52 protein-coding genes, 2 pseudogenes and 1 riboswitch (2 of these 55 only partly in view) are annotated in these 56,475 nt (G+C 63.4%); of the genes and pseudogenes, 21 read left to right on the top strand and 33 right to left on the bottom strand.

The window, feature by feature from the left end:
- A protein-coding gene (locus AC0L15_RS04500; protein WP_473495949.1) for a GlxA family transcriptional regulator crosses the window boundary here: on the top strand, nt 1-129 show its end. The gene continues 852 nt to the left of window position 1, outside the view; 129 of the gene's 981 nt are visible here — the last part of the coding sequence; the start codon falls outside the window, past its left edge; it ends in the stop codon at nt 127-129.
- Nucleotides 130-135: 6 nt separating this feature from the next.
- Here the strand turns inward: AC0L15_RS04500 and AC0L15_RS04495 are convergent, their stop codons facing one another.
- Complete coding sequence (locus AC0L15_RS04495; protein WP_236393379.1) at nt 136-345, bottom strand: hypothetical protein; 210 nt, start codon at nt 343-345, stop codon at nt 136-138.
- Nucleotides 346-530: 185 nt separating this feature from the next.
- On the bottom strand, nt 531-1,856 hold the full coding sequence (gene xylA, locus AC0L15_RS04490) for a xylose isomerase (RefSeq protein WP_287246720.1): 1,326 nt from the start codon (nt 1,854-1,856) through the stop codon (nt 531-533).
- Between the two features lie 113 nt (nt 1,857-1,969).
- On the opposite strand from xylA, the gene AC0L15_RS04485 reads away from it, so the two are divergent.
- Complete coding sequence (locus AC0L15_RS04485) at nt 1,970-2,332, top strand: nuclear transport factor 2 family protein (RefSeq protein WP_027152001.1); 363 nt, start codon at nt 1,970-1,972, stop codon at nt 2,330-2,332.
- Nucleotides 2,333-2,367: 35 nt separating this feature from the next.
- Here the strand turns inward: AC0L15_RS04485 and xylB are convergent, their stop codons facing one another.
- The 3 genes and pseudogenes from xylB to AC0L15_RS04470 all read right to left on the bottom strand — a co-directional run bounded on the left by xylB (nt 2,368) and on the right by AC0L15_RS04470 (nt 5,852).
- On the bottom strand, nt 2,368-3,822 hold the full coding sequence (gene xylB / locus AC0L15_RS04480; protein WP_287246719.1) for a xylulokinase: 1,455 nt from the start codon (nt 3,820-3,822) through the stop codon (nt 2,368-2,370).
- Nucleotides 3,823-3,903: 81 nt separating this feature from the next.
- Nucleotides 3,904-5,219: pseudogene (locus AC0L15_RS04475) on the bottom strand (tetratricopeptide repeat protein).
- Nucleotides 5,220-5,228: 9 nt separating this feature from the next.
- The gene (locus tag AC0L15_RS04470; RefSeq protein ID WP_287246717.1) at nt 5,229-5,852 is read right to left on the bottom strand and encodes a LysE family translocator; all 624 of its coding nucleotides are present in this window, start codon (nt 5,850-5,852) and stop codon (nt 5,229-5,231) included.
- Nucleotides 5,853-6,040: 188 nt separating this feature from the next.
- On the opposite strand from AC0L15_RS04470, the gene AC0L15_RS04465 reads away from it, so the two are divergent.
- The 5 genes from AC0L15_RS04465 to AC0L15_RS04445 all read left to right on the top strand — a co-directional run bounded on the left by AC0L15_RS04465 (nt 6,041) and on the right by AC0L15_RS04445 (nt 10,262).
- Nucleotides 6,041-6,808 carry a L,D-transpeptidase gene (locus tag AC0L15_RS04465; protein WP_027151997.1) on the top strand — a complete coding sequence of 256 codons (768 nt, stop codon included), beginning with the start codon at nt 6,041-6,043 and terminating at the stop codon, nt 6,806-6,808.
- Between the two features lie 118 nt (nt 6,809-6,926).
- A complete protein-coding gene (locus AC0L15_RS04460) occupies nt 6,927-8,093 on the top strand; it encodes a diphosphate--fructose-6-phosphate 1-phosphotransferase (protein WP_287171431.1) in 1,167 nt (388 codons plus the stop codon).
- A gap of 13 nt (nt 8,094-8,106) precedes the next feature.
- On the top strand, nt 8,107-8,826 hold the full coding sequence (locus AC0L15_RS04455; protein ID WP_287246716.1) for an MBL fold metallo-hydrolase: 720 nt from the start codon (nt 8,107-8,109) through the stop codon (nt 8,824-8,826).
- 84 nt (nt 8,827-8,910) lie between these two features.
- Nucleotides 8,911-9,522 (top strand): molybdopterin-dependent oxidoreductase, encoded by a 612-nt coding sequence (locus AC0L15_RS04450; protein ID WP_287246715.1) that lies wholly within the window; start codon nt 8,911-8,913, stop codon nt 9,520-9,522.
- A complete protein-coding gene (locus tag AC0L15_RS04445; protein ID WP_287246714.1) occupies nt 9,519-10,262 on the top strand; it encodes an FAD-binding oxidoreductase in 744 nt (247 codons plus the stop codon). The genes AC0L15_RS04450 and AC0L15_RS04445 overlap by 4 nt, the downstream gene beginning before the upstream one ends.
- Before the next feature lie 13 nt (nt 10,263-10,275).
- On the opposite strand, the gene AC0L15_RS04440 is transcribed toward AC0L15_RS04445, so the two are convergent.
- Together AC0L15_RS04440 and AC0L15_RS04435 are read right to left on the bottom strand one after the other, a co-directional pair.
- Nucleotides 10,276-11,406 carry an FAD-binding oxidoreductase gene (locus tag AC0L15_RS04440; RefSeq protein ID WP_287246713.1) on the bottom strand — a complete coding sequence of 377 codons (1,131 nt, stop codon included), beginning with the start codon at nt 11,404-11,406 and terminating at the stop codon, nt 10,276-10,278.
- Nucleotides 11,407-11,429: 23 nt separating this feature from the next.
- Nucleotides 11,430-12,677: an aromatic ring-hydroxylating oxygenase subunit alpha gene (locus AC0L15_RS04435; protein ID WP_473495948.1), complete on the bottom strand. Its 1,248-nt coding sequence runs from the start codon at nt 12,675-12,677 to the stop codon at nt 11,430-11,432.
- 112 nt (nt 12,678-12,789) lie between these two features.
- A riboswitch (cobalamin riboswitch) is annotated at nt 12,790-12,992 on the bottom strand.
- A 504-nt stretch (nt 12,993-13,496) separates the two neighbouring features.
- Here AC0L15_RS04435 and AC0L15_RS04430 point away from each other — a divergent pair.
- The 3 genes from AC0L15_RS04430 (at nt 13,497) to AC0L15_RS04420 (ending at nt 14,306) form a co-directional block, all read left to right on the top strand.
- Nucleotides 13,497-13,703 (top strand): DUF680 domain-containing protein, encoded by a 207-nt coding sequence (locus AC0L15_RS04430; RefSeq protein WP_128170387.1) that lies wholly within the window; start codon nt 13,497-13,499, stop codon nt 13,701-13,703.
- 67 nt (nt 13,704-13,770) lie between these two features.
- Entirely contained in the window at nt 13,771-13,995 is a 225-nt protein-coding gene (locus AC0L15_RS04425; RefSeq protein WP_287246711.1) for a DUF680 domain-containing protein, read from the top strand.
- 74 nt (nt 13,996-14,069) lie between these two features.
- Nucleotides 14,070-14,306, top strand: a complete 237-nt coding sequence (locus tag AC0L15_RS04420) for a DUF680 domain-containing protein (RefSeq protein ID WP_128170389.1) — start codon at nt 14,070-14,072, stop codon at nt 14,304-14,306.
- Nucleotides 14,307-14,495: 189 nt separating this feature from the next.
- On the opposite strand, the gene AC0L15_RS04415 is transcribed toward AC0L15_RS04420, so the two are convergent.
- From AC0L15_RS04415 to AC0L15_RS04395, 5 genes are all read right to left on the bottom strand, one after another.
- Nucleotides 14,496-15,608: an ABC transporter ATP-binding protein gene (locus AC0L15_RS04415; RefSeq protein WP_287246710.1), complete on the bottom strand. Its 1,113-nt coding sequence runs from the start codon at nt 15,606-15,608 to the stop codon at nt 14,496-14,498.
- A gap of 25 nt (nt 15,609-15,633) precedes the next feature.
- The gene (gene bglA, locus AC0L15_RS04410; protein ID WP_287246709.1) at nt 15,634-17,298 is read right to left on the bottom strand and encodes a beta-galactosidase BglA; all 1,665 of its coding nucleotides are present in this window, start codon (nt 17,296-17,298) and stop codon (nt 15,634-15,636) included.
- A 4-nt stretch (nt 17,299-17,302) separates the two neighbouring features.
- Nucleotides 17,303-18,457: a carbohydrate ABC transporter permease gene (locus tag AC0L15_RS04405; protein WP_027151438.1), complete on the bottom strand. Its 1,155-nt coding sequence runs from the start codon at nt 18,455-18,457 to the stop codon at nt 17,303-17,305.
- A 1-nt stretch (nt 18,458) separates the two neighbouring features.
- Nucleotides 18,459-19,472 (bottom strand): carbohydrate ABC transporter permease, encoded by a 1,014-nt coding sequence (locus AC0L15_RS04400; RefSeq protein WP_287246708.1) that lies wholly within the window; start codon nt 19,470-19,472, stop codon nt 18,459-18,461.
- Between the two features lie 237 nt (nt 19,473-19,709).
- Nucleotides 19,710-21,068: an ABC transporter substrate-binding protein gene (locus tag AC0L15_RS04395; protein WP_473495947.1), complete on the bottom strand. Its 1,359-nt coding sequence runs from the start codon at nt 21,066-21,068 to the stop codon at nt 19,710-19,712.
- 361 nt (nt 21,069-21,429) lie between these two features.
- Between AC0L15_RS04395 and AC0L15_RS04390 the strand changes: the two genes are divergently transcribed.
- Both AC0L15_RS04390 and AC0L15_RS04385 read left to right on the top strand, forming a co-directional pair.
- Complete coding sequence (locus AC0L15_RS04390) at nt 21,430-22,452, top strand: substrate-binding domain-containing protein (RefSeq protein ID WP_287246706.1); 1,023 nt, start codon at nt 21,430-21,432, stop codon at nt 22,450-22,452.
- A 38-nt stretch (nt 22,453-22,490) separates the two neighbouring features.
- Nucleotides 22,491-22,952 (top strand): MAPEG family protein, encoded by a 462-nt coding sequence (locus AC0L15_RS04385; RefSeq protein ID WP_287246705.1) that lies wholly within the window; start codon nt 22,491-22,493, stop codon nt 22,950-22,952.
- 224 nt (nt 22,953-23,176) lie between these two features.
- On the opposite strand, the gene AC0L15_RS04380 is transcribed toward AC0L15_RS04385, so the two are convergent.
- From AC0L15_RS04380 to puuE, 13 genes are all read right to left on the bottom strand, one after another.
- Entirely contained in the window at nt 23,177-24,655 is a 1,479-nt protein-coding gene (locus AC0L15_RS04380) for a S8 family serine peptidase (RefSeq protein ID WP_287246704.1), read from the bottom strand.
- Nucleotides 24,645-25,310: an anti-sigma factor gene (locus AC0L15_RS04375; protein WP_287063927.1), complete on the bottom strand. Its 666-nt coding sequence runs from the start codon at nt 25,308-25,310 to the stop codon at nt 24,645-24,647. Before AC0L15_RS04375 ends, AC0L15_RS04380 begins: the two co-directional genes overlap by 11 nt.
- Nucleotides 25,307-25,873: a sigma-70 family RNA polymerase sigma factor gene (locus AC0L15_RS04370; protein WP_027151444.1), complete on the bottom strand. Its 567-nt coding sequence runs from the start codon at nt 25,871-25,873 to the stop codon at nt 25,307-25,309. Before AC0L15_RS04370 ends, AC0L15_RS04375 begins: the two co-directional genes overlap by 4 nt.
- 325 nt (nt 25,874-26,198) lie before the next feature.
- A complete protein-coding gene (locus AC0L15_RS04365; RefSeq protein WP_128182453.1) occupies nt 26,199-27,038 on the bottom strand; it encodes an alkaline phosphatase family protein in 840 nt (279 codons plus the stop codon).
- Between the two features lie 8 nt (nt 27,039-27,046).
- Nucleotides 27,047-28,699 carry an ABC transporter ATP-binding protein gene (locus AC0L15_RS04360; protein WP_287246702.1) on the bottom strand — a complete coding sequence of 551 codons (1,653 nt, stop codon included), beginning with the start codon at nt 28,697-28,699 and terminating at the stop codon, nt 27,047-27,049.
- Nucleotides 28,699-29,523 carry an ABC transporter permease gene (locus AC0L15_RS04355; RefSeq protein WP_023796837.1) on the bottom strand — a complete coding sequence of 275 codons (825 nt, stop codon included), beginning with the start codon at nt 29,521-29,523 and terminating at the stop codon, nt 28,699-28,701. Before AC0L15_RS04355 ends, AC0L15_RS04360 begins: the two co-directional genes overlap by 1 nt.
- An 11-nt stretch (nt 29,524-29,534) precedes the next feature.
- On the bottom strand, nt 29,535-30,494 hold the full coding sequence (locus AC0L15_RS04350; RefSeq protein WP_023796836.1) for an ABC transporter permease: 960 nt from the start codon (nt 30,492-30,494) through the stop codon (nt 29,535-29,537).
- A gap of 16 nt (nt 30,495-30,510) precedes the next feature.
- The gene (locus tag AC0L15_RS04345) at nt 30,511-32,100 is read right to left on the bottom strand and encodes an ABC transporter substrate-binding protein (RefSeq protein WP_128171041.1); all 1,590 of its coding nucleotides are present in this window, start codon (nt 32,098-32,100) and stop codon (nt 30,511-30,513) included.
- Nucleotides 32,101-32,256: 156 nt separating this feature from the next.
- A complete protein-coding gene (locus AC0L15_RS04340; RefSeq protein WP_287246701.1) occupies nt 32,257-34,242 on the bottom strand; it encodes a CocE/NonD family hydrolase in 1,986 nt (661 codons plus the stop codon).
- A gap of 84 nt (nt 34,243-34,326) precedes the next feature.
- Entirely contained in the window at nt 34,327-34,920 is a 594-nt protein-coding gene (locus tag AC0L15_RS04335; protein WP_128172886.1) for a nucleoside deaminase, read from the bottom strand.
- On the bottom strand, nt 34,920-35,423 hold the full coding sequence (locus AC0L15_RS04330; protein ID WP_027151451.1) for an ureidoglycolate lyase: 504 nt from the start codon (nt 35,421-35,423) through the stop codon (nt 34,920-34,922). The genes AC0L15_RS04335 and AC0L15_RS04330 overlap by 1 nt, the downstream gene beginning before the upstream one ends.
- Complete coding sequence (locus tag AC0L15_RS04325; protein ID WP_473495946.1) at nt 35,420-36,268, bottom strand: bifunctional allantoicase/(S)-ureidoglycine aminohydrolase; 849 nt, start codon at nt 36,266-36,268, stop codon at nt 35,420-35,422. Before AC0L15_RS04325 ends, AC0L15_RS04330 begins: the two co-directional genes overlap by 4 nt.
- 44 nt (nt 36,269-36,312) lie before the next feature.
- Entirely contained in the window at nt 36,313-37,746 is a 1,434-nt protein-coding gene (gene puuE, locus AC0L15_RS04320) for an allantoinase PuuE (RefSeq protein ID WP_287246699.1), read from the bottom strand.
- A 193-nt stretch (nt 37,747-37,939) separates the two neighbouring features.
- On the opposite strand from puuE, the gene uraH reads away from it, so the two are divergent.
- The 4 genes from uraH (at nt 37,940) to xdhC (ending at nt 43,268) form a co-directional block, all read left to right on the top strand.
- Nucleotides 37,940-38,314, top strand: coding sequence for a hydroxyisourate hydrolase (gene uraH / locus AC0L15_RS04315; RefSeq protein ID WP_128171047.1), 375 nt, complete (start codon nt 37,940-37,942; stop codon nt 38,312-38,314).
- A 3-nt stretch (nt 38,315-38,317) separates the two neighbouring features.
- Nucleotides 38,318-39,799 (top strand): xanthine dehydrogenase small subunit, encoded by a 1,482-nt coding sequence (xdhA, locus tag AC0L15_RS04310; RefSeq protein ID WP_287063910.1) that lies wholly within the window; start codon nt 38,318-38,320, stop codon nt 39,797-39,799.
- Entirely contained in the window at nt 39,799-42,147 is a 2,349-nt protein-coding gene (xdhB, locus tag AC0L15_RS04305) for a xanthine dehydrogenase molybdopterin binding subunit (RefSeq protein ID WP_287246698.1), read from the top strand. The genes xdhA and xdhB overlap by 1 nt, the downstream gene beginning before the upstream one ends.
- 77 nt (nt 42,148-42,224) lie before the next feature.
- Nucleotides 42,225-43,268, top strand: a complete 1,044-nt coding sequence (gene xdhC / locus AC0L15_RS04300; protein ID WP_287246697.1) for a xanthine dehydrogenase accessory protein XdhC — start codon at nt 42,225-42,227, stop codon at nt 43,266-43,268.
- 21 nt (nt 43,269-43,289) lie between these two features.
- Here the strand turns inward: xdhC and AC0L15_RS04295 are convergent, their stop codons facing one another.
- A complete protein-coding gene (locus AC0L15_RS04295; RefSeq protein ID WP_287246696.1) occupies nt 43,290-44,210 on the bottom strand; it encodes a LysR family transcriptional regulator in 921 nt (306 codons plus the stop codon).
- A 240-nt stretch (nt 44,211-44,450) separates the two neighbouring features.
- Here AC0L15_RS04295 and AC0L15_RS04290 point away from each other — a divergent pair, with 240 nt between their 5' ends.
- From AC0L15_RS04290 to AC0L15_RS04275, 4 genes are all read left to right on the top strand, one after another.
- Complete coding sequence (locus AC0L15_RS04290; RefSeq protein ID WP_473495945.1) at nt 44,451-45,668, top strand: urate hydroxylase PuuD; 1,218 nt, start codon at nt 44,451-44,453, stop codon at nt 45,666-45,668.
- A gap of 2 nt (nt 45,669-45,670) precedes the next feature.
- Nucleotides 45,671-46,984, top strand: coding sequence for a guanine deaminase (gene guaD, locus AC0L15_RS04285; protein WP_473495944.1), 1,314 nt, complete (start codon nt 45,671-45,673; stop codon nt 46,982-46,984).
- Nucleotides 46,985-47,058: 74 nt separating this feature from the next.
- Complete coding sequence (locus AC0L15_RS04280) at nt 47,059-47,562, top strand: heme-degrading domain-containing protein (RefSeq protein ID WP_287176261.1); 504 nt, start codon at nt 47,059-47,061, stop codon at nt 47,560-47,562.
- The gene (locus tag AC0L15_RS04275; protein ID WP_287246693.1) at nt 47,559-48,824 is read left to right on the top strand and encodes a glycerate kinase type-2 family protein; all 1,266 of its coding nucleotides are present in this window, start codon (nt 47,559-47,561) and stop codon (nt 48,822-48,824) included. The genes AC0L15_RS04280 and AC0L15_RS04275 overlap by 4 nt, the downstream gene beginning before the upstream one ends.
- Nucleotides 48,825-48,827: 3 nt before the next feature.
- Here AC0L15_RS04275 and AC0L15_RS04270 read toward each other — a convergent pair whose 3' ends face one another.
- The 7 genes and pseudogenes from AC0L15_RS04270 to AC0L15_RS04240 all read right to left on the bottom strand — a co-directional run bounded on the left by AC0L15_RS04270 (nt 48,828) and on the right by AC0L15_RS04240 (nt 55,555).
- Nucleotides 48,828-49,550, bottom strand: coding sequence for a UdgX family uracil-DNA binding protein (locus AC0L15_RS04270; RefSeq protein ID WP_268932065.1), 723 nt, complete (start codon nt 49,548-49,550; stop codon nt 48,828-48,830).
- 88 nt (nt 49,551-49,638) lie between these two features.
- On the bottom strand, nt 49,639-51,060 hold the full coding sequence (locus tag AC0L15_RS04265; RefSeq protein WP_287063896.1) for a glutamine synthetase family protein: 1,422 nt from the start codon (nt 51,058-51,060) through the stop codon (nt 49,639-49,641).
- 13 nt (nt 51,061-51,073) lie between these two features.
- Nucleotides 51,074-52,456 (bottom strand): aspartate aminotransferase family protein, encoded by a 1,383-nt coding sequence (locus AC0L15_RS04260; RefSeq protein ID WP_473495943.1) that lies wholly within the window; start codon nt 52,454-52,456, stop codon nt 51,074-51,076.
- A 99-nt stretch (nt 52,457-52,555) separates the two neighbouring features.
- On the bottom strand, nt 52,556-53,545 hold the full coding sequence (locus AC0L15_RS04255) for a WD40 repeat domain-containing protein (RefSeq protein ID WP_287246691.1): 990 nt from the start codon (nt 53,543-53,545) through the stop codon (nt 52,556-52,558).
- Nucleotides 53,546-53,650: 105 nt separating this feature from the next.
- A pseudogene (locus tag AC0L15_RS04250) lies at nt 53,651-54,171 on the bottom strand (GNAT family N-acetyltransferase).
- The gene (locus AC0L15_RS04245; RefSeq protein ID WP_287246690.1) at nt 54,168-54,437 is read right to left on the bottom strand and encodes a type II toxin-antitoxin system TacA family antitoxin; all 270 of its coding nucleotides are present in this window, start codon (nt 54,435-54,437) and stop codon (nt 54,168-54,170) included. The pseudogene AC0L15_RS04250 and the gene AC0L15_RS04245 overlap by 4 nt, the downstream one beginning before the upstream one ends.
- 77 nt (nt 54,438-54,514) lie before the next feature.
- Nucleotides 54,515-55,555 carry a CobW family GTP-binding protein gene (locus AC0L15_RS04240; protein WP_287246689.1) on the bottom strand — a complete coding sequence of 347 codons (1,041 nt, stop codon included), beginning with the start codon at nt 55,553-55,555 and terminating at the stop codon, nt 54,515-54,517.
- 195 nt (nt 55,556-55,750) lie between these two features.
- Here AC0L15_RS04240 and AC0L15_RS04235 point away from each other — a divergent pair, with 195 nt between their 5' ends.
- On the top strand, nt 55,751-56,475 hold the 5' portion of the coding sequence (locus AC0L15_RS04235; RefSeq protein WP_287122515.1) for an intradiol ring-cleavage dioxygenase. Its footprint extends 7 nt past the window's final position; 725 of the gene's 732 nt are visible here — the first part of the coding sequence; its start codon is at nt 55,751-55,753; its stop codon lies off the right edge, out of view.

Genomic DNA, 56,475 nt, shown 5'->3' with positions numbered 1-56,475 from the left:
CTCGTGGTCGACACGCGCGTGGCCATGGCCGATATTGCCGGGCGAACGGGGTTCTCGTCCGCCGCGGCATTTTCCAGAGCGTTTTCAAGAGCTTTCGGCGAAGCTCCGGTCAGGCTGCGTCGGAGATAGACGGGATCAGGCAGCGTCCTGGCGATCGCTTTTGCCGTCGATCTGCGAGCGCATCTGTCTCGCAAGGTGGGTCTCGAAGCGGCTGGCGACCGCGCGATCCCATTCGTTTGCACTCCGGGCACCATGCTTCGGGTGCGGCAGCGCCATCAGCCGGTCGATGATCGATCCGGCCTCGCCAGATGAGAGCAGGGCGTCGATTTCGCGTTCGTGCTGCATATCGTTTCGCCTCCTTCTTTCTGTTTCCGCCACCAACCACATATACAAGATTCGTGACGGCTGTTTGAAGGCAAGAGCGAGGCGATTGAGGGGCGGTGCGGGGCAAAACCTTGTCGTCGGTTCCGCCCTCGCGCAAAGCTGTTCCGGCCCGGCGGGTCGGTCAACAGACCTGCCGGTGCGGCACTTCAGACGTACCGGTTGACGATATTCTCGAGCAGTTCCTGGCGGCCGGATCTCGGCTGCGGCTCGATTTTCTTCTTGACGACGCGCTCGGTGATCTCCTCCAGCGTCCTCTTGCCGGCAAGCATCGCCTTGGCCTCGGCCGAATTCCAGCCGGCATAGCGCTCGGCCAGCGGGGCCGACAGCGCCTTGTCCTCCACCATGTTAGCGGCGGCCTTGAGGCCGCGTGCGCAGCAATCCATGCCGCCGATATGGCCAATCAGCAGATCCTGCGGATCGAGCGACTGTCGCCTAAGCTTGGCGTCGAAATTGGTGCCGCCGGACTTGAAGCCACCGGCCTGCAGCACCTGATAGTAGGCCAGCGCCATCTCCGGCACATTGTTGGGGAACTGGTCGGTGTCCCAGCCCGACTGGTAGTCGTTGCGGTTCATGTCGATCGAGCCGAAGATGCCGAGCGCATTGGCCAGCGCCAGTTCATGCTCGAAGGAATGGCCGGCCAGGATCGCGTGGCCCTGCTCGATGTTGAGCTTGACCTCCTTCTCCAGCCCGAAGCGTTTGAGGAAGCCGTAGACGGTAGCGACGTCATAGTCGTACTGGTGCTTGGTCGGCTCCTGCGGCTTCGGCTCGATCAGGATGGTGCCCTTGAAGCCGATCCGGTGCTTGTAGTCGACGACCAGGTTGAGGAAACGGCCGGCCTGTTCCTGCTCGCGGGCAAGGTCGGTGTTGAGCAGCGTCTCATAGCCCTCGCGGCCGCCCCACAGCACATAGTTCTCGCCCTTCAGCCGCTTGGTGACATCGATGCAGTGCTTCACCGTCGCTGCCGCATAGGCAAAGACGTCCGGGTCGGGATTGGTGGCGGCTCCCGCCATGAAGCGGCGGTTGGAGAACAGGTTGGCCGTGCCCCAAAGCAGCTTGACTCCGGTCTTCTTCATCTTCGCCGCAAAATAGTCTGATATCTCGTCGAGGCGCGCGGCACTTTCAGAAAAGTTTTTTCCTTCCGGCCGCACATCGGCATCGTGGAAGCAGAAATAGGGAACACCCAGCAGCGAAAACATGTCGAAGGCGACATCGGCCTTGAGCTTGGCCAGTTCCATCGTGTCGGTGCCACCGGCCTCGGCGAACCATGGCCGCTCGAAGGTCTGGCCGCCGAACGGATCGCCGCCCGGCCAGGCGAAGGAATGCCAGTAGGCGACGGCAAAGCGCAAATGGTCTTCCAGCCGCTTGCCGGCGACAACCTCATCGGGATTGTAGAACCGGTAGGCCAGCGGATTGGTCGAATCCGGCCCCTCGTATTTGATCTTCTGGATGTCGCCGAAAAAGCCGCTGGTCATGTCTGTCTGTCCTCTCGCAGGGTTCGGTCCTGATTACCTCAGGCGTAATTGGATTCGCGCTGGCGCTGGATGAAAAGAGTCATGTCAAAGCCAATCAACAACGGAGACAAACCATGACCGACCTCAACACGATCGCCGAAAACTACATCGCCGCCTGGAACGAGAGCGATGCCGCGCGCCGGCAAGCCTTGCTCAAGGCGGCCTTCACCGATGACGTCAGCTACCGCGATCCGATCATGCAGGGAGACGGCCACAATGGCCTCGCCGCACTGATCGATGGTGTCCAAAAACGTTTTGCCGGCTTCCGGTTCTCGCTGAAGGGCAAGCCGGACGGGTTTGGCGACACGATCCGCTTCTCGTGGAATCTCGGGCCGGAAGGCACTGATTCCGTCATCGAAGGCACCGACATCGGTGTCGTCGAGAATGGCCGCCTGAAAAACGTCACCGGATTTCTCGACAAGGTCCCGGCACAGTGAGGAAACCTCGGACCGCGGCGGGGGTGGGAAACCACTCACGCCGTGGCCGCCTTGATAGCCGGGTAAAGCAAGCGGTAGCGCTGATAGGCATCTGCATAAGCGTTGCTTAGCGCGGCGACCGGCTCGATTGTGGCATCGGTGGCCGGCGCCGTGCACACTCTGAGCGGATCGGCGCCCGTCGCCGCGATCAGGCCAAGCCTCGCTGCACCGAAGGCGGCGCCGAAATCGCCGTCGGCGGGAATGTCGACCGGCAGGCCGAGCGCGGTGGCGATTGCCTTTAGCCAGTAGTGCGAGCGCGAGCCGCCGCCGATCGCCGTTACCCGCGTCAGCGTCGTGCCGGCCTTGGCCAGGGCTTCGAGACTGTCGCGGAAGGCGAAAGCCACGCCCTCCAGCACGGCCTGGGTCAAGACGGCGCGGCTCGATTCATGCGCAAGCCCGGTAAACGAGCCGCGAATGGCCGAATCATTGTGCGGCGTACGCTCGCCGGAGAGATAGGGCAGGAAGGACACGCCGGTCGGCGCCTTCAGCGTATCGCCGAGCTCGGCGGTCAGCTCGCCGGCGCCTTTGCTTGATATCTCGGACAGCCAGTTGAGCGAATCGGTTGCCGACAGGATGACGCCCATCTGGTGCCAGGTGTCGGGCAGCGCGTGGCAGAATGTGTGCACCGCGCTTTCCGGGCTGGGCAGATAGGCCGCATTGGCGGCAAACAGCACGCCTGACGTGCCAAGCGAGACAAAGGCCTGGCCGGCGGCGACCGTGCCCATGCCGCAAGCCGACGCCGCATTGTCGCCGGCGCCACCAGCGATCGGGATGCCCGCCTGCATCCCCCATTTCGAGGCCAGTTCGCTGCGCAACGCGCCGGCCTTCTCGGTCCCTTCGACCAGTGACGGCATCTGCTTCTCGTCGAGCGACGTGGCGGAAAGCAGGTCGGATGACCAGTCTCGCTTGCCGACATCGAGCCAAGAGGTGCCGGCCGAGTCCGACATCTCCGAAATATGCTCGCCGGTGAGCCAGAGCCGCAGGAAATCCTTCGGCAGCAAGACCTTTGCCAGTTTGGCGAAAATATCCGGCTCGTTGTTTTTCACCCAGACCAGCTTTGGCGCGGTGAAGCCGGGGAAGACGATGTTGCCGGTCAGCTTGCGAAAGCGCGGGTCGGCGTCGAGCTTGGCGGCCTCGGCATGGCTGCGCGTGTCGTTCCACAGGATGCAGGGGCGCAGCACCTGGTCGCCGGCATCGAGCAATGTAGCGCCATGCATCTGGCCGGAGAGGCCGATTCCTTTGACGGCGGCGAGCTGTTCTGGATGAGAAACCTTGAGCTCGGCGATCGCTCCCTCGCAGGCGCGGATCCACTCGGCGGGGTTCTGCTCCGACCAGCCGGAGTGCGGCCGCGACACGTCGAGTGACGCGTGGCCGGAGCCGATGACGGTCTGCCCGGCATCGATCAATAGCGCCTTGACGCCCGACGTGCCCAGATCGAGGCCGAGATACATAGTGTCCTCCCATTGTCATTAATTTTTTCGGATCTCGAAAAAATCTGACTTGGCAGTTTTTAAGACAAGATTCGCCTCCGGTCAATTCTCCGACAAATCGGCAGCCCGCCGCGAAAGCAGCGCCGACAGCGGGCTGTCGGGCCGCGCCAGCGCGCGTTCCGCGGCAAGTGCCCTTGCCAATGCACGGTCGCCCGACCGCAGCGCAGCCTCGATCAGGGTCAGGTCGATGACGTCGCGCTGCGCGTGGCTGCCGCCGAAGCGGTGGGCGATCGCGCGGATGGGCCGGATCAGGCGGACCGTCTCGGCATAATTGCCGTCGCCGAACGCCTTGATGGCGAGCGTCAGGGGATGGCCGACATCCCGGGTAACGGCGGCGTTGTCGTCGTTGGCGTGCATGGCCTCGTGCTGCGCCTCGAGCAAGGTGCGAGCCGGCGTCTCTTGGCCGGCGCCGACGAGGGCCATCATTGCGTGGGCATCGTTGAAGGCATAGTTGCCGGCGCTGGCCTTGACCCAGTTGGCGGCGAGTGCCGCCCAGCGGCCGCCGACATCGACGCCGCCGAGATGCAGCCGCCACAGGATAGACGAAGCATCGACCATGTTGAGCGCCAGCGTCGAGCGTTCGCCGTAGATTGGGCCGTCATAGAGCGCCAACGCCTCGTCGGTCTCGCCGAGATCGTAGTGGAACAGCGCCAGATGCCACCAATTATGCACTTTCAGGAAGCTTTCACGCGTCCACGCGTCGGGGTTGGCGCGCATCCAAGTGATGCCGTCCCTTTGCCGGCTCTGCATTTCCATGACATGGGCGACGGCGTGCTGCGCCCAGCCGTCGCGCGGCTCGATGTCGACTGCCATGCGGCCAAGCTTTTCGGCGCGCGCATAGTCGCCCATTTCCTCCAGTCCGAACGCCTGCATGCCGAGTATGGCGTGGTAGCCCGGCATGCCGCTTTGCCACGATGGCAGCGCGCGGCCGATGCGGTCGCGCAGCATGCGGGCATTGCCGGTGAAGAAATCGATCTGGTGCCCGGACTGCAGCGCCAGCGCATCGAGCGGAAACTCGATGGCGATATCCTCGAGCAGACGAGCGGCTTCATGCCAGCGTCCTGCGGCAAGATGGCCAAGTGCTGCGACATGCGCCTGCTCGCGCGGCGTGGCTGCAAGCGGCAGTGCCGTCTCGTGGCATGTTTTGGCCACGGCTGCCGCCTCGCGCTCGGTGGCGAGGCCGAAGAGATAGCCCTTGAACACATGCGCCATGACGAAGCCGGGATCCTCGGCGATGGCGCGATCGACCGAGCCGACCGGGTCGCCGATGAAGCATTGCAGTTCGCGCACGGCCTGGCTGTAGGACGAGAACCCGTCGCGCCCGAAAACGTCAGCCCGAATGCGTCCCTGACTGCCACGTCATGTCCTCAATGGCCCGAGCGCATCGCCACTGTGGCGATGCCGGCGCCGACCAGCAGCGTGCCGCCGGTGCGGTTGAAGATGCGGATCGCCGTCGGGTTGCGAACGACGTTGCGTGCCCTTGCGGCGATCAGGGCGTAACCGAAGGCATTGGCGAAGGCGAGCGCCAGGAAAGTCGTCTCGAAGATCACCATCTGCGTCCAGAAATCGGCATGCCGGTCGAGGAACTGCGGCAGGAAGGCGACGAAGAAGGTGATGCTTTTCGGATTGAGCGCGGTGACCAGCCAGGCATGCGCCATCATCTTGGCCGAGGACACCGCGTCCAGGCGCGGCTCGGCCTTGAGCGTGCCGCCGGCGCGAAACAGCTTTATGCCGAGATAGATCAGATAGCCGGCGCCGACCACCTTCAGCAACGTGAACACGGTGGCCGACGCCGCCAGCAGCGCGCCGATGCCCAGCATCGACAGCGTCATCGCGGTAAAATCGCCAAATGCCACGCCAACCGCCATCGGCAGCGCGGTGCGCCAGCCCTGGCCGAGCGCATAGGATACGACCAGAAGGATGGTCGGGCCGGGAATGACAAGAAGGATCGTCGAGGCGGCGGCAAAGGCGGCCCAGTTTTCGAAGGACATGTTCGTCTCCTTGAGCTCAAAGAAGAGGATAAATCCTTGGGCTCACAAAGATGTAAAGGGGCAAAAATCGAAAATGCCCCTGGTTAACATCAGGCGACGGTTCTTCACGCTTTTTCAACCATGATTGGTGATAATGCACTCTATCCGGCCGGACCGTGTTTCCCGCCGACAGCGTAGGGTTTGGGTAGATGCGCGAGTTGCCGCAAGGTCTGACGCCGCCGCACAATGGCGACGAAATCGAAATTTCCGAAATCCAGCTTTCCCGCCGCGCAGTGTTGTCCGGCGCCGGTGCGCTGGGGCTGCTCGGCGTCGCCGGCTGCAGCCAGACGCTCGACCTGTCGGCGCTGCAACTCGACGGCGTCACCACCGGCGCGATCACCCCTGTCCGCCCGAGCATCAGCGTCGACAAGAACATCACCAGCCCTGGTGTGATGTATGCCTCCGTCACCGACGGCGGCTTCACGCTGCCGGAAGTGCCCTACCTCAAGGTCAAGCCGGAGTTCCGCCGCCAGATCGTCGTCGACCCGACTGGCGAGCAGCCCGGCACCATCGTCGTCCATTCGCAGGAGCGGCTGCTCTACTTGGTGCAGCCCGGCGGTGACGCTATCCGTTACGGCGTCGGTATCGGCAAGGAAGGCTTTCGCTGGTCCGGCCGCGCCAACATCCAGTACGGCAAGGAATGGCCGACCTGGAGGCCGCCGGCCGAGATGATCGCCCGCAAGCCGGAACTGGTGAAATGGCAGGCCGGGCAGCCCGGCGGCCTCGACAACCCGCTCGGCGCGCGTGCGCTGTACATCTACCAGAACGGCCAGGACACCGGCTACCGCATCCACGGTTCGCCCGAATGGTGGAGCATCGGCCAGGCGATGTCGTCGGGCTGCGTTCGCCTGATCAACCAGGACATCATCGACCTCTACAGCCGCGTCTCTAGGAAGAACCCGGTCGTCGTCGTCTGACCCTCCCGGTCATCGTCTGAACTCGAGGCGGCTGACGCGGCCGCTCGACTCTCCCGTTGCGCGATCTCGCAAGACAGGCGAATGTGCCTGCAAAGTCACTGCTCGGGAGACGTGAAGCATGTCCGGAACTTTTGTCATCGCGCAAGGCGGCGGCCCGACCGCCGTCATCAACCAGACGGTGGTGGGCGCCACACTCGAGATTCGCAGGCGGCATCCCGGCGCCAAGGTGTTGGGCTCCATCCATGGCGTGCGCGGCATCCGCGACGGCAACTATGTCGATCTTTCGGCTATCCCTGAGGACCGGTTGCGGTTGATTGCGGCGACGCCGAGCGCCGCGCTTGGCTCGACGCGCGACAAGCCGGACGAGGCCTATTGCGAAATCATCCTCAACGGCCTGAAGAAGGCTGGCGCAGATGCCTTCATCTATATCGGCGGCAACGACACGTCCGGCACGCAGCAGATCCTGACCGACGCCGCCGGCGGCAAGATGGCTTTCGTCCATGCGCCGAAAACCATCGACAACGATCTCGAGGAGAACGACCACACGCCGGGCTTCATTTCGGCAGCCGAGTTCGTCGCCGGCGCCTTTCTCTCGGTCGACCTCGACTTCCGTGCTCTGCCCGGCATCTATGTCGGCATCGTCATGGGGCGGCATGCCGGTTTCCTCACCGCCGCCGCCGCCGCATGGCAGCTTGATCCCGACAGCGGCCCGCATCTCGTCTATGTGCCGGAGCGTCCGTTCTCGGCTGCGGCCTTCATCGACGATGTTCGCGCCACGCTTGATCGCCACAAGCGCTGCATCGTCGCAGTCTCCGAAGGCGTCAGCACCGCCGACGGCAAGGCGCTGGTCGAAAGTCTTGTGCCGCCGGAGAAACTGGAGCGCGATGCGCATGGCAACGTCAAGCTGTCGGGCAGCGACCTGCCGGCCGCCCTCGAGCGTGCGCTGGCCGAAGGATTGCCGGGCAAGCGGGCCCGGGTCGATGCGCTCGGCTACATGCCGCGCGGCTATGTCGGCGCCATCAACCCCGTGGATGCACAGGAAGCCTTCGATGCCGGCGTCTTTGCGGTCGCCGTCGCCGAGCAGGGCGGCGGCTCGGTGGCGCTGCAATATGACGGCAAGAAAACCGTGCTGAACAAGGTGCCGCTGAAAAACGTCGCCGGCAAGACCCGTCACATGCCCGACGATTTCATGCTGCCTGAGGTCAATCAGCTCTCCGATGCAGGAATGGCCTATCTGAAGCGACTGGTTCCCGAAAAATACAAGGTTGGAAAACCGTTCGTCTGATGCCGGCCCTCTGATGGATGATTGGTTCAGCAAGACGAAGGTCGACGCCCTTACAACCATGCTGACCGAGCCGTTCGTGCATGATTTTGTGCGCGCCAACATCTGGCATCTGCGCGGCCGCGACGTCGACCTGCTTGTCGACACCGGCATGGGGATTTGCCCGCTGGCGCCGGAGATCGACACGCCTGATGGCAAGCCGCTGCTCGTCGTCGCCACCCATATCCACCTCGACCATGTCGGCTCGCTGCACGAATTCCCGCTGCGAGCCGGGCCGAGGATGAGTGCTGCGCAATTCGACAGCATGGATGACGCCGTCACCTACGCCCACATGTTTCACGATCTCGACGGCGCCGTCTCGAAGCTGCCGGCGCCGGGCTGGAAAGCGGCCGAATACAGAATCCAGCCGGCGCCGCTGACGCGGACGCTTGACGAGGGCGATCTGGTCGACCTTGGCGACCGGCAATTCCGGGTGCTGCATCTGCCCGGCCATTCGCCGGATTCGATCGCGCTGTTCGATGAGGCCGACGGCCTGTTCTTCGCCGGCGACGCCATCTACGACGCCTTGCTGATCGACGACCTGCCGGATTCCGACCGATCAGCCTATCGCCGAACCATGCAGCGGCTGCTCGATCTGCCTGTCAGCATCGGCCATGGCGGCCATGGACCAAGCTTCGACGCCAACCGGATGCGCGAGATCGCCACCGGTTACCTCAGGCGAACAGACGGCGCATAAGCCAAGAATCTGGTTGCCCGCCGGAATATCTTTGACAACATTGGTGAAGGCCGACAGGCGGCCTGATGCAAACGGATTGTCTCGATGATCACCCGCGGCTTCTCTTCAGGACGAAAGCCCCCGACGGATGCGGATGCGCGTATCCCGCCGGGGCAATATCTCGAGCAAGGGTTTCCGGTGCTGTCGGCCGGGCCGACGCCGCGTGTGCGCACTGAGGACTGGTCGTTCACGCTCAAGCACGGACCGCGGCCGATCAAGACGTGGAACTGGACAGAGTTCAACGCGCTGCCTTTGACCAAGATGACGCGCGACATCCATTGTGTCACCGCGTGGACCAAGTTCGACACGGCGTGGCAGGGTGTGCTGGTCGACGATATTCTGGCGGATGCCGGCATCGAGCCACCGACGGCCTTCACGCTGGCGCTGTCCTTCGACGGCTATACAACCAACGTGCCGACGCAGGATCTCACCGCCGGCAAAGCGATGGTGGCGCTGCTTTACGAAGGCAAGCCGATCACGCCGGACCATGGCGGCCCGGCGCGGCTGCTGGTTCCGCATCTCTATTTCTGGAAGTCGGCCAAATGGCTGAACGGGCTGCAGTTCACCGAGCGCGACGAGCCGGGCTTCTGGGAGCTGCGCGGCTATCACATCTATGGCGACCCGTGGCGCGAGCAGCGCTATACGGGCGATCCATGAGCGACGGGCCGGCGGCGCAGTCGCCCTGGCAGACGGTGACAATCGCCCGCATCGAAAAGCGCACGCCGCGCGTCACCAGCTTTTTCCTCCAACCGTCGCGGCCCTTCGCCTATCGTGCCGGGCAGCATGTCGATGTCAGGCTGACGGCGCCGGACGGCTATCAGGCGCGCCGCTCCTACTCAATCGCCTCGGCGCCGGAAGGCGAGACGATCGAACTGGCGATCGAAAGGCTCGATGATGGCGAGGTCTCACCCTTCCTCCACGATATCGCGGCGGTCGGCGACGAGGTCGAGTTGCGCGGCCCGCTCGGCGGCCACTTCGTCTGGTCCGACAGCGACGGCGGCCCGCTTCTGCTGGTCGGCGGCGGGTCCGGCGTGGTGCCGCTGATGGCGATGATCCGCCATCGCGCCGCGCGCAGATCGGCGGTGCCCGCGGCACTGGTATTTTCCGCACGGGTCTGGGACGAGGTCATCTTTCGCGACGAGCTGATCGACCTCCACGCTCGCCGGGACGGCTTCGATCTGGTGTTGGCGCTGACCCGCGAGCCGGCCCGGCGCCCGGCGGACTATTCACGGCGGATCGACGTTGCGATGATGGAGCAATCGATGCTGAGGCTGCCCGCACCGCCAAGGTTCGCCTTTGTCTGCGGCTCGAATGCCTTCGTGTCGGCCGCCGCCCAGGCGCTGATCGATGCAGGCGTTCCGGCAGGCCTCATCCGCACCGAACGTTACGGGGTTTAAGCGCCCTCACCTGTCAGACCTCAATTTCGAGCGCCGACAGCGGCCTTGAACAGCAGGCGAGAATAAAACCGTCGTCGATCTCGTGATCGAGGATGCCGCCATTGTGGCTCATCTCGACTGTGCCCGAGACCTTTTTCACCTTGCAGGTTCCGCACAGGCCGAACTCGCAGGCTGCGGGAATTCGTACGCCCGAAGCGCGCGCCGTCTGCAGCACGGTCTGGCCGGCAACGCATTCGGCATCGATATCCGAAAGCGAAAAGCGGATCGGCGTTGCGGCCTCGGCAGGTACCTCGACCCCGCCCTCTGCCGGCCCACCCTTTGCCGGCCCACCCTCTGCCGGCGAACCGAACGGGGCCGGTATTTCCTCCACCGCCGGGGCCGCAAAGCTCTCCTGATGGTAGTTGGCCATGTCGAAGCCGGCCGCCTCCAGCATCTGCCGCACGGCGCGCATGAACGGGTCGGGGCCGCAGCAGAAAATTTCGCGCTCGCGAAAATCGGGCGCCAGCAGCGGCAGCCTTATGGCGTCGATCCGGCCCATATGGCCGAACCAGCCCTCACGGCTGGACCGCTCCTCAATCATGAACCCGAGCGTCAGGCCCGGCATGCGGCTGCCGAGCAGCTCGAGCTCCTTGCGGAAGATGATCTCCTCGGGCTTTCGCGCGCAGTTGACGAAGCCGACATCTGTCCATGGCGCGCAATCGTTCAGCCAGCGCAGCATCGACATCATCGGCGTCACGCCGGAGCCGGCCGAAATGAACAGATACTTGGCCGCTGGATGGCTGTGCAGCGAAAAGTCGCCCGCCGGCCCATAGGCCTTCACGTGAACGCCGGGTTTCAGATTGTCGAACATCCAGCGGGTGCCGAGGCTGCCGGCCTGCGCCTTCACCGTCACCGCGATCGAGAACGGCCGCGACGGCGAGGACGACAGCGTATAGGTCCGCATCAGCGGGCCCTCGGTGGTCGGCAGTTCCAGCGTCACGAACTGCCCCGGTCTGTAGCGGAACCAGGTCTGGTTGTCAGAGCGGAAGGTGAAGGTCTTCACCTCAGGCGCCTCGTCGCTGACGCTGATGACTTCCAGCACTTGGAGCCTGTCGTTCCAGGGCGCCATCTCGTCGAGATGGCGGTAGAGGCCAAGGTCCGTCATCGCATTCATCCCCTTGATCTCGTTCAGGCGACGCTGCGCAGCGCCGGCCGCCCGACCTCGGCAAGGCGCGGCCCGATGAAGGAGGCGTACCATTCGACGAACTGGATGACGCCGCCCTCATGCAGTTCCGAATAGGGGCCGGGCTCATAGGCCGGCGACAGGATGCCGAAGGCGTTTTCCTCGACGATGCGACGGTCCTGATCGTTGGTCTCGGTCCAGACATGGGTGAGTTCGGCGAGGTCGTAATCGACGCCTTCGACCGCGTCCTTATGGACAAGCCATTTGGTGGTGACGGCCGTTTCCGTGGCACTGATCGGCAGCACGCGGAAGGTGACGGCATGATCGCCGAGGATATGGTTCCAGGTCGTCGGATAGTGATAGAGCAGCAGCGAGCCGATACGGTCGGTCGAAACGCTGTCGGAAAGGTTCTTCTTCACCGCGCGTCTTCCCGTCATCGTGTAGCTGACGGCGTCGCGCAGCAGCGGCGCGCGGGTGGCGCGATACTGCCCGGCCGGATCGATGCGGAACTTGCTCGGCAGGCCTGCCGCCTCGCATTTCGCCCAGTGCGCGAGCATCTCCGGATCGCTGTCGGCGCCCTGCACCCCGGTCACCGTCGGCGCTTCCGGGAATGTCTTGCAGAGTTCCGGATGGTTGCCGGCGCAATGATAGCACTCGCGGTTGTTCTCCCAGACGAGCTTCCAGTTGCCCTTCTCGACGATGGTCGATTCGAAGGCGACTTTTGCCTCGCGCATCCGGTGCGGCAGGAGGTAAGGCTCGATCATGGCTCGCATCGGCGCGAAGTCGACCGGCTCGTTGGCCAGGCAGATGAAGATGTAGCCGCCAACGCTTTCGCAAGCCACCGGCTTCAGGCTGAACTGGCTCTTGTCGAAGCCGTCTGCCATCTGGCGAGCAAACAACAGCCGGCCGTCCAACTCGTAGGTCCACTGGTGATAGGGGCAGACCAGCTTCGCCGCAGTGCCCTTGTCGGCATTGCAGACACGGCTGCCGCGATGCCGGCAGGAATTGTGGAAGGCATTGACCTTGCCTTGCTGGTCGCGGACCAGCACGACCGGATAGTCGCCGATCTGGGCGGTGATATAGCTGCCAGCTTTCGGCAACTCGCAATCGTGGCCGATGAACAGCCAGTCGCGATACCAGATCAGCTCCATGTCGAGCTTGAAGAAATCTGGATCGGTGTAGAAGGGCTGCTCGAGCGAATAGCCTTGCCTGCGGCCGTGCAAGAGCCTCAGCATGTCGTTGCGCGCGTCCATGTCCTGTCCTCGTGTAAGGACTGAACTGGTGGTGATGGAGGGAGGATCGGCCGCAGACCGGCGACAGGGCCGACATGCATCATCCACCTCTTGACCGCCCACCGCGATCAGTCGAGTCTAAAAATCTCGGGCTGGTTTCCGGGCTCTGGAGTGTCCTTGCGGACTCATCGCGACACCTTCCCAGGCTTGTGGCCCAGTGGTCTCCCGTTGCGACTTGAACTCCACCACCGTTGCGGGGGCAGCACCGGGTTCTGACCGGCTTCCCAATTCTCCGCTTCGTCGTCACCAAGCGGCACCTGAGATGGCGTGATCTAATCATGCCGGCCGGCTGACTGTCGGCATGAAAGCGACATCGTATCCATGCGGCGCGACACCGCCGGCGAAACCTGCAGGTTTATATCTGCAGGGCTGAAACCCCACTTTTCGGCGGCCACTGTCGGCTGCTGTGACATCGAATCTGACCCGCGGCGGAGATCAGGAAGGTTAACAGTTTACAAAAGTGACTGTTAGCCGCTTCTAAAATCGAACCGAACGGTTCGTTTCTGTTGACAATGCGTGCAGCACCCTGTGAACGCAGATCCGCCAATCCGTCAAATCATGAACGGGTAATTTTGAATAAGATATTGAAAACAAACCATAAAACCATGGTAGCAGATGCCTCTGGTACAATTTCAAGGTGTAGATTCTTGGTCCACACGGAACAACTTCGTGATTGGAATCCGCCGAATGGCCTTCCCACATCGGGGCTGTCCGAATGACGCGCATCCTCCCAAGACACGCCGCTAGGCGGACGGAAGACTAAGATACTGGAGTATTAAAATGAAAAAGATCGCTCTTGCTGCCGTCGCCGCTCTGGCCATCACCGGCAGCGCCTTTGCCGGCAGCGACCATTATGGGTCCAACGCCGCCAACCAGCCGACTGCTGCGATCGACAGCTCGTATACGGCCTCTGTCCAGACGCCGGCTCACGCTGAAAAGCAGCCCGTCGGCCAGGGCGCCGATCGCAACCTTTTCGGCAACAATTAACAGCTGGTCCAAAACAGCAAAGTGGCGGTCCGCCGCTCGGGATCTGAGGAACTCAGGAGTATTTGAAATGAAGAAGCTCATTCTTGCCACCGCAGCCATTGTGGCCGTCTCCAGCGGCGCTTTTGCCCGCAGCGACAACTTTGGATCGAACGGTGCCAACCAACCGGCCGCCGCGGTCGACAGCAACTCGTACACGGCTTCGATTCGGAATTCGGCTTCGGCGCAGAATCCGGTTCCGGCTGACGAGAAACCCGTCAACGGCAGCGACCGTAACCTGTTCGGCAACAACTAACAGTTCGTTCCAACAGCGGCGGCGGCATTTGCCCGCCGCGCTGGTGGAACCAAGAAAATCCAGGAGTTTTGAAAATGAAGCAGATCGTTCTTACCGCCGCCGCGCTTTTGATTGCTGCCGGCAGCGCTTTTGCCGGTAGCGACAACTTTGGCGGAACCGACATCAACAAGCAGGCGACCATCAACGTCGACAACACGCAGACGTCTTCGGTACGCAATACCGGCTCGCCGGTCTACAAGCTGCTCAATTCGTCGGGCGACGTACAAAAGTCCGCCCCGCAGGGCAGCGACCGGAACCTGTTCGGCCGCTAGCGCGTCGGCCCGAAAATCGGTTCGATGTTCGGAAAGCACGATGCGCAGCGTTAAAGTGTTAAAGTGTACTTTTGTGCGTCCACTTGGACGCACGTCGCTCTAACAGCGACCGGAACGCACAAGAGCGGCGGGCTTTGCCCGCCGCTCTCGTTTTTGGGTCACCAAACTCCATCAGTTCGGCTGCCGCTCTCAGGCTGCCTTTGCTTCCGCTTTGTGGAGCGTGAATGAATGTCCGTCGGCATCGAAAATATGCAGGTCGCCGGCATCGGCATTCAACCGCAGCGCAGCGCCGCGCTTGACCTCGACATTGCCTGGCAGCTTGGTCACCAGCGGCAGGTCGGCGCGGCCGATGTCGACATAGACGAGCTGGACCTCGCCGAGCTGCTCGACATAGTCCACTGTTCCCTCGAAAAGATAATCGGCGCCGGTGGCGATCGTCAGATCCTCCGGCCGCACGCCGAAGCTCACCGAAGCGCCCGTCGCCGAGGCCGGCGTGGCGATCGGCACCGTCGCCTTGCGGCCGCCGACATGGCTGACGATGGTCGGGTTGCCTGATTTGTCGATCGTCGCCGGCAGGATGTTCATGGCCGGCGAGCCGATGAACTGGGCGACGAACAGATTGCCGGGTTTCTTGTAGAGTTCCATCGGCGTGCCGACCTGCTCGATATGGCCCTCCTTGAGCACCACGATGCGGTCGGCCAGCGTCATCGCCTCGACCTGGTCGTGGGTGACGTAGATCATCGTTGTAGCAGGCATCGACTCCTTGAGCTTGGCGATCTCGATGCGGGTGGCAACCCGCAGAGCCGCGTCGAGGTTCGACAGCGGCTCGTCGAACAGGAAGACCTTGGGGTTGCGCACGATCGCGCGGCCGATGGCGACGCGCTGGCGCTGGCCGCCCGACATCGCCTTGGGCAGGCGGTCGAGATATTTGGTCAGCTGCAGGATTTCCGCCGCCTGGCGCACTCGCTTGTCGATCTCGACCTTGCTCTCCTTACCGATCTTCATCGAGAACGCCATGTTGTCGTAGACGGTCATGTGCGGATAGAGCGCATAGGACTGGAAAACCATGGCGATGCCGCGCTTCGACGGCGGCACGTCGTTCACCACCTCGCCGTCGATCTTGAGCTCGCCGGAGGTGATTTCCTCAAGCCCGGCGATCGACCGCAGCAAGGTCGACTTGCCGCAGCCCGAAGGGCCGACGAAGACGATGAACTCGCCCGACTTTATGTCGAGGTCGATGCCGTGGAGAATGTTGAGATTGCCGTATGATTTCTTCACTTGCCTTAGCGTGACATCGGCCATGGGTTCCCTCCAGTGAATTGCAAATTCAATCGATACGCCCGAACCAGGCTCCGTAGCCGCCGAGGCGGATAAAGCCGGCGTCAGTCTGTCCCGAAAACCCGTGCCCCGGCAAGGGCTGCAGCGAGCGTCCGCCGAGATCGACTTCGGCCGGTCGGCTGCCGAGATTGAAGGCGCAGACGATCTGCTCATTGCCCTCGCGGCGCGTGAAGGCGACCGTATCGCCCTGGCTTTCGATGAACTCGATGTCGCCCTTGGCCACCGCCGGATGCAGGCGGCGGAAAGCGAGAAAGCGCCGGTAGTGTTCCAGTAGCGAGCTGTCGTCGCCCTGCTGCACATCGACCGCCTGCGAAAGGTGCTTGGCAGGCACGGGCAGCCAGGGCTTTGCCGTGGAGAAGCCGCCATTGCCGTCGGCGCCATTCCAGACCATCGGCGTGCGGCAGCCGTCGCGGCCCTTGAATTCCGGCCAGAACCGGATGCCGTAGGGGTCCTGCAGGTCCTCGAATTGCAGCTCGGCCTCGCCGAGCCCAAGCTCCTCGCCCTGATAGATGCAGACCGAGCCGCGCAGCGACATCAGCAGCGCCGAGATCACCTTGAGATAAGCGGTCTGGTCGGCCTCGCCGCCCGCCCAGCGCGAGGCAGTGCGCATCACGTCGTGGTTGGAGAAGGCCCAGCACGACCAGCCGTCTCTGGCGACCTCGCCAAAGGCTTCCAGCACCGAACGCACCTTTGCCGCGCTGATCTTTTCGGGCGCCAGGAAGTCGAACGAATAGCACATGTGCACGCGCTTGCTGCCGGCGGTATAAGCCGCCACCACCTCCAGTCCGCGCTGCGAATCGCCGACTTCGCCGACCGCCGCCGTCGCCGGATATTCGTCGAGCAGGGCGCGGAAGCGTTCGAGAAAGCCGAGGTTTTCGGGGCGGCTCTTGTCGTAGAGATGGTCCTGGTAGTTGTAGGGGTTGACGGAAGGAGCGGTCTGGTCGTTGCGCTGTTCGGGCGGCAGCGGCGGATTGTCCTCCAGGCCCTGGCTGTGGAAGTAGAAATTGATGGTGTCGAGGCGGAAACCGTCGACGCCGCGCTCCAGCCAGAAGCGGGTGACATCGAGCAGCGCGTCCTGGACTGCGCGGCTGTGGAAGTTGAGATCGGGCTGCTCGGCCAGGAAATTATGCAGGTAATATTGCTGGCGGCTGGTGTCCCACTGCCAAGCCGAACCGCCGAAGATCGACAGCCAGTTGTTGGGTGGCGTGCCGTCGGGCCTGGCGTCGGCCCAGACATACCAGTCCGCCTTCGGGTTGGTGCGGCTCGAGCGGCTTTCCTTGAACCACGGATGGATGTCGGCGGTATGCGACAGCACCTCGTCGATCATCACCTTGAGCCCGAGCCTGTGCGCCTCGGCGGTCAGGGCGTCGAAATCGGCCAACGTGCCGAACATCGGATCGACGTCGCAATAGTCGGACACGTCGTAGCCGAAATCCTTCATCGGCGACTTGAAGAACGGCGAGATCCAGATGGCATCGACGCCGAGCGCCGCGATATAGGGCAGCCTGCCGATGATGCCCCTGAGGTCGCCGATGCCGTCGCAGTTCGAGTCCTGAAAACTGCGCGGATAGATCTGGTAGATCACCGCACCTCGCCACCAGTCGCGGTCGACGGCGAGGTCGGGGCTCAACGTCGCTTTCACAGCGGATTGCATGATCTCAACCTCCCTTCACCGAGCCGGCGAGCAGCCCGCGGACGAAATAGCGCTGCAGCGAGAAGAACACGATCAGCGGCACGACAATGGTGATGAAGGCCGATGTCGTCAGGATCTCCCAGTCGCCGCCGCGCGAGCCAAGCAGCGCGTTGAGCTTGGCGGTCAGCACGATCTGGTCGCCCTCGGTGCCGAGGAAAACCATCGCGACCAGCAGATCGTTCCACACCCACAGGAACTGGAAGATGGCGAAGGAGGCCAGCACCGGGAACGACAGCGGCAGCACGATCTTGACGAAGATCTCGAAATCGCTGGCGCCGTCGATGCGCGCCGATTCCATGATTTCGCGCGGCAGGCCGGCAATGTAGCTTCTCAAGAGATAGATGGCGAAGGGCAGGCCGAAGCCGGTATGCGCCAGCCAGATGCCGAGATAGGTTTTCGACGGCACGCCGAAGAAGCTGCCGACGCCGTTGTAAAGTTTCAGCAGCGGGATCAGCGACATCTGCAGCGGCACGACCAGGAGCCCGATGATCACCGCGATGAGCAACGCCCGGCCGGGAAAGCGCATCCAGGCCAGCGCATAGGCCGCGAACGCCGCGATCAGGATCGGGATGACCGTCGCTGGAATGGTGACGGTCAGCGAATTCATGAAGGAGCGGCCGATGCCCTCCGAAAACAGCACCGTATTGTAATTGTCGGTGGTGAATTTCGGTGGCGCCGACGAGGCGTAGTAGACGCGCTGGCCACGCTCGCCCTCGAACGGCTTGGTCGAGGTCATGACGAAACTGCCGTCGGGGTTGAGCTGCAAGGTCTCGCCGTCGCCGAGATCGGCCGTCGTGCCGGCGGGATATTGCGTCGGCGCCGACGACTTGACGCCAAAGGCGCTGATGTCGCGGGCCGGATCATCGCCGAAGATGTTGCCCTCAAGGACGAACTTGCCGTCCTTCTCGACTTGCGCCGAGGCGGGTGGCAGCCGCCCCGCTTCCGTCTGCGTGGAACTGGCGAACGAGTTCCACCAGCCCGAGGCGATGATCTGGTCCTTGTCGCGCAGCGACGAGACGAGAATGCCGAGCGTCGGGATCGTCCAGATCGCGACGAAGAGGAAGACCGCGATATGGACGCCGAAACGGCTGGCAAAGGACTTTCCGGTCGAGACGGCCATCTCAATGTCCTCCCGTCTCTTTGTTGGCCTGGCGGATGTTCCAGATCATGATCGGAATGACCGCGATCATGATGATGATGGCGATGGTGGCGCCGCGGCCGAAATCGCCGCCGCCGCGGAACATCCAGTCGAACATCAGATTGGCCAGCACCTGGCTGTTCCATTGGCCGTTGGTCATCGTCAGCACGATGTCGAAAACCTTCAGCACCAGGATGGTGATGGTGGTCCAGACGACGGCGATCGTTCCCCAGATCTGCGGCACCATGATCTTCCAGAAGATCTGGAACGGATTGGCGCCGTCGATGACGGCCGCCTCCAGCGTCTCCTCGGGAATGCCCCGCAAGGCAGAGGACAGGATGACCATCGCAAAGCCGGTCTGGATCCAGATCAGGATGATCATCAGGAAGAAATTGTTCCAGAACGGCAGCGATATCCAGACCTGCGGCTGGCCGCCGAAATATTGGATGATGGCGTTGAGCAGGCCGATCTGCGTCTGGCCAGCACCACGATACTCGTAGATGAATTTCCAGATGACGCTGGCGCCGACGAACGAGATCGCCAGCGGCAGGAAGATGAGGCTCTTGGCGATGGTGCCCCACCAGATCTTGTCGGTGAGGACGGCGATGATCAGCCCAAGGAAGGTGCAGGCGGCAGGCACGACCGCCAGCCAGATGATGTTGTTGAGGATGGAGGTGCGGAATTCGCGGTCGCCGAACGCCCATTCATAATTGGCGAAGCCGACGAAATTGGCGCCACCGCGATCGAGGAACGACAGCCTCAGCGTCTCCACGACCGGGTAGATCAGGTAGATGGTGAGGATGATCATGGCCGGGCCGACGAACAGCCACGGCCGGATCATCCCTTGCCAGCGCAGATTGTCGATGGCCGCCGCACCTGCAACGCCGCGCGACGGGAAGATGATGTCCACCAGCTTGTTGGCGCCCCAGAAATAGGCGACGCAGCCGCCGACGCCGACGACGATGACGAATATGGCCGAGAAAATCTGAGCCGCCACGGGTCCCTCCCTCTGCGCATGATCCGCCAGTCGGGAATGACTTTGGCGACGCGATCACAAGCCGATTCAGTTGTTTGGAACGCGACCGGATGCAAGGCAGGGTTTGCACTTGCTGGTCGCGCGTCATGCCGGAATGTGCTCATAAAAATTGCTGCTGTGCGGGCCGCCGGTCGAATCCGGGCCGCTGAGGCCCGGATCCATTCAGGATCGGTGGTCGGCACGTTCAGCCGGGGCCGCCTATTTGATCGCGTCCCAGCTCTTCTGGATGTCGGTCGCGACATCCTGGGCGGACTTGCCGCCGACGAGATCGATCATGCCGGTCCAGAAGGCGCCGGCGCCGATCTTGCCCGGCATCAGGTCGGACCCGTCAAAGCGGAAGGTCGAGGCTTCGGCGAGGATTTCGCCCTGCTTCTTCAGCGCGTCGCTGGCATAGGCGTCCTTGTTGACCGACTTGAATGGCGTCACGAAGCCGCCCTGGGCCATCCAGATCTCATGGGCGAGCGGCATCTTCAGGAATTCGATGAACGCGCGGGCACTCTTGCTATCCTTGGTGATCATGGCCAGCGTGCCGGCGCCGAGCACCGGGGTGCCGAGGTCGGACTTGGAAGCGTAAGGTGGGTAGTAGAAGAAGTCGGCGTCCTGGCCGATCTCGGTGCCTTCCGGGAAGAAGGTCGGGATGAACGACGCCTGGTGGTGCAGATAGCATTTCGGCGGCACCGAGAACAGGCCCTTCGGGCTATCGCGAAAATCGGTCGCCGCCACCGCCTTGGCGCCGCCGTCGACCATCTTGTCGTCGGTCGCGATCTTGCCGAAAATGTCGATGGCGTTGACCACCGCGGGGTCGTTGAACGGAATCTCGTTCTTCACCCATTTGTCGTAGGTCTCGGGCGTCTGGGTGCGCAGCATGATGTCCTCGACCCAATCGGTCGCCGGCCAGCCGGTGGCGCCGCCCGAACCGAGCCCGATGCACCATGGCGTGCCGCCGTCGGCGATGATCTGCTTTTCGAGCTCGGCGAGTTCTTCCTGCGTCTTCGGCACCTCGTAGTCGGCTTCCTCGAAATTGTCCGGCGAGTACCAGACCAGCGATTTCACGTCGGCCTTGTAGGGGAAGGCGAAAAAGCCCGGCTTGCCATCCTTGTCCTTGAAGGTGCCGAGATCGACCCATGACTGGCCGGCGCCGTAATTGTCCTTGATCCAGTTGGCGGTGTCGTCGCCGAGCGGCGTCAGCAGGCCCTTGGACGCCAGGTCCTGGATCAGGCCCGGCTGCGGCAGCACGGCGATGTTGGGCGGGCTGCCGGCCTGCGTGTCGATGACGATCTGCTGTTCGTAATTTTCCGACGAGGAGTACTTGACCTCGGCTCCGGTGGCTTCCGAGAAATAGTCGAGAACGGTGCGGATGAGGCCCTCGTCTTCGCCGCGCCATGGCCCGAAGATCGACAGCGTCTCGCCCTTGAGGTCGACTTTCTTGAGCACTTCGTAATTCGCCCAGTTGAAGCGGCGGGGGTCTTCGCCCGGCTTGAACTTCAGTTCGGCTTGCGCCGGTGCACCCAGTGCGAGCGCGACAAAGGCGGCGCTCAGCAGAAGCATTTTCCTCATTGGTATTCCCTCCCAGTGGTGACAGACACCGGACGGAACCTCCATTCCGTCCGCCGACGCTGCAGGACTGTGACTCACTCGGAAAGGAACCGCAACCTTTCGGAGAGTCTTCCAAAGCGCTTTGGTCTTCGCAATCACGCCACTGAATTAATCAGAAGTCAAGAGGCTGGTAAACTAATCGATTTATTTTCACGGCCGCAAGAGCAAACAAAGTGCGCTGCAGCACCATTTTGGGTGCTGCAACAGCAAATTTTGCTTCAAACCGGTTAGAAAGGGTGCTTATGATCGTCGCATCGGTAGCGCTCGCCGCCGTGTCGCGAGCGACCCATAGTTAAAGCGCTTTGAGGCTTGGAGGCCTCCGGTGAACCTCAAACAGCTTTCCCATATCCTGGCGCTTTCGCAGACGACGGTAAGCCGCGCGCTGAACGGCTACCCGGAAGTCAACGAGGAAACGCGCCGGCGGGTGATCGACGCCGCCAAGCGCCACGGGTACCGTCCCAACCCGAGCGCGCGTCGGCTGGCTACCGGCAAGACCGGGATGATCGGTTATGTCTTGCCGACCGGGGCGGCCGTTGACATCGACCCGCATTTCGTCGAATTCCTCTCCGGTCTCGGCGACTACGCCCGTTCGCACGAACTCGACCTGGTGTTGTCCCCGGCCGATGCCGACGACCAGGAGACGACCTATCGGCGTATCGTCGCCAACCGGCAGGTCGACGCCGTCTACATCTCCTCGCCGAGGCCGGCCGACCGGCGGGTGGCGCTGGTCAACACGCTCGGCATTCCCTTCATCGTCCATGGCCGCAGCGAAGGGCTCGATTTCGACTACCCTTTCACCGACATCGACAATGAGGGCGCCTTCCACGAGGCGGCACGGCTGCTCGTCCAGCTCGGTCACCGGCGGCTGGCGCTGATCAACGGCGACGGCCGCGAGACCTTCGCCATTCATCGCGAGCGTGGCGTGCGCCGGGCGCTGGCGGCGAGCGGCCTGGTGCTTGACGAAGGCGATGTCTGTTCCCTCGCCATGACCGAGGAGAACGGCTACCGCGCTGCCAGACGGTTGCTCGAGCGCAGCGATGCGCCGACCGCGATCGCCTGCTCCAGCCTGATCATGGCGCTCGGCGTCGTGCGCGCGGTGCGCGATCTCGGCCTGACCATTCCGGGCGACCTGTCGCTGATCGCCCATGACGACGTCTTCCCCTGGCTGAAGCCGGAGAATTTTTCGGTGCCGTTGTCGACGACGCGTTCGTCGATCCGCCTGGCCGGCGCGCGCGTCGCCGAGCGGCTGGCAGCGCGGATTTCCGGATTGGAAGAGGGCGCCCGCGGCGAAGTCTGGCCGGTCGACCTGGTGATCAGGGGATCGGTCGCCGGCGCACCGGCCTAGTCGTCGCATGGCTTTTGAACCGTACTGAGGAGGAGGACATGCAGCAGCTCAGTTTCGAAAATCCGGTGTTTGCGGCGTTTGCCATAACAGCAGCGATAATGGGGCTGAAGGCTGTGGCAATGTCCTGGCTGACCGTCATTCAGATGATGAGGTTCAGCAGTGGCTTCCGCTCGCCGGAAGATCTCAAGCGGACACCGTTCAATCCCTCGCCTGACCCCAAACAGTTACAGCCGGACGAGCGCGTGGAGCGGATTCGCCGTATACAACTCAAGGATCTGGAAAACCTGCCGTTCTTTTTCATGGCCGGCGCTCTTTATGTGCTGACCGATCCGCCGCTGGTCCAAGCCCAATGGCTGTATTATGGCTACGCCGTTTCGCGTCTGCTGCATTTCGCAGCGTACTTCACAGCGCAAATCCACGAAGTGCGCGCCACCTTTTGGACCGTCGGCTCTCTCATCATCGTTTACATGGCGGTCGTCGCGCTGCTGCACGCTTTCTGATCGATTGTTTCGAAAGTAGCTCAGGCGATTCATGTCGTGGTGGTTTGAGAACGGCAGCGCCACCAACGTGTTTAATTCCCCGCGCTGTGCATGCGCCGTCCCTTGATCGCCTTTTCCAGCCCGATCTCCATTTCGGGGACCGACCCACTATGTGCCGCCTGAATATGATCGGTGGCTTCGGGAACCCAAAAGTCACAAACGGCAGAAGCGTTCAGGCGCCAGACCTATTCTTTCGCCGCCTCGGCCGCCTCGATGTTGAGCAGTCCATAGCCGAAATCATTGTCCCTCCCCTTGGGGCCGAGATCCCTGGCCGTGGCGGCCAGCGCTTTCTCGACCCAGTCGGCGGAACGGTCGGGTGCGGCATGCAGCAGATTGGCGATCGCGCCGGTGACGATCGCTGCTGCAAACGAGGTGCCGGTGACGACATCCGAACCGGCGCCGCTCGGCGCCACCATCTCGACGCCGGGAGCGGAGAGGAAAACGTAGGCGCCGCGATTGGCCTGCTGCATCAGCCCGTCCTTGGCATCGGTGGCAGTCACCGCGATGACGCTGTCGAACGCGGCCGGGTAGCCGTAGGGCGCCTTCGGTCCGTTGTTGCCGGCGGCGGCGACCAGCACTATGCCCAAGGCGCGAGCATTGCGGCAGGCGACGCCGAGCAGGTCGTTCTTCGGGCCGACGAAGCTCATATTGATGATGCGGACGTCTTGCTCCGCCGCCCAGTCCAGCGCCGCAAGGATGACGTCCATGGTCGACTTGCCGCCCTCGAAGGCGCGGGCGTGGTAGATCCTGGCGCCCGGCGCCATGCCTTTGAGCGCACCGACGCCGGCGATCAGGCCGTCGATCGAGGTGCCGTGATCGCGCGCCTCGATCGGCACGTCGGGCATGGCGTCGAACTGATCGGCGATGACGCCGGAGAGTGCTGGATTGGTATCGTCGATGGCGGTGTCGATGACGGCGATGCGTACATTCTCGCCGCTCGCCCCTTTCGCATCGAGCGCGATGCGCTCGAAGGCATAGTTGACGATGGTGGCTGCCTGCTGCAGCGAGTAGATATGGTTGGGCTCGCGCCGCAAGGTGCGGCCGTCGGCGGCAAGCTGCGCCAGCACGACGCCGACCGGGCGGCCATCGGGAATGCCGAAGCGTACCAGCGTGGCGCCGAGCAACTGAGACTGGCGCTGCGAGCGCACCTCGAGGCCAAAGGAGGCGGCGATCTGCTGGACGGCGTCGCCCTCCACCGTCACCAGCACCTCGTCCGGCACGAAATCACCGACGACGGCGCGCGGCGGCTCGGCCGCGACCAGATCGCTGGGCGAAACGATCGGCCCGCCTGCCGCAGCGGCTTGTATCGCTGTCGCACCGGCAGGCGGGACCGGCGGCGGCAACGCACCGCTGGCCGGATCGCGGCGCGGATCGGGCGTCGGCAGCGGCGCCTGGCCGCCGCCGACAGGATTTGGGAACAGGTCGACGATCAGCGCGGGAAGAAACACTGCATTTGTCGCGGCGGAACCTGCACCCGGCCTTTCGCCGCTGCCATCCTCTGTGTCGCGTTTGATGCAGTCGGCCGCCGTCGCCCCTCGGTTGAGGCAGTCGATTTCAGTCTGCGTAAGGTTCGGATCATTGGTCTGCGCCAGGGCAGGTGCAGCGCCGATTATCATCGCCGCCACAAGCAGCGCCGCAAATCGGATGACCGCCCTAGCCGCCATCGACCGGTTTCCTTCCCTCGACCACAGCCTCTGCAAACGGCTGGGCGGCGATCAGGCCGAGCACTTTTTCATAGTCGGCTACGGTCGCGGCCGGGATGCCAAGACGGAAGACACCTTCGACGGTCGGGCCGCCGGCAATCTTCAGCTGGTGCTCGCCAAGAAAAGCGACAATGTCGGCCATCTTCGCATCCGGCTTGAACTTGACCAGCGCGAACGGCATTTTCGCAAGATCGCCTTGCTGGCCGGCAATTTCGAAATCGCTGTCGATGCCGCCGGGCCGCTCAAACGACTGCACCACAACAAGCGCCAGCAGAGCCGCGGCCGCAGCCCAGGCGACGCCGGCGGGAACTGCCGTGAAGCGGCCCCACGCTTGCGCCAGCCAGGAGGCCGCCGGCGCGCGCGCTGGACCGGCCTCGGCGTCGAGCGCCCGGGCGAATCGGCTGAGCGCATCGGCCGGCGGACGGATCGCCTCATTGGATGCAGCGGTGCCGGAGAATTCGGCTTCGGCCTCGCCGAGTGCGGCAAGCGCTGCCGGGTCGGTCGCCAGCCATTCCTCGACGGCTTCGAGCTCTGCGCCTTCCAGCGAGCCATTCAGATAGAACGGCAGCAGCGTTTCCATTTCATCGCGGCGCGACATCTTTTCAGCGGCGCTCATGGCCACCCCCTGTCGTAACCGGCGGCCTTGAGGGCCTCGCCGAGTTTCTTGCGGGCGTAGAACATTCTGGTCTTGACGGTGGCGACCGGGATACCGAGCACCTCGCCGATCTCGCTCACCGACTGTCCGTGGTAGTAGGCAAGGTCGATCACCGTGCGGTGTTCTTCCGGCAAGGCATCGATGAAGCGCCGCAACGCGGCGCCCTTGTCTTCCTTCATGGTGACGACTTCCGGAGAGTCGGCGCCGTCGGCGACCTGGGCCGCGTCATCGTCGTCTATCCAGTCTTCCTTTTTCTTGCGCAGCGACGACAGCGCCTTGAAGCGGGCGATGCCGAGCAGCCATGTCGAGACTTCCGAGCGCCCCTCGAAGCCGGGCGCCTGGCGCCAGAGTTCGAGAAACACCTCGTTGGCGATATCGTCGGCCATCATTTCCGATCCCGTCTGGCGCACCACGAAGCGGTAGACCCGCGCGTGGTGGCGCATGAACAGGAGCCGCACGGCGGCACGGTCGCCTTTGGCAACCCGGCCGACAAGCGCGCGATCGGTTTCCGCGGCTGCCGTCATGGCCGGTCGAGCCGCCTGGCTCCTTTCTGCTCTGTCGCTGATCGGCCCAAAAAGGTTCACCGCTATCGCCCGGATTATCCTGAAAGCTAGCCGAAGAGCGGCAGCGTTGCCAGAGGGAGCTTCTTCCCTTCTCCCCCCTGTGGGAGAAGCTGGCCGAGCGAAGCTCGGTCGGATGACGGGTGCTGAACGGATCGCTACACCCAAGAAATAAACGCTTCAAATCCCTCAATATTTTCACGCCGAGTTTCTTACAACACCCCTCATCGGTCTTGTCGCTTCGCGCCAATCCACCTTCTCCCACAGCGGGAGAAGGGAAGACGCGTGTTCAGTCCAGGAACGGCCTGGCCTTCATCGTCGCGGGCACCGGCACGCCGAGGCGCGCAAGCACCGTAGGCGCAAGCTGCAACTGGTCTAATTGAGCGTCGGCCTCCGGCCCCATGCCGGGCCCGAAGTAGTAAAGCGCAAAATCCTGCATCTCGTCGTCATGGCCGCCATGATGGCCGCGATCGGTCTGGCCGTGATCGGCGGTGACGATCACCTCGTAGCCGGCTTCCCGCCAGCGCGGCAGGAAGGTGGCCAGCATGCCGTCCATCGCATAGACGGCATTGTCCATCTCATGGCAGTCGTGGCCGAAGCGGTGGCCCATCGAGTCCAGCGTGCAGGTGTGCAGGATGCCGTAGTCGATGCCGTGGCGCCTGGTCAGCATCGTCAGCGTCGCGAACAGGTCGACGTCGCTCGGCGTCATCTGATTGCGGGCGTTGTAGCCGGTCATGGTGTGGAACCGGCCATGCGTGATCGGCCCGCCGGGCTCATCGAACTCCATGTCCTCGACCAGATCGAACGGATAAGCCCGGAAGAATTCGGACCAGTAGGAATGAGTGACCGCGCCGGTCTTGCCACCGGCTTTGCTGACCTCGGAGAATATGTCGGGTTGCTCAACGCGGAACCGGTTCTCGTTGGTCAGGATGCCGTGCACTTGCGGCGCCACGCCAGTATGGATCGACGCATAGCAGCAGGCCGAGGTCGACGGCAGCACGGAGCGCATCTTCCAGACGCGCGCTTCGCCCGATTGCACCCAGCCTTCGAGATTGCCCATCAGCCGGCGCCAATTGCGATAAGGCACGCCGTCAAGGATGATCAGCAGAAGTTTTGTCTCGAGCGCCACCGGGGTGTCTAATTGCCGGCGCTGGCCATGCGTCGTCCCTTGATCGCCTTCTCCAGCCAGCCGATCTCCATTTCGGGGACTGAGGACAAGAGAAGGTCGGTGTAGGCGTCGAAGGGCGGCGCCAACACCTGGCTCTTGGCACCGTAGCGCACCACCTCGCCGCGATACATCACCGCGATCGAATCGGCGATCGACTTCACCGTGGCGAGATCGTGGGTGATGAACAGATAGGCGACGTTTTCCTCCTTCTGCAGCTCGAGCAGCAGCTTCAGGATGCCGTTGGCGACCAGCGGGTCGAGCGCCGAGGTCACCTCGTCGCAGATGATCAGCTTCGGCTTGGCGGCGAGCGAGCGGGCGATGCAGACGCGCTGCTTCTGGCCACCGGAAAGCTCGGCCGGGTAGCGGTCGACAAAGCCCTTGCCCATTTCGATCTTGTCAAGCAATTCGGCGACGCGCTTGTCGCGCTCTCGGCCGCGCAAACCAAAATAGAATTCGAGCGGCCGGCCGATGATGGTGCCGACGGTCTGGCGCGGGTTCATCGCCACGTCGGCCATCTGGTAGATCATCTGCAACTGGCGCAGATCCTCCTTGGGCCGATCGGCAAGCCGGTTGGCGAGCGGCCGCCCGTCGAAGGTGACGGTGCCTTGTTCGGGCGGCAGAAGGCCGGTGATGGCGCGCGCCAGCGTCGACTTGCCCGAGCCGGACTCGCCGACCACCGCCAGCGTCTGGCCAGGATAGATGTCAACCGAGACGTTCTTCAGCACCTTGATATGGCTGCGGCCATAGGCGGCGGTGATGTTCTTGACCGACAGGAAAGGGTTCGTGCCGGGCCTTTGCTCCTGGTGCTCGATCTCGTGCACTGACACCAGCGCATTGGTGTATTCCTGGCGCGGCTCCTTGATGATCTGGCGGGTGCCGCCCCATTCGACCAGCCGGCCATGGCGCAGGACCATGATCTCGTCCGAGACCTGAGCGACGACGGCAAGGTCATGGGTGATGTACAGCGCCGCGACATGCGTGTCGCGGATGGCGTCCTTGATCGCCGCCAGCACGTCGATCTGCGTCGTCACGTCAAGCGCCGTGGTAGGCTCGTCGAAGACGATCAGGTCGGGCTCGGAACACAGCGCCATCGCCGTCATCACACGCTGCAGCTGGCCGCCGGACACCTGGTGCGGAAAGCGCTCGCCAATGCTTTCGGGGTTCGGAAGGCTGAGCTTCTTGAACAACGCGATGGCGCGTTTTTCGGCCGCGGCCCGCGTTGCCGTGCCATGCAGCAGCGTCGCCTCGACCACCTGGTCCATCAGTCTGTGCGCCGGGTTGAAGGCGGCGGCAGCCGATTGCGCGACATAGCAGACCTCGCGGCCGCGCAGCTTGCGAAAGCCCTCCTTGCCGCACTTGAGAATGTCGCGGCCGTTGAGCATGACTTCGCCGCCGGTGATGCGCACGCCGCCGCGGCCATAGCCCATCGACGCCAGGCCGATGGTCGACTTGCCGGCTCCGGACTCGCCGATCAGGCCGAGCACCTTGCCCTTCTCGAGCGTGAGCGAGACGTCGTGGACCAGCACGATGTTTTTCGGCGCCTCGCCCGGCGGGAACACTGTCGCCTCGATGCGCAGGTTGCGGATATCGAGCAACACGTTCTTTGCTCGCTGGTCAGCCATTACCCGCGCCCTCCCTTCAGGCTCGCCGTGCGGTTGAGCACCCAGTCGGCGACAAGGTTGACGGAAATCGCCAGCATGGCGATCGCCGCGGCAGGGATGAGCGCCGCCGCGATGCCGAAGACGATGCCGTCCTTGTTTTCCTTGACCATGCCGCCCCAGTCGGCGCTAGGCGGCTGCACGCCGAGGCCGAGAAAGGACAGCGTCGACAGGAACAGCACGGCATAGATGAAGCGCAGGCCGAGTTCCGAAACCAGCGGCGACAACGCATTGGGCAGGATCTCGCGGAAGATGATCCACACACTGCCTTCGCCGCGCAGCTTGGCCGCCTCGACGAAATCCATGACGTTGATGTCGACGGCGACCGCCCGCGACAGGCGGTAGACACGGGTCGAGTCGAGAATGCCCATGACCAGGATCAGCGTCACCAGATTGGTTGGCAGCACGGAGAGCACGACGAGGCCCATGATCAGCGTCGGAATAGACATCAGGAGATCGACAAGGCGCGACATAAGCGTGTCGAACCAGCCGCCGAAAACCGCCGCCGAGAAGCCAAGGATGGCGCCGAGCGAGAAGGACAGCGCGGTGGCCAGCACCGCGATGAACAACGTGACGCGGGCGCCGTAGATCATGCGCGAAAGAAGGTCGCGGCCGAGATTGTCGGTGCCCAGCAAATGTGTCGCCGACATCGGTGCCCAGACGTCGCCGACGATCTCGCCATTGCCGTAAGGCGCGATCCAGGGCGCGAAGATCGCCGCCAGCACGAACAATGCCGTCAGCACCAGGCCGATCAGCGCAGGGATGGGGATGCGTTTTATGTCGAGCACAGCGCCGCCCCTCACTTCGGATGTCTGAGACGCGGATTGGCGACGATCGCCGCTATGTCCGCAATGATGTTCAGGCTGATATAAACCGCGGCGAAGATCAGGCCGACCGCCTGCACCACCGGTACGTCACGCTTGGTGACGTGGTCGACGAGATACTGCCCCATGCCCGGATAGACGAAGATCACTTCGACAACGACGACGCCGACGATCAGGTAGGCGAGGTTGAGCATGACGACGTTGATGATCGGCGCAATCGCATTGGGGAAGGCATGCCTGCGAATGACGGCGAATGCCGAAAGACCCTTGAGCTCCGCCGTCTCGACATACGCCGATTGCATGACATTGAGGATCGCGGCGCGCGTCATCCGCATCATGTGGGCGAGCACCACCAGCGTCAGTGCCGCCGCCGGCAGCATGATCGCCTGCATGCGCTCGCCGAACGGCATCCCGTCATAGACCGTCGAGATGCCGGGGAAGATCTGGTATTTCACGGCAAAGAAATAGACGAGTACATAGCCGATGAAGAATTCGGGAAACGAGGTCGAGGCAAGCGCCAGTCCGGAGATCAGCTTGTCGACCCAGCCATTGCGGTAACGCACCGCAATCAGGCCGAGAATGATCGCCAGCGGCACGGCAACGACCGCCGCCCAGAAGGCGAGGAACAGCGTGTTCCACAACCGCCCCTTGATCGACGTCGCAATATCCTGCCCGCTGGACATGGCGGTGCCGAGATCACCGGTCACGACGCCGCCGAGCCAGCGGAAATAGCGGATAAAGGCCGGATCGTTGAGGCCGAGCTGCTCGCGCAGATTGGCGAGCGACTCCGGTGTCGCCGACTGTCCGAGGATGGCTTGCGCGACGTCGCCGGGCAGGATCTGGGTGCCGGCGAAGATCAGGACCGATACGGCTAACAGCAGGAGGATGCCCAGCGCAATGCGCTGGGCCACCAGTTTCACGATGGGTGAGGACATATCCGCAAGGCCGGGCTCAGGCTTCGAGCCAGCACTTTGCCAGAGCGTACCCGTTCATCAGCTCCTGATGCGGATCGTCGACCCAGCCGGCGACCTTGGCGCCCGTCGCGTCGATGAACTGGTTGAACATCGGCAGGATCAGGCCACCTTCGTCGCGGACGAGCATCGCCATGTCGCGATACATCGCCTTGCGCTTGGCTTCGTCGAGCTCGGCACGCGCCGCCAGCACCATCTTGTCGAACTCGGGACGCTTGAAACGCGTGTCGTTCCAGTCGGCCGTCGACAGGTACGCAGTCGAGTACATCTGGTCCTGCGTCGAGCGTCCGCCCCAGTAGGAGGCGCAGAAGGGCTGCTTGTTCCATACTTCCGACCAGTAGCCGTCGCCCGGCTCGCGCTTGATCTCCAGAGTGATGCCGGCCTTGGCCGCGCTTTGCTGGAACAGCTGCGCGGCATCGACGGCGCCGGGGAAGGCGACGTCCGATGTCCTGAGCAGGACGGCGCCGTCATGGCCCGACTTCTTGAAATGAAACTTGGCCTTGTCGGGATCGTATTTGCGCTGCTCGATGTCCTCGGAAAACAGCGGATAGGCCGAGTTGATCGGGAAGTCGTTGCCGAGCGAGCCATAGCCTCTGAGGATCTTGTCGAGCATCTCCTCGCGGTCGATCGCCAGCTTCAGCGCCATGCGCAAATCGTTGTTGTCGAACGGCGCCGTGTTGCAATGCATGATGAAGACGTAGTGGCCAGGACCCGCATGGTTGCGGATGGTGACGCCGGGCAGCCGCTTGATCAGGTCGACGATCTTCGGCTCGACGCGGTTGATCATGTTGACCTGGCCGCCCTGCAAGGCCGAAGTGCGCGCCGTGGCGTCGTTGATGACGATGATCTCGATCTGGTCGGCATGGCCCATCTTGTCGGCCTGCCAGTAATTGGCGAACCGCTCGCCGCCATGGCGCACGCCGGGCTCGTTGGTGGTGATCTTGTAGGGTCCGGCCGAGATGCCGGCGTCGGCCTTGTCCTTGCCGCCATTGGGCTGGATGATCAAATGGTAATCGCTGAGCAGATAGGGCAGGTCGGCATTGGCTTCCTTCAGCGTCAGCACGACTTCCTTGCCGCTGGCCTTGATGCTCTCGATGCCTTTCATGTAGCCGAGCGCGCCCGACTTCGACTTCTCGTCCGAATGGCGTTCGAGTGTGGCGGCGACGTCCTCGGCGGTTACCGTCTTGCCGTTATGGAATTCGACGCCGTCGCGAATCTTCAGCGTCCAGACCTTGGCGTCGTCAGACGAGCCGATCTCCTCGGCGATGCGGTTCTCGAGCGTGCCTTCCGGGGAAAGCTCGACGATCAGTTCGCCCCACATCTTGCCGAAGGCGAACGGCACCTGCGTCATGAACAGGGCCGGATCGAGGCTGTTGGTGGACTCGCCGCCGACCAGGCCGGCCTTCAACGTGCCGCCCTTGACCGGACCCGCGGCGCGCGCTGCACTTGAAAGCAGCGAGTTGGCGAAGGTCGCGGTGACGCCGAGCGCTGCCGCCCGGCCGAGAAAATCACGACGGCTCAGTTTGCCGGATGCGACGCGCAGGCTAAGAAATTCCAGTTCGTTTGACATGTTGAGTTCCTCACTCTGTTGGTTCGACCTTGTGGTCGTTTTTTATGGTTTCTTGTGAGGAGAATAATGACCGCAAGGGAACGCCGTAAGCAAGACCGAATGCGACATGCCGTGGCGTAAATCGTACGTCGCAATTGGACCAATCCGCATAAGCGCTCAAAGCAGATCGCGCGGGATTTTCTCTTCGAAATTACGCTCGAAAACCAGTTCCTCGCCTTCATAGGCTTCGATTCTGGCGCTAATAATGAAGTTTTGCGCATCGGACCGCATCTCGGCTGACGTTTCTGTGCGCACCGACCATCCATTTCGCGACAGCGTTTGCGTCCAGTGCGTCTTGCCCGACGCTGACAGCGGATTGTCAGGATGGATCGCCCATGTCTCGCGGGCGACGCTGCCATTGGCGAGGCCATGCTCCAGGTCGCGCACCTCGCCGAAATCGTCGACAATGGAAAGCGTGACGATTCCGGTCTTCTCGTCGCGATCAACATGACGCTCCGAATTGGCGGCACGGACCGTTTCGGTTGCCCAGGGCACGGCTGCCTCGAGCGTAGGGAACGTGACTTCGTCGCCTTGCGCCGGCGGACGCAGCGGCAGCTTCAGCGTAGCCGCCGACAGGTCGAGCCGAACCGGTTCCGGCGATGGCCAGATCATCGGCCAGTAGGCGTTCGAAACGGCAATACGCAGGCGATGGCCTGATGGCACGCGATAGGCGCATTGGTCGAGCACCACCCGCGCCAAAACGGTCTCTTCCGGCACCAGCGCCTCGGGGAATTCATGCGAGTTGCGGTGCGTCAGGTTGAGCACGCCGTAGGAGATCAATTCGGATGCGCCGTCAGGATGCACGTCGCACAGCCGCACCGCGATGTTCGCCTGCGGTCGATCCGAGGCGACCTGGATCAAAACCTCCGGCGCGCCGACAATGTCGATCGCCTCGCCGAGCGGGGGCTGGTCGAAACACACCGACAGCGCATCGTCGGGGCGCTGGTCGCCGGGCAGTTCCGGCCCGAAGGTGAAGGGGAAATATTCGCCGCCGGCGAGGCCGCAGCTTTGTGGCGAAGCCACGATTGCAGGCCTGGCGCCTTCCGGGATCAGTTCGATCGCCTCAGCCTTGATGTTGGGCGATGGCCAGTCTGCTTCGGCAACCCAGCGGCCGGGCCGCTCGGGATGCCAACGCGCGGGGCGCACGCTGTCCATCACATAGGCGCGGTAGGCCGGGTCGGCCTCGACGCCGGTGTCGATGCCTTTCAACCAGCGGTCCCACCAGCGCAAGGCCTCCTGCAGGAAGCCGATCGCTGGTTTCGGTGCGGCGTAATGCGGGTACTTGTGGATCCACGGGCCGACGATGCCCTTGACCGGCGCCTCGATATTGGCCGCGAGGTAGGAAATCGTATTGCGATAGCCGTCATGCCAGCCGCCGATCGACAGCACGGCGGCTTGGATGGCGGAATAGTTCTCGCAGATCGAACCGCGCTTCCAATAGGCGTCGCGGTGCTGGTGTCTCAGCCACAGCGGCGCCAGGAAGGGCTGGTTCTCCAGCCGGGTCAGCCATAGGTCGCGCCATCTGTTGTCGCCGGCCAGCAGCGGGTCCGGTGGCCGCGACGAATAGGAGAGCATGGTCGAGGCCCAGCCGAAATTCTCGATCAGCAGGCAGCCGCCCTTGTAGTGGATGTCGTCGGCATAGCGGTCGACGGTCGAGCACAGGCTGATGACTGCCTTCAACGCCGGCGGCTGCTTGGCTGCAACCTGCAGGCAGTTGAAGCCGCCCCAGGAGATGCCCATCATGCCGACATTGCCGTTGCACCAGGGCTGGGCGGCCGCCCAGGCGATCACATCGCAGGCGTCCTGCAATTCCTGCTCGGAATATTCGTCGTCCATCAGCCCTTCGGAATCGCCATTGCCGCGCATGTCGACGCGGATCGCTGCGTAGCCATAGCCGGCGAAATAGGGATGCGTCAGCTGATCGCGAAAGATCGTGCCGTCGCGCTTGCGGTAGGGCAGGTGCTCGAGGATCGCCGGCACCGGATCGTCGGCGGCATCGGCCGGCATCCACACCCGCGCCGACAGCCGGCAGCCATCCGGCATGACGATGCCCATGTCCGGAAACTCGACGACCTTGCGGGGAAATTCAGTGACGGTTTTCATGCGGGCGACTCCAGGACCGCCAAATGATGGAGCCCGTGGGACGTCGTCGTGGGCCAGCCAACGAATTCGGCTGGTCAATCCGCGTCAACTCAACGGAATGTCGTTTTCGTCCTTGCTCGCCTGGTAAGCGCTGGACAGTTCGTCGTAGCGCGCCGAGATCTTGCCGATCCGTGCTTCCAGCCGCTTGCGCTCGGCCTCGGGCAGCGACCGCACCAGTCTTCGGATCGAAAAGCTCTTCCAATAGGCGTTCTCGGCATTGTAGCCGCCAGGGTCGAGGGTGAAGACCTCCTTCAGGATCTTCAGGTCGTGTGGGATGGCGAAGCTGTCGCGCGAATCCTCGTGCGAAAACAGATAGTAGAAATTGTCGAAGCCGGTCCAGGTGATCGCCGACAGGCAGAGCGAGCAGGGTTCGTGCGTGGCGAGGAAGATCGCGTCCTTGGTGTCGACGCGCTCGGCCTTCGGCATTTCGTAGAACCGCTTCAGGCAGTGCACCTCGCCATGCCAGAGCGGATTTTCCGCCTCGTTGTTGGTTTCGGCGAGCACCAGCGAGCGGTCATCCTTTCTCAAGATCGCCGCGCCGAACAGCTTGTTGCCATGGGCGACGCCTTCGGCCGTCTTCGGCACGATGTCATGCTCGATGACGTCGAGCAGGCGGTCGATCAGCGAAGTATCGGCCATTATTGGCTCCTGTCCGGCAGATCGATCTCGTAACCGTGCGAGAAATGGCACTCTTCGAGGTTGGAGCCGTCGCCACCGCGGTCGACGACGAGAAAATCCTGGGCCTCACCGATCGGCGTCAGCACGCCGTGCCACCGATTGCGTGGGTAATTGACGCCTTGCCCGGGCGCGGTGATGAATGCGTGCGGCTCTCCCGGGCCTTCGTCGCTGTCATGGCAGACGACGACCAGGAACGGCCGTGGCGACAGCGGGATGAAAGCCTGGCTGCCGAACGGGTGACGCTCGACCATGGTGAGCTTCAGCGGAAAATCGTAAGGCGTGCCGCGCACCATAGAGATCAGCACGCGCGCATTCGGTCCCTGCGCCTCGGCGGTGGCGAGGTCGTGGTAGCGTTCCGCCTTGCCGCCATTGATCGGGTAGTGATTGTCGCCGCCCATATCGATGACGTCGCCGAATTCAGCGAAGTTCTCGCGGGTCAGCGGGCGCGCCACAATGCGGCTCATGGCGCGCGCCTCGCGACGCCGGCGCCGCCAAGCTTGGCATGCCGGTTGACGTCCTTGTAGAGCAGATATCGGAACTGGCTCGGACCGCCGGCATAGCAGGCCTGCGGGCAGAAGGCGCGCAGCCACATATAGTCGCCGGCCTCGACCTCGACCCAGTCCTGGTTAAGGCGGTAGACCGCCTTGCCCTCCAGCACATAGAGGCCGTGCTCCATGACATGGGTCTCGGCGAAGGGGATGACCGCGCCCGGCTCGAGTGTAACCAGGGTGATGTGCATGTCGTGGCGCATGTCTTCAGGATCGACGAAACGCGTCGTCGCCCATCTGCCTTCGGTGCCGGGCATGGGCGTGGGCGCGATGTCCTGTTCGTTTGCAAAAAGGGCTTGCGGCGTATCGATGCCCTCCACGGCTTCATAGGCTTTTCGGATCCAGTGGAAACGAACGGGTGCGCCGCCCTCGTTGCGAACGGTCCATCCGCTGGCCGGCGGCAGGAAAGCAAAGCCGCCCGGCTGCAGGACATGTTTCTCGCCAGCCAGCAAAACGGTCAGCTCGCCCTCGACCACGAACAGGGCGCCCTCGGCGGCGGCATCCGGTTCCGACCGGTCGCTGCCGCCGCCGGGCGCGACCTCGACGATGTATTGCGAAAACGTCTCGGCAAAACCCGACAGCGGGCGCGACAGCACCCAGACGCGGGTCTTGTCCCAGAACGGCAGGGCGCTGGTGACGATGTCCTGCATCACCCCCCTGGGAATGACGGCATAGGCCTCGGTGAAGACGGCCCGGCCGGTCAGCAGCTCACTCTGGCCGGGGTGGCCGCCCTGCGGCGCGTAATAGGTTCGGTCGGCCATTTTCATCGTATCCATCAGTTCAGAGCCTGTTGCGGAAGCCAGGCCTATTGCGGAAGCATGTCCTTGAGGCGGAGCAGTGCGATACGCTCGACCTGTTTGCAGGCGGTTTCGAATTCAACGGCGCGGCTGTTGCCGATGCGCGCCTCGAACTCCGCCAGGATTTCTTCCTTGGTCTTGCCTTTCACCGCGATGATGAAGGGGAAGCCGAAACTGGTGACGTAGGCGGCATTGAGCTTGGAGAACAGCTCGCGCTCTTTATCGGTCAGCGCCTCGAGCCCGGCGGAAGCCTGTTCCCTGGCCGATTCCGTTGTCAGCCGCTTGGCCTGAGCCAGTTTTCCGGCAAGGTCGGGATGGGCGTTGAGCACGGAGAGCCGCTCGGTCTCGCTGGCGCCGCGAAAGACACGGCACAGCGCATTGTGCAGGCCGCCGGCACTGTCATGCGCCGGACCGAGCTCCAGCTCACAGGCGCGCTCGGCGATCCACGGCGAATGCTCGAATACGCCGCCGAATGCCTGGACGAAAGCCTCGGATTCCATCTTCGACGGGCGCAGCGTCGGCGGCCGGAACGGATGGTTTTCTTGCCAGTGCCTTGCAATGTCGATGCGTCGCGCCAGCCAGACCCTGTCGTGCGATTTGACGTAGTCGACGAAGCGCTTCAGCGCCGCGACCCGGCCCGGCCTGCCGACGAGGCGGCAGTGCAGGCCGATATTCATCAAGCGCGGCCGCCCTGCCTTGCCCTCGGCATAGAGCGTGTCGAAACTATCCCTAAGATAGGCGAAGAACTGGTCGCCCGAGTTGAAGCCCTGCGGCGTGGCGAAACGCATGTCGTTGGCGTCGAGCGTATAGGGGATGATGAGCTGCGGCTTTGCCGACCCGTCCGGCCCACCATGCTCGAACCAGTACGGCAGCTCGTCGTCATACGTGTCCGACACATAGTCGAAGCCGCCCTCTTCCGCCGCCAGCCGCACGGTGTTGATCGACGTGCGGCCGGTGTACCAGCCGGTCGGCCGTGCCCCGGTCACCTCGTAGTGCAGCCGGATTGCCTCGTCCATGTCGCGGCGCTCGTCCTCCGGCGCATGGTCGCGATAGTCGATCCATCTCAGCCCGTGCGAGGCGATCTCCCAGCCGGCCTCCTGCATCGCCACGACCTGGTCGGGCGAACGCGCCAGTGCTGTGGCGACGCCGTAGCAGGTGATCGGCACCTCAGCCTCGGTGAACAGGCGCAGCAATCGCCAGAAGCCGGCGCGGGCGCCATATTCGTAGATCGATTCCATGTTCCGGTGGCGCTGCCCGGGCCAGGGTGCAGCGCCGACGATCTCGGACAGGAAGGCTTCCGAAGCCTTGTCGCCGTGCAGGACGCAATTTTCGCCGCCTTCCTCGTAATTGACGACGAACTGCACCGCGACATGCGCCCTGCCGGGCCATTTCGGATCCGGCGGATTGGCGCCGTAGCCGCGCATGTCTCGTTCGTAACGCATTGTCGCTCCTGCCGGATAGTGTGATCAGGATAGTCGAAAGGGTTGCTTGCGCATTCCCCCGAAAATTTTTGAAAGTGTTTTTGCAGCACTTCACTCGACCGGGACTTATGCATCGCCTTTAATGGGCGCACAATTCGCCAAACATGTTCGACTGTACCGGACATGTTCGAGTGTACCGGAATGGGAGCAGCCAGTGGCGGAATCGTCGAAAGCCGAAGGCGGACGTCTGACGACCCATGTCCTCGACACCGCGACCGGCAGGCCGGCGGCAGGCCTGTCGATCGAGCTTTACCGCATCAACGACGACATGCGGACGCATCTGAAGACAGCGGTCACCAATGCCGACGGCCGGTGTGACGCGCCGCTGCTTGCCGACGCGGAATTCCGCACCGGCGAATACGAGCTGGTCTTCGCCGCCGGCGACTATCTGCGCCGGCAGGGGTTGAGACTCCCGGAACCGGCCTTCCTCGACAGCGTGCCGATCCGCTTCGGCATGGCCGAGCCGATGCACTATCACGTGCCGCTGCTCATATCGCCCTACGGCTATTCGACCTATCGGGGGAGCTGAGACATGACGAGGCTCAAGATACGCAATGAGATACGCTTCATCCTCAATGGCGAGGATGTTGCGCTGACCACGTTCGCGCCCGACGAGACCTTGCTCGACTGGCTGCGGCTCGAGCGCTCGCTGCGCGGCACCAAGGAAGGCTGCGCCGAGGGCGACTGCGGCGCTTGCACCGTGCTGGTCGGAAGGCTGTCAGGCGGCCGGCTGGTCTATGAAAGCGTCAATGCCTGCATCCGCTTCCTTGGCTCGCTCGATCGCACGCATGTCGTAACCGTCGAGCATCTGCGCGGCGACGGCGAAAAACTGCATCCGGTGCAGCAGGCGATGGTCGATTTCCACGGCTCGCAATGCGGCTTCTGCACGCCGGGCTTCGTCATGTCGCTTTATGCCCTGTGGATGCGGTCACCGGAGCCGTCGGATGCAGCCATCGAAAAGGCGCTTCAGGGCAATCTCTGCCGCTGCACCGGCTACGAGGCGATCATGCGGGCGGCACGTGCCATCTCCAGCTACGGCAAGGCGGCAAAGGATCCGCTGGCAGCGGAGCGCAAGGCGATCACGAGCAAGCTCGAAGCGATGAAAGACGGTTCGCGCATCGAGATCGGCGCCGGCAAGCAGCGCCTGGTCGTCCCGGCCGATGCCGACGACCTCGCCGCCGTGCTCGACAAGGAGCCGGGCGCCACCATCGTTGCCGGTTCGACCGATGTCGGCCTGTGGGTGACCAAGCACATGCGCGAGATTGCGCCGGCGATCTTCATCGGCAATCTCGACGGGCTGTGCCGGATTTCCGAAGACAAGGGCATCATCTCGATCGGCGCTGGTGTCACCTACACCGAGGCTTTCTCAATGCTGGCGAAACGCATCCCGGCGCTGGGCCCGCTGTTCGATCGCATCGGCGGCGATCAGGTGCGCAACATGGGCACGATCGGCGGCAACATCGCCAATGGCTCGCCGATCGGCGACACGCCGCCGCCGCTGATCGCACTCGGCGCGCGGCTGACGCTGCGCCGCGGCAACAAGCGGCGGACGATCTCGCTTGAAGACTTCTTCATCGCCTATGGCAAGCAGGACCGACAGCCGGGCGAATTCGTCGAGGCCGTGCATGTCCCAGTGCCGGGCAGGGATACCAAATTCGCCGTCTACAAGATCACCAAGCGCCGTGACGAGGACATCACCGCCGCACTTGGCGCATTCCTGCTGGCCCTGGCCAAGGACGGCACGGTGGCGGAGGTGCGCATCGCCTATGGCGGCATGGCGGCAACGCCGAAGCGGGCTTTCGGCGTGGAAAAGGCGCTGCTCGGCAGGCCCTGGACGGAACCGACGGTCGAGACCGCCATGGCCGAGTACGCCAAAGACTTTACCCCGCTGACCGACATGCGGGCGAGCGCCGAATACCGGGCGCTGGCGGCGCGCAACCTGCTGTTGCGGTTCTTCGCCGAGACCAGCGGCACCAAAGCACCGATCCAGATATCGCGCCACGAGGCGGCGTGATGACCAAGCACGCTCCAAACCTCAAGGCGCAGAAAATCGCTGGTGGCGTTGCCACCGACCAGCGACATGATTCCGCGCACAAGCATGTCCGCGGCACGGCCGTCTATATCGATGACATGCCGGAATCATCTGGCATGCTGCATGGCTGCCTCGGGCTTTCGACGGCCACGCATGCCACCATCAGCAGCATGGACCTGGCGGCGGTGCGCGCAGCACCCGGCGTCGTCGACGTGCTGACGGCGAGCGACGTGCCGGGCGAAAACGATATCTCGCCGACCGGCCGCCACGACGAACCGGTGCTGGCCGACGGCAAGGTGCAGTTCTTCGGCCAACCGATCTTTTGCGTCATCGCCGAAACCCGCGAGCAGGCGCGCCGCGCCACAAGGCTGGCCAAGGTCGAATACAAGGAATTGCCTTTCGTCACCGACATCGGCGTCCTCGATCCCAGGAAGGACAAGCTGGTCACGCCGCCGCTGACCCTGAGGCGCGGCGATGCCGCGGCTGCGATCAGGGCGGCGCCGCGCCGGCTGAAAGGAAAAATGCGCATCGGCGGCCAGGACCATTTTTATCTCGAAGGCCAGATCGCCATGGCCATTCCCGGCGAGGATCAGGACGTCACGATTTATTCGTCGACCCAGCATCCGAGCGAAATCCAGCACATGGTCAGCCATGCGCTCGGCGTGCCGAGCCATGCCGTCACGGTCGAGATCCGCCGCATGGGCGGCGCTTTCGGCGGCAAGGAAACGCAGGGCAACCAGTTTGCAGTATTGGCCGCTATCGCCGCGAAGAAACATCATCGCGCCGTGAAAATCCGGCCCGACCGTGACGACGACATGATCGCCACCGGCAAGCGCCATGACTTCCTCGTCGATTACGAGGTCGGCTTCGACGACGAGGGCAATATCCTCGGCGTCGATTTCATGTTTGCGGCGCGCTGCGGCTTCTCGGCGGACCTGTCGGGCCCGGTCACCGATCGCGCGCTGTTCCACTGCGACAACACCTATTTCTGGCCGGCGGTTCATGCGCAATCGGCGCCGCTCTACACCAACACCGTGTCGAACACCGCCTTCCGCGGCTTCGGCGGGCCGCAAGGCATAGTCGGCGCCGAGCGTGTCATCGAAGAGGTCGCCTTTGCCGTCGGCAAGGATCCGCTCGAAATCCGCAAGAAGAACTTTTATGGCACCAGCGACCGCAACATCACGCCCTATCACCAGACGGTCGAAGACAACATCATCCACCGCATCGTCGCCGAACTGGAGGCGAGTTGCGACTATGCGAGGCGCCGCCGCACGGTTCGTGCCTTCAACGCCAACAGTCGCTTCATCAAGCGCGGATTGGCGCTGACGCCGGTCAAGTTCGGCATCTCGTTCACCGCCACCCACTACAATCAGGCCGGCGCGCTGGTGCATGTCTATACCGACGGTTCGGTGCATCTGAACCATGGCGGGACCGAAATGGGGCAGGGCCTCTACGTCAAGGTGGCGCAGGTGGTGGCGGAAGAATTCCAGATCGACGTCGACCAGATAAAGATCACCGCGACGACGACCGGCAAGGTCCCGAACACCTCGGCGACCGCCGCATCGTCCGGTTCCGACCTCAACGGCATGGCGGCGCAGAACGCGGCCCGGCAGATCAAGGAGCGGTTGACCAACTTCGCCGCCGAAAAATACCAGGTGCCGTGCGATCAGGTGCTGTTCCTGCCCAACCGGGTGCGTATCGGCAACCAGGAGATCGCCTTCGCCGATCTCGTCAGGCAGGCCTACATGGCGCGCATCCAGCTTTCCGCGGCGGGCTTCTACAAGACGCCGAAAATCCACTGGGATCGCGACAAGGGCGAGGGTCGTCCCTTTTATTATTTCGCCTATGGCGCCGCGTGCTCGGAAGTCTCGGTCGACACGCTGACCGGCGAATATGTCGTCGAGCGCACCGACATCCTGCACGAGACCGGCCGCTCGCTGAACCGCGCCATCGACCTTGGCCAGGTCGAAGGCGGCTTCATCCAGGGCATGGGATGGCTGACGACTGAGGAGCTTTGGTGGGACGAAAAGGGCCGGCTGCGCACCCATGCGCCGTCGACCTACAAGATTCCGCTCGCCTCGGACCGACCGAAGATCTTCAATGTGACGCTGGCCGATTGGCCGGAAGCGAGCGAGCCGACGGTGCACCGCTCCAAGGCGGTCGGCGAGCCGCCGCTGCCGCTCGGCATCTCGGTGCTGCATGCGCTGTCGGATGCGGTGGCAAGCGTTGCCGGCCATCGGATCTGCCCGCGCCTCGACCCACCGGCGACGCCGGAGCGGGTGCTGATGGCGATCGAACGGCTGAAGAGGGAAGCCAAGGCTGGTGCTTGAACTCGGTCCCGGGGTTCGTACAAGGCGTGCAATCCGGGCCGAAAAACCCTATGTTTCCCGATAGGGAAAGCAAAAACATGACCTCGAAAGTGCAAAGCCTGAAAGCATTTCTTGGCGGCGCCGGACGGGTTGCCCTGGTCGAGGTGGCTGGGACCAAAGGCTCGACGCCCCGCGAGAAGGGCGCCTTCATGCTCGTCTCGGGCGCGGCGATTTTTGGCACGATCGGCGGCGGCCAGCTCGAATATATGGCGATCGACAAAGCGCGGCAGCTGCTGGGTCGATCGGCCTCTCCAGCCTCCGGTTTTGGCGAATTTGCCGATGTCGGCACCGCCCCTCATCCGCCTGCCGGCACCTTCTCCCCGTATAGTGACGGGGAGAAGGGAACTGGCCGCAACGCTGGCGCCCTTACCCTCTCCCCGTCCTTACGGGGAGAGGGTAAGGGTGAGGTGCAGCACGACGTCGGCAAAGCTGTCGCCACGCTCGATGTCCCGCTCGGGCCCGAGATCGGGCAGTGCTGCGGCGGCAGGGTCGAGGTGCTGATCCGGCTGGTCGACACGGCGTTGGCGCAAGAGCTGGTCGCGGCGGCGGACGCCGAGCAGGCGCAGCTGCCGCATGTCTACATCTTCGGCGGCGGCCATGTCGGCCAGGCGCTGGCCTCGGCGGTGGCCTTGCTGCCGGTCCGTGTCGTCGTTGTCGAGACGCGGGCCGAGGCGCTGGAGGGCATGCCGGACACGGTCGAAACCAGCCTGACGCCAATGCCCGAGGCGATGGTGCGCAAGGCTTCGGCTGGCGCCGCATTCGTCGTCCTCACTCACGACCACGCACTGGATTTCCTGATCGTCGCCGAGGCACTGAAACGCCGGGATGCCGCCTATGTCGGCATGATCGGCTCGAAGACCAAGAAGGCGACATTCAGGAACTGGTTCCTAAAGGCGGCGGACGGCAGCGAGGCGCAATTTGCCGGCCTCGTCTCGCCGATCGGCGGCGATGCGGTCAAGGACAAGCGTCCGCAAGTCATTGCGGCCTTGGCGGCGGCCGAGATCATGACGGCACTGGCCGCCCATGCCGGCGCGCGAGCCGCGCCGCACCCCGTCTCTCGTGGCAAGGCAATGGCCGGCTGACGGCCAGAATTCGAGCAACGCTCATTTGCCGGCCAGAATTTCCTTGATCAGCCGTTGGCAGCGCTCGGCCATGAAATCGAGCAGCAGCCGCACCTTCGGGTCCTGCAGCTTCTTGTGCGGGTAGACGGCGGCGAACTGCACCGGCGTCGGTGGCGTGTCGGGCAGGATCACCTTCAGACGCCGGTCGCGGATGAACGGCTCGACCTCGAAGCGCGGCTTGTTGATGATGCCGCGGCCCGACAGCGCCCAGCCGGTCAGCACGTCGCCATCGTCGGTGTCATAGGGTCCGTGCACCTCGAATTTCCGCGGACCGTCGGCCGTCTGCAGCGTCCACACATATTCGCGCGCGCCGGCGTAGCGCAGCATCAGGCAGTCGTGTTTGCTGGCGATCAGTTCCTGCGGCTCGGTCGGTTCGCCGCGCGTCTCCAGATATTTCGGCGCCGCCACCAGCACCCGCTCGCACTCCATGATGCCGCGCATTCTCAGGCTGGAATCCTCGATGATACCCAGTCTGAACGCGACGTCGATGCCTTCCTTCATGATGTCGACATTGTGGTCCGAAAGCCTCAGACGAACCTCGATGTCGGGATATTTGTCGTGGAAATCCGGGATTCCCGACGCCACCAGCCGCCGGCCGAGGCCAAGCGGCGCTGTCACCTTGATGGTGCCGCGCGGCTGGCCGGACAAGGCGCTGACCGCAGCTTCCGCCTCGGTGATGGCTTCCAGCACCTGCTTGGCGCCGGAGTAGAACACGGTGCCGTGCTCGGTCGGCATCAGCTGCCGCGTGGTGCGGTTGAACAGCCTGACACCAAGGTGCTTCTCGAGTTCCTTGATGCGGTTGGAAGCGACCGCCGGCGAGATGCGCATGTCGCGCCCCGCCGCCGACAGATTGCCAAGCTCGACGACGCGGACGAAGACGGCGATGTTGTCGAGATAGGCCATGCGACTTTAGGGCTCTCATGCGACTGCGTAGGGATAACCTAGTGCATGGCCCCGAAAAATCGGATTCGATTTCGGAAAGGATCATGCACCAGATAAAAGTTCTACAGCGTCCTTTGCGCGTCCAAGGGCGCGCGGCGCTGTAGTATTTTCCATTTTTTTTTGAAAGTCATCGTGCCGCTCGGCCCTTTCCGTTTGCGCTCCAGTCCGTAAAGTCACCCAATCGGCAGGGACGACTTTTCAATGATCGATTTTGCGATTTTCTGGGACTGGGTGAGTTTCGCCGTGCGCTGGCTGCATGTCGTCACCAGCATAGCCTGGATCGGCTCGTCCTTCTATTTCGTCGCGCTCGATCTCGGCTTGCGCCAGCGTCCGGGCATGCCTGTCGGCGCCTTCGGCGAAGAATGGCAGGTGCATGGCGGCGGCTTCTACCACATTCAGAAATATCTCGTGGCGCCGACCGAAATGCCTGAGCACCTGACTTGGTTCAAATGGGAATCCTACGCTACCTGGCTGTCGGGCTTTGCCATGCTGTGCGTCGTCTACTATGCCGGCGCGGACCTCTTCCTGATCGATCCCAACGTGCTTGCCATGTCGGTGCCTACAGGCATCTTGCTGTCGCTGGCGACGATCGGCGTCGGCTGGTTGGTCTACGATCTCTTATGCCGTTCGCCGCTTGGCAGGAGCGACACCGGCCTGATGCTGGTGCTCTATGGCGTGCTGGTGTTCATCGCCTGGGGTCTTACCCATCTGTTCACCGGCCGCGCCGCTTTCCTGCATCTTGGCGCCATCACCGCGACGATCATGTCGGCCAATGTCTTCATGATCATCATCCCAAACCAGAAGATCGTCGTCGCCGACCTGATCGCCGGCAGGAAGCCAGATCCGAAATACGGAAAGATCGCCAAGCAGCGCTCGCTGCACAACAATTACCTGACGCTGCCCGTTCTGTTCCTGATGCTGTCGAACCACTACCCGCCGGCGTTTGCTACCCAGTTCAACTGGTTGATCGCCTCGTTGGTTTTCATCATCGGCGTGCTGATCCGGCACTATTTCAACACCATGCATGCGCGCAAGGGCAACCCGACCTGGATCTGGCTGGCTGCCGCCGTCCTGTTCGTCGTCATCATCTGGCTGTCAACCGCGCCGAAAGTGCTGACCGGCGAAGTCAAGGCGTCCTCGATGGCACAGGTCTATATCGCCTCGGCGCATTTTCCCGCAGTGCGCGATACGGTGCTTGGCCGTTGCTCGATGTGCCATGCGCAGGAGCCGTCCTACGAGGGCATCTATCACGCGCCGAAAGGTGTGATGCTCGACACGGACGCCGGTATCGCCGGTCAGGCTCGCGAGATCTACCTGCAGGCCGGCCGCAGCCACGCGATGCCGCCCGCCAACGTCACCCATATCACCGACAAGGAGCGGGCGCTGCTGGTGGCATGGTTCGAGGAGGCAGGGAAATAGGCATGACCAGTGCACTCCTGCGCGGCCGCACGCTGTCATTCCTGCGCCGGCCTGAGACCGTCGACGACCATTCCGCCTGGCGCTACGAGGACGATGGCGGCCTGCTGCTTCGCAACGGCAGGATCGTTGCCTCGGGCGCCTACGCCGACGTCGAGAAAAAGGCTGATGAAGGCGCAAAAAAGATCGACCACCGTCCGCATTTGCTGCTGCCTGGTTTCATCGACGCGCATGCGCATTTTCCGCAGATGCAGGTTATCGCCTCCTACGGCGCCGAGCTGCTCGACTGGCTGAACACTTACACCTTTCCCGAGGAAACCAAATTCCAGAACGCCCAGCATGGCCGCCGCATCGCCAGGCTGTTCCTCGACGAGATGGTGCATCATGGCACGACGACAGTCGCCGCCTATTGCTCGGTCCACAAGGAATCGGCCGAGGCGTTCTTCGCCGAGTCGCATGACCGAAACATGCTCAACATCGCCGGCAAGGTGATGATGGACCGAAACGCGCCGGAGGGCGTGCTCGACACAGCGCAGTCGGCCTATGACGACAGCAAGGCGCTGATTAAGGAGTGGCACGGCAAGGGGCGCCAGCACTATGCCATCACACCGCGCTTCGCCATCACCTCCTCACCCGAGCAATTGGAGATGGCGGGCGCGCTGTGCCGCGAATATCCTGATCTGCACATGCAGACGCATCTGTCGGAAAACCACGCCGAGATCGCCTTTACGCTGCAACTCTATCCGCAAGCACGCGACTATACCGATGTTTACGAGCGCTATGGGCTGCTCGGGCGCAAAAGCCTGTTCGGCCACTGCATCCATCTTTCGGAACGCGAGGCGGATGCGCTTTCGGACACGGGCTCGGTCGCCGTGTTCTGTCCGACCTCGAACCTGTTCCTCGGCTCGGGCCTGTTCGATTATCAGCGTTACCGCCGCCGCGAAAAACCACTCCGCATCGCCACCGCCACCGATATCGGCGGCGGCACCAATTACTCGATGCTGCGCACCATGGATGAGGGCTACAAGGTGATCGCGCTGAACGGCGAGAAGCTCAATCCGTTCCAGTCGTTCTGGCAGCTCACCCGCGGCAATGCCGAGGCGCTGTCGATCGTGGAAAAGATCGGCACGCTCGACCAAGGCAGCGATGCCGACATCGTCGTCCTCGATGCCCGCGCCACGCCGGCCATGCGGCTGCGGATGGAGACGGCGGACACGCTGGCGGAGGAGCTGTTTCTGCTGCAGACGCTGGGCGACGACCGCGCCGTGCGCGAGGTCTACGTCGCCGGGCGGGCGATGAAGACCGATATGGCGGTTTAGCTATCCCGCACGTCCCGCTTGACCCGGCGGCAGCCATCGGTCAAAGCGTGCCGCGACGTTGATAGGGGAATGACATGGCCGCTGCGGACGATATCGCTCTGATCCAGAAACAGGAAGCCGAGCTTGTCTTCTCGGTCTTTGACGAAGCTGTCGCCTTCAAGATCGGCTCGACGATCCGCGACCGGGCACTGGCCCAGGGCTTGCCGATCATCGTCGACATCAGGACCTTCGACCGGCCGCTGTTTTACGCGGCAATGCCGGGCTCGAACGCCTCCAATCCGGATTGGGCGCGGCGCAAGATCAATGTGGTGCAGCGGTTCCTGAAAAGCACTTACCGGATGGTGCTGGAGCAGCAGCGCCCCGACCGCAGCTTCAAGCCGGGCGAGGGGCTCGACATATCAGACTATGTGCTGGCCGGTGGTGGCTTTCCCATAACGGTCAAAGGTGCCGGCGTCATCGGTGTGATCGCGGTCTCGGGCCTGCCGGAGCGTGAGGATCACGGCGTCGTCGTCGATGCGCTGTGCAGCCACCTTGGCGTCGACGGGCGCGAGCTGGCACTGCCGCCGGAAGCAAAATGACAGAGATCGATCCCAAGACCTTCCTCGCCGCCATCTTCAATGCCGCTGTTGCCGCCGCTGATCCCCAGAGGACGATCAGGGATCATCTGCCGGCAACGCCGAAGGGGCGCACAATCGTCATTGGTGCAGGAAAAGGCTCGGCGCAGATGGCGGCGGCTTTCGAAAAAGTGTGGGACGGGCCGATAGAAGGGCTGGTCGTCACCCGTTACGGCTATGGCGCGACCTGCCAGCGCATCGAGATCATCGAGGCGGCGCATCCGGTGCCGGATGCCGCCGGGCTCAAAGCCTCGTGCCGGCTGCTCGACAAGGTGCAGGGGCTGACCGCAGACGATCTGGTCGTGGCGCTCATCTCCGGCGGTGGCTCGGCGCTGCTGCCGGCGCCCGCCGAAGGTCTGACGCTGGCCGACGAGATCGCCGTCAACGAGGCGCTGCTCGCCTCCGGCGCGCCGATCGCCGCCATGAACACCATCCGCAAGCATGTTTCCACCATCAAAGGCGGCAGGCTGGCGGCAGCTGCCTATCCGGCAAAGCTGGTGTCGCTGGTCGTCTCCGACATTCCCGGCGACAATCCGGCGCTGGTCGCTTCCGGCCCAACCGTTCCCGATTCCGGCAACCGCGAAGATGCATTAGCGTCGATCGCCGCCTATGACATGAAACTGCCGGCTGCCGTGATGGCGCATATCAATTCGGCGGCCGCCGATGCGCCGCGCGTCGATGATCCACGTTTCTCGCGCAACGAAGTTCATCTGATTGCCTCGGCCGGCGTCTCGCTGGAAGCGGCCGCAGTCGAAGCCAGGCGCCAAGGCATCGAGGCGGTCATCCTCTCCGATTCCATCGAGGGCGAGGCACGCGAGGTCGGCGGTGTTCATGCGGCAATCGCCCGTGAAGTCGCGACGCGCAACCGGCCTTTCCGAAAACCCGTGTTGGTCTTGTCGGGTGGCGAGACGACGGTGACCTTGCGGGCGAAGGGCAAGGGCGGGCGTAACTCGGAATTTCTGCTTGCCTTCGCCATCGGCATCAGCGGTATTGGGGGCGTCCATGCACTGGCCGCTGACACCGACGGCATCGACGGTTCGCAGGACAATGCCGGCGCCTTTGCCGACGGTTCGACGGTGTCACGGATGCGGGCTGCGGGCGTCGATGCCAAGGCGATGCTTGCCGGCAACAACGCCTGGACGGCATTCAAGGCCGTCGGCGATCTCTTCGTGCCCGGCCCGACCGGGACGAACGTCAATGATTTGAGGGCAATCCTGATCAGTTAGGGGTCAGGCGGCCATCAGTTTTTTCACCGCCTTCATGTCCTGCAGGAACCGCTCGCGTTCGGCCTGTTTGTCCGCCGGTTCGCGAATACGCAGGATGAAGGACGGGTGAATGGTGACGAACACAGGCAAGCCATCGTCCCTCTCTACGACCGCGCCGCGCATTTTCATGATCGGCACGACCTTGCCGAGCAGCGACTGCGCCGCCGTTGCGCCGAGCGCCACCGCCAGATTGGGCTTGATCAGATCGAGCTCCTTGTCGAGCCACCAGCGGCAGGCCTGCACCTCGCCGGCATTCGGCTTCGAGTGGATGCGCCGCTTGCCGCGCGGCTCGAACTTGAAATGCTTGACCGCATTGGTGACATAGACTTTCAGCCGGTCGACGCCGGCATCGTCCAGGATGGCGTCGAAGACTTTTCCCGCCGGACCGACGAAAGGTTTGCCGGCCAGATCCTCCTGGTCGCCTGGCTGTTCACCGACGAAAACCACCTTGGCCCTGTCAGGCCCTTCGCCGAACACGGTCTGCGTTGCGTTGCGCCACAGCGGGCAGCGGCGACAGGCCTTCGCCACTTCGCTGAGTTCGGGAATGGTGCTTGCGCCATCGTCTTCCGCCGTCTCAGGCAATTCAGGCTTGGGCCAGCGTCTTGCCTGCACCTTGGCGTGGTGTGGAGAATTTGTCTGCATCCTGGCGATCATGGCTGATGCGGCCTTGCCCGCTGCTGCGATCAGATGCGGAATGAGCGAAGCCCCCGAAAGGTTCCTTCAAATAGCCGGGACCCGGCTTTCGCTGGGCGAATGACCGGCGAAAGCGATCGCCTCACACCTCGTGCAGATAGAGATGATAATCCAGTTCGCTGACCGTGCGCGCCACCCGCAGATATTCGGATTGCTTGATCGCCACGAATGTTCGGTGCAGGTCTTCCCCAAGCGCCGCTTTGAGGAATGTCGAGGCCCTTGCCGCCTCGATCGCGGCGCGCCAGTCCACCGGCATGGTGGTGCGCGTGATTGCTGATTCGTAGCCATTGCCGGTGGTTTCGGGGCCCGGATCGAGGCCCTCATCGAGACCTTTGACGATGCCGGCCAGCACGGTTGCCGCCACCAGATAAGGGTTGGCGTCGACGCCCGACGGCCGGTGCTCGATGCGCCGGTTTTTCGCATCGCCTGCCGGCACGCGCAATGCCACCGAGCGGTTGTTGACGCCCCAGGTCGGCGCCACCGGCGCATAGGATTGCGAAACGAAACGCCGCCATGAATTGGCGTGCGGTGCAAACACCAGCATCGATTCGGCCATGGTCTGGATGAGGCCGCCCAGTCCGCGCAGCAGCGGCAAGGACCAGGTCTCACCGCTGGCTTCGGCAAAGACGTTGTTGCCGGCCTTGTCCTGCAGCGAGACATGGAAATGCATGCCGGAGCCGGCGTATTTCTCGATCGGCTTGGCCATGAAGCAGGCAGTGACGCCGTGGCGGCGCGCCTGCGCCCGCACCAGCCGCTTCAGCATGACGAGGTCGTCGGCGGCCCGCATCACGTCCTTGCGATAATTAAGCGTCAGTTCGTACTGGCCGGGCGCATATTCGGAAATGACCGTCTCGGCCGGGATGCCTTGCACCCTGGCCGCGGCATAGATATCGGAAAACAGCGGCTCCATGCCGTGCAGATGGTCGACGGAATAGACCTCTGTCTTGGCCGAGCGGCGGCCGTCAAGCACCGCGTGCGCCGGCTGCACCTTGCCATCGGCGTCGCGCTCGTTGGCGAGCAGGAAGAATTCGAGCTCGAAGGCGCCGGCCGGATGCAGACCCTTTGCCGCCAGTATCTCCACCTGCCGGCCCAGCGCCAGGCGCGGGTCGGAGGACATCGGCTGGCCATCGAGATGGTACATCGCCATCAGCACCTGGCCGCGCGGCGGCTGTGTGCCGAACAGCGGCACCAGCGTGCCGGGGATCGGCCATGCCCGCAGGTCGCCGTCGCCCGTCGTCCAGATCAGTCCGGTCTCGTGCACGTCCTCGCCGGTGATGTCGAGGCCGAGGATCGAGATCGGCATATGCCTGCCGCCCTCGAAGATGCTCATCAACTCGTGCCGGCGCACGATCTTGCCACGCCCCACGCCATTGGCATCGGTCAGCACGATGTCGAACGCTTCGATCTCGGGATGGGCGTCGAGAAAGGTTTGCGCCTCGGCGGGTGTCGAGCCCGAAGGCGAGGCGATGATGGCGTTCAAAGTTTGCTTTTGCGCTTCTCTCATGTGCAAGCTTGTCTCATGCCGCGAGCCTTGCCGCAACCGCGCCGAAGGCGGTGATCAGGCGGTTCACCTGGGCAGCGCTGGTCGCCGGCGAGATCAGCATCATGTTGTGGAACGGCGCGATCAGCACGCCGCGATTGACCAGCGCGACATGGATAGCCGCTTCGAGCGCCGGTGCGTGCGCTGCTTCCGCCTCGCCGCCATTCCTCAGCGGGCCGGGTGCGCAGATGAACTCGACGCGGGTGCCGACTCGGGCAACATGCCAAGGCAGGCGGTAACGGTCGATGACGGCGGTCAGCCCGGCGTCGAGCCGCCGCGCCAGATGGTCCATATGGCTATAGTTCTCGTCGGTCATCACCTCTTCGAGCGTGGCGCGCATCGCTGCGAACTGCAGCGGATTGGCCGAGAGCGTCGTGCCCATGCCGGAATAGCCTGGTGCCTTGGTCCTGACATAGTCGGCATAGCGGGTGGCGACGCCGTCGCTCATCCCCCACACACTGGCCGGCACGCCGCCGGCGATCGGCTTGCCGAGCACGAACAGGTCCGGCTCCAGGCCGTGTTTCCTGGTGTAGCCGCCGGGACCGGTCGAGATCGTGTGCGTCTCGTCGATCAGAAGCAGGGTGCCAGCGGCGCGGGTGAGACGCCGCAGCGCGTTGTGGAAGCCGGGATCGGGCAGCACCATGCAGGAATTGGTCAGCACCGGCTCGGTGACGACACAGGCGATTTGCTGGTCCCGGAGTGCTTTCTCAAGCGCCGGCACATCGTTGAACTCGACGACATCGGTCTCCCGGGTCAGGTCGCGGAATTCGCCCGCCAGTCCTGGCCGGTTGGCCGGTCTGCCGCCGACCAGACGCACCATCGTCTCGTCGACCGAGCCGTGATAGCAGCCGTTGAAGACCAGGATCTTGCGCCGGCCGGTGATGGCGCGGGCGACGCGCAGCGCGAAGCGGTTGGCATCGGTCGCCGTTGTCGCAATCTGCCAGAACGGCAGGCCGAAGCGCTGTTGCAGCAGCGGGCCGATGGCGAGTGCATCTTCCGAAGGCAGCATGTAGGTCAGGCCGCGTCCGGCCTGCCTACGGATCGCGCTAGCGACAGGCGGCGGCGAGTGGCCGAACATCGAGCCGGTGTCGCCGAGGCAGAAATCGTCGAGCCGATTGCCGTCGATGTCAGTGATAGTGGCGCCTCTGGCGCTGTCGACCAGTATCGGGAACGGCGTCGGCCAGTCATTCATCCAGTGCATCGGCACGCCGCCGAAGAAGCCCGGCAGGCCGTTGCCGGCCTTGGCTGCCGATTTCGGCCTTGCCTTGCGGAAGGCTTCGGCCTCGATCTCGCGCAGATCGGCGATGCGAGCAGTGCTGATGCCACCGATGGCCATCTTTGAATGGTCGATTATATGCATGAATGCCCCTCTCATGCGTCATAGGGGAATAGGGGAATAGGGAAATAGGGAAATAGGGAAATAGGGAAATAGGGATGTGTCCCCTACTCCCCTACGGCCCTAGGCCGAAATATCGATGACGCCGCAGTCGCCGGCGGCGCTGCCGAAGGCGACGCGGCGTTCCTCCTTGTCCCACATCATCGAGGTAATGGCGCCCTTGCCCGGTCGGCGCAGAAGCACCTCCTTGGCGTCCGCGAAACGCACCGCCATCACCATGCCGTCGTCATAGCCGACGGCGACGACATCCTGGCTCGGATGGCAGGCGACCGAGGTCACCATGGCGTTGCCGCGCGTGCCGAGTTCCAGCGGCGCCTTGCCCATCGGCCCGTCCTTGCCCGAAAACGGCCAGACGATCGCCGCCGGGGCTCCGGAACTGGCCAGCCATTTTCCCTTGGGCGCCCATGACAGGCTTTTGACTTTGCCGGGATAGCCGCTCATCCGCATGTGCTTGCCATCGGCGAGCTTCCAGCCATGCAGCGCGTTCTCCTGCATGGTGGTGACGAGGAAGGCGCCATCCGGCGAGAACGTGATGCCGGTATGGGCGCCGGCCCATTCCAGCTCGACCGGCTTGCCGTTCGCCGCCGGGAAATGCAGCGTCGCGCCATTGTAGCGGGCGACGCCGAAGCGCATCCCCTTGGGCGAGAACGCCAGCCCCTCGACCGAACGCGGATGCAGGAATTCCTTGGTCTTGCCGTCGGAGAAACGCACGAAGGCGATCTTGCCCGAGGCATAGGCGACGGCGCCTTGTGGTCCGGCGGCAACGCTGGTGATCCATTTCTTCCCGGCGCTTGCCAATTCTGCCGCATTGCCGCCGGCGGTAACGGAAAAAATCTTGCCGTCCTCGCCGCCGGTGATCAGCCGGTCGTTGGCCGCATCGTGGAAGGCAGCGAGAAGCCCGTCATTGGCCTGCGCCGTCTTGTGGCCATGGTCCACCCGATGGATTGTGCCGTCGGCCAGTGCGAAATGCGGCACGTCGCCAAGGAAAACGGCGGCGATGCAATGTCCCTGGAGATCAAGCGGGGCGACTGTGGGATGGCTATCGTGGTTCACGGCTGGACAAGTTTACAGGGAGCGGCTTAGGCGGCTTACTCGACGTTTGCGGTTCCGGCAACCATGAGGATTGCATCGAACCACAATTGTGGCGACAGGCGATCGTCAAAGCAGTCCCTTGGCCCGCAGACCAGTTGCGAAGGTGGCCAATGGCATCTCCAAGGTCAAATCTTGGCCTTGGAGGCTCTCGGCACCATACCTGGCATACCACCGTGCTGCCCGCTCGTTCTTGGCGTCGATGATGAGCAGGATGCCGCCGCCCTCACCTGCAAGCCGCAGGCAGCGCAACGCGGCAGCGGCTAGCAGCTGACCTCCGAGCCCTTGACCGACGACGGCCCGGTCGGTTGCAAGCCGGGCAAGCTTGAAGCCGGAAACCTCGTGTCGCGCCAAGCCTCTCGTCATGGCGTCGGGCACTGCTTCATGAGCTACCGCGGAAGGGGCAATTGTATAGAAACCGAGGACCCGGTCCGAAGCCACGTTGTCGATCGCACGAAGGTCTTGGCCGCGTTCTGATCGTGGCTCTGCCATGCGAACCGCCGCAGAAAAATCTGCGCATCACCGCAATCGAAAGAAGCCCGATCGTGCCGTTTCGCAATCGGCTCCTCGTGCCAGAACGGAAGCGTCACAGAGTATCCGGCAAGGCGGCAATCGCCGCTCGCAGCCTGGCATTGGGTTTCGGCGGGTTCTCAAGTAGGTCAAGGATGCGTGTGAAGTCGCGGTTGGAAACCCTCATCACCTCGGCAGCTTCGATCAAGGCCTGCGCTTCGGGTACGATGATGAAATCGGCCATGTCCTTGTGCGACAGCGCCGCAGCGCGGGCGATGATCGCCTTCTGCGCCGGTGGAATGTGCATCTGATAACGTTCGGTTTTATTGTCGGCGGATCTGGACATGCCCTGTCCTCTTTTTGTGCCACTCACGTACACATGATATGTGTACGTGAGGCAATAATCGATCCTTATTCGGTCCGTTACGCCTGGCAGGCATCAAAACTCTTCTTCAGCCGCTCGGCGTCGAGTTCGCGGCCGATGAACACCAGCCGGCTCTCGCGCTTCTCGCCGACCTTCCAGGCGCGCTGGTGGTCGCCCTCGATGATCATGTGCACGCCCTGAATGACGTAGCGCTCGTCATCGCCCTTGAGCGCGATGATCCCTTTCAGCCGCAGGATGTTCGGGCCTTCTATCTGGGTGATCTTCTCGATCCAGGGGAAGAATTTTTTCGGGTCCATCTCGGCGCCCCGCAGAGACACCGACTGCACCGTCACGTCATGGATATCGGACGGGTGCGCGTGATGATGGTGGTCATGCCCGTCATGGTCGTGATGGTCATGGTGGTGATGGTCGTGGTCGTCACGCGCCTCGAGGAAATGCGGATCGTTCTCCAGCGCCCGGGAAAGATCGAAGGCGCCGCGGTCGAGCACCTCGGACAGCGCCACGCCGGCGCGCGTGGTGCGATGGATCCGGGCCGCCGGGTTGATCGCGCGGATCGTCGCCTCGACCTTGCTCAGTTCCTCCGGCGTGACGAGATCGGTCTTGTTGAGCACGACGACATCGGCAAAGGCGATCTGGTCCTCGGCTTCGCGGGAATCCTTCAGCCGCAACGGCAGGTGCTTGGCGTCGACCAGCGCCACCACCGCGTCGAGCCTGGTCTTGGAGCGCACGTCGTCGTCCATGAAGAAGGTCTGCGCCACCGGCACCGGATCGGCGAGGCCGGTCGTCTCGACCACGATGGCGTCGAAGCGGCCTGGCCGGCGCATCAAGCCCTCGACGACGCGGATCAGGTCGCCGCGCACCGTGCAGCAGACGCAACCATTGTTCATCTCGTAGATTTCCTCGTCGGATTCCACGATCAGCTCGTTGTCGATGCCGATCTCACCGAACTCATTGACGATGACGGCGTAGCGCTTGCCGTGGTTTTCCGAAAGGATGCGGTTTAGCAGCGTCGTCTTGCCGGCGCCAAGATAGCCGGTGAGAACGGTTACGGGGATCTGCGTCGTCTGTGCATCGCTCATGTTGGGCCTCGAAAAGGATTGTTGGCTCCATATAGGATGCACGCTGTGCTTTTGCACGTGGCAACCGATGGGCCAAACAGGTCGCCAACATTGCCGGGCTTTCCCAACATGCCGGGTTTCATTGGCGTTGGTGGGTCTTACTGCCTAGATAAGACCAAGCCAGCTTGCTCGACAGAAACCAAAAAGAGGCGCCGGATGTCCGACAAACCGTCCTCCTTGCCGTTGAGCCGGCGCCAGGCGCTCGGCCTCATTGCTATTAGCGCGGGCGGCGGTGTCTTTCTGCCGGGCATCGCGCTGGCTCAGCAGGCCTCGCCCTATGCCGGCCTTGCCCTGTTCGATAGCGGCGCCGGCGTCTGCGCCATCACACCGGAAGCGACTGAGGGCCCGTTCTATTTCGACCCGAAGCTCGAACGCGCCGATATCACCGAAGGCAAAGCGGGCGTTGCCCTCAATCTGCGGCTGCAGGTCGCCGACGCAGGCTGCCGGCCGCTTGCCGGCGCGCGGGTCGATATCTGGCATTGCGACGCCCAAGGCCATTATTCAGGCTATCCGGGACAAGGCGACGGCCAGGATGTCGATACGTCAGGGCAGAGTTTTCTGCGCGGTTGGCAAAAGACCGATGACAGCGGCATCGTCTCGTTCGCCACCATCTATCCCGGCTGGTATCGCGGCCGCACCACCCACATCCATTTCAAAGTCTTCCCCAACGACAATTCGGTGATGACCGGCCAGCTGTTTTTCCCAGACGGCCTGAGCGAACAGATATTCACCACTGTCGCGCCCTACACCGACCGGTCCGGCAAGCGGGATACGTCGAACGCCAGGGATGGTATCGCGCGGCGCGCCGGGCCGCTTTCGCAGGCGGCGCTGCGCGAGGTGGCGGACGCCTACCAGGCCTTGATGATCGTCGCGGTGAGGGC

This window comes from Mesorhizobium sp. WSM4846 (assembly GCF_055811415.1).
This window is presented reverse-complemented; position numbering and strand designations above follow the sequence as displayed.

Coding starts and splice junctions, on each gene's coding strand:
- AC0L15_RS04430 (WP_128170387.1), top strand. CDS start 13,497: ATGAAAAAGATCGCTCTTGCTGCCGTCGCCGCTCTGGCCATCACCGGC.
- AC0L15_RS04425 (WP_287246711.1), top strand. CDS start 13,771: ATGAAGAAGCTCATTCTTGCCACCGCAGCCATTGTGGCCGTCTCCAGC.
- xylB (WP_287246719.1), bottom strand. CDS start 3,822: ATGTATCTCGGCCTCGATCTGGGCACGTCGGGCGTCAAGGCGCTATTG.
- AC0L15_RS04280 (WP_287176261.1), top strand. CDS start 47,059: ATGGCCGCTGCGGACGATATCGCTCTGATCCAGAAACAGGAAGCCGAG.
- AC0L15_RS04350 (WP_023796836.1), bottom strand. CDS start 30,494: ATGTCCTCACCCATCGTGAAACTGGTGGCCCAGCGCATTGCGCTGGGC.
- AC0L15_RS04465 (WP_027151997.1), top strand. CDS start 6,041: ATGCGCGAGTTGCCGCAAGGTCTGACGCCGCCGCACAATGGCGACGAA.
- AC0L15_RS04415 (WP_287246710.1), bottom strand. CDS start 15,608: ATGGCCGATGTCACGCTAAGGCAAGTGAAGAAATCATACGGCAATCTC.
- AC0L15_RS04360 (WP_287246702.1), bottom strand. CDS start 28,699: ATGGCTGACCAGCGAGCAAAGAACGTGTTGCTCGATATCCGCAACCTG.
- AC0L15_RS04295 (WP_287246696.1), bottom strand. CDS start 44,210: ATGGCCTATCTCGACAACATCGCCGTCTTCGTCCGCGTCGTCGAGCTT.
- AC0L15_RS04260 (WP_473495943.1), bottom strand. CDS start 52,456: ATGCATATAATCGACCATTCAAAGATGGCCATCGGTGGCATCAGCACT.
- bglA (WP_287246709.1), bottom strand. CDS start 17,298: ATGCAATCCGCTGTGAAAGCGACGTTGAGCCCCGACCTCGCCGTCGAC.
- AC0L15_RS04340 (WP_287246701.1), bottom strand. CDS start 34,242: ATGAAAACCGTCACTGAATTTCCCCGCAAGGTCGTCGAGTTTCCGGAC.
- AC0L15_RS04470 (WP_287246717.1), bottom strand. CDS start 5,852: ATGTCCTTCGAAAACTGGGCCGCCTTTGCCGCCGCCTCGACGATCCTT.
- AC0L15_RS04290 (WP_473495945.1), top strand. CDS start 44,451: ATGATCGATTTTGCGATTTTCTGGGACTGGGTGAGTTTCGCCGTGCGC.
- xdhA (WP_287063910.1), top strand. CDS start 38,318: ATGACGAGGCTCAAGATACGCAATGAGATACGCTTCATCCTCAATGGC.
- AC0L15_RS04460 (WP_287171431.1), top strand. CDS start 6,927: ATGTCCGGAACTTTTGTCATCGCGCAAGGCGGCGGCCCGACCGCCGTC.
- AC0L15_RS04445 (WP_287246714.1), top strand. CDS start 9,519: ATGAGCGACGGGCCGGCGGCGCAGTCGCCCTGGCAGACGGTGACAATC.
- AC0L15_RS04325 (WP_473495946.1), bottom strand. CDS start 36,268: ATGGCCGACCGAACCTATTACGCGCCGCAGGGCGGCCACCCCGGCCAG.
- AC0L15_RS04405 (WP_027151438.1), bottom strand. CDS start 18,457: ATGGCCGTCTCGACCGGAAAGTCCTTTGCCAGCCGTTTCGGCGTCCAT.
- AC0L15_RS04435 (WP_473495948.1), bottom strand. CDS start 12,677: ATGGACGCGCGCAACGACATGCTGAGGCTCTTGCACGGCCGCAGGCAA.
- AC0L15_RS04395 (WP_473495947.1), bottom strand. CDS start 21,068: ATGAGGAAAATGCTTCTGCTGAGCGCCGCCTTTGTCGCGCTCGCACTG.
- puuE (WP_287246699.1), bottom strand. CDS start 37,746: ATGCGTTACGAACGAGACATGCGCGGCTACGGCGCCAATCCGCCGGAT.
- AC0L15_RS04345 (WP_128171041.1), bottom strand. CDS start 32,100: ATGTCAAACGAACTGGAATTTCTTAGCCTGCGCGTCGCATCCGGCAAA.
- AC0L15_RS04385 (WP_287246705.1), top strand. CDS start 22,491: ATGCAGCAGCTCAGTTTCGAAAATCCGGTGTTTGCGGCGTTTGCCATA.
- AC0L15_RS04330 (WP_027151451.1), bottom strand. CDS start 35,423: ATGAGCCGCATTGTGGCGCGCCCGCTGACCCGCGAGAACTTCGCTGAA.
- AC0L15_RS04265 (WP_287063896.1), bottom strand. CDS start 51,060: ATGAGAGAAGCGCAAAAGCAAACTTTGAACGCCATCATCGCCTCGCCT.
- xdhC (WP_287246697.1), top strand. CDS start 42,225: ATGACCTCGAAAGTGCAAAGCCTGAAAGCATTTCTTGGCGGCGCCGGA.
- xdhB (WP_287246698.1), top strand. CDS start 39,799: ATGACCAAGCACGCTCCAAACCTCAAGGCGCAGAAAATCGCTGGTGGC.
- AC0L15_RS04420 (WP_128170389.1), top strand. CDS start 14,070: ATGAAGCAGATCGTTCTTACCGCCGCCGCGCTTTTGATTGCTGCCGGC.
- AC0L15_RS04485 (WP_027152001.1), top strand. CDS start 1,970: ATGACCGACCTCAACACGATCGCCGAAAACTACATCGCCGCCTGGAAC.
- xylA (WP_287246720.1), bottom strand. CDS start 1,856: ATGACCAGCGGCTTTTTCGGCGACATCCAGAAGATCAAATACGAGGGG.
- AC0L15_RS04275 (WP_287246693.1), top strand. CDS start 47,559: ATGACAGAGATCGATCCCAAGACCTTCCTCGCCGCCATCTTCAATGCC.
- AC0L15_RS04455 (WP_287246716.1), top strand. CDS start 8,107: ATGGATGATTGGTTCAGCAAGACGAAGGTCGACGCCCTTACAACCATG.
- AC0L15_RS04440 (WP_287246713.1), bottom strand. CDS start 11,406: ATGACGGACCTTGGCCTCTACCGCCATCTCGACGAGATGGCGCCCTGG.
- AC0L15_RS04495 (WP_236393379.1), bottom strand. CDS start 345: ATGCAGCACGAACGCGAAATCGACGCCCTGCTCTCATCTGGCGAGGCC.
- AC0L15_RS04245 (WP_287246690.1), bottom strand. CDS start 54,437: ATGTCCAGATCCGCCGACAATAAAACCGAACGTTATCAGATGCACATT.
- AC0L15_RS04375 (WP_287063927.1), bottom strand. CDS start 25,310: ATGAGCGCCGCTGAAAAGATGTCGCGCCGCGATGAAATGGAAACGCTG.
- AC0L15_RS04335 (WP_128172886.1), bottom strand. CDS start 34,920: ATGGCCGATACTTCGCTGATCGACCGCCTGCTCGACGTCATCGAGCAT.
- guaD (WP_473495944.1), top strand. CDS start 45,671: ATGACCAGTGCACTCCTGCGCGGCCGCACGCTGTCATTCCTGCGCCGG.
- AC0L15_RS04450 (WP_287246715.1), top strand. CDS start 8,911: ATGATCACCCGCGGCTTCTCTTCAGGACGAAAGCCCCCGACGGATGCG.
- AC0L15_RS04380 (WP_287246704.1), bottom strand. CDS start 24,655: ATGGCGGCTAGGGCGGTCATCCGATTTGCGGCGCTGCTTGTGGCGGCG.
- AC0L15_RS04370 (WP_027151444.1), bottom strand. CDS start 25,873: ATGACGGCAGCCGCGGAAACCGATCGCGCGCTTGTCGGCCGGGTTGCC.
- AC0L15_RS04240 (WP_287246689.1), bottom strand. CDS start 55,555: ATGAGCGATGCACAGACGACGCAGATCCCCGTAACCGTTCTCACCGGC.